The sequence below is a fragment of the Salinarimonas sp. NSM genome (genome assembly GCF_052380005.1).
Classification (GTDB): domain Bacteria; phylum Pseudomonadota; class Alphaproteobacteria; order Rhizobiales; family Beijerinckiaceae; genus Salinarimonas.
Genome location: NZ_JBQTCJ010000005.1, coordinates 56,830 through 110,606, shown reverse-complemented (window position 1 = coordinate 110,606; position 53,777 = coordinate 56,830). Strand labels below are relative to the sequence as shown.

The 53,777-nt window shown below is 71.4% G+C and carries 57 protein-coding genes and 1 pseudogene (2 of these 58 only partly in view); 29 read left to right on the top strand and 29 right to left on the bottom strand.

Annotated elements, in window-relative coordinates; translation table 11 throughout:
• From ACTZWW_RS03910 to ACTZWW_RS03875, 8 genes are all read left to right on the top strand, one after another.
• Positions 1–71, top strand: the 3' portion of a protein-coding gene (locus ACTZWW_RS03910; protein WP_444779626.1) for a c-type cytochrome. 346 nt of this gene lie to the left of the window's left edge; the window shows 71 of its 417 coding nt (coding positions 347–417); its start codon lies beyond the left edge, outside the window; the stop codon is at positions 69–71.
• A 114-nt stretch (positions 72–185) separates the two neighbouring features.
• Positions 186–1,094: a hypothetical protein gene (locus tag ACTZWW_RS03905; RefSeq protein WP_444779625.1), complete on the top strand. Its 909-nt coding sequence runs from the start codon at positions 186–188 to the stop codon at positions 1,092–1,094.
• A gap of 91 nt (positions 1,095–1,185) precedes the next feature.
• Positions 1,186–1,758: an urease accessory protein UreE gene (locus ACTZWW_RS03900; RefSeq protein WP_444779624.1), complete on the top strand. Its 573-nt coding sequence runs from the start codon at positions 1,186–1,188 to the stop codon at positions 1,756–1,758.
• A gap of 286 nt (positions 1,759–2,044) precedes the next feature.
• Positions 2,045–2,716, top strand: coding sequence for an urease accessory protein UreF (locus ACTZWW_RS03895; protein ID WP_444779623.1), 672 nt, complete (start codon positions 2,045–2,047; stop codon positions 2,714–2,716).
• Between the two features lie 22 nt (positions 2,717–2,738).
• Positions 2,739–3,368, top strand: coding sequence for an urease accessory protein UreG (ureG, locus tag ACTZWW_RS03890; RefSeq protein WP_444779633.1), 630 nt, complete (start codon positions 2,739–2,741; stop codon positions 3,366–3,368).
• 49 nt (positions 3,369–3,417) lie between these two features.
• Entirely contained in the window at positions 3,418–4,002 is a 585-nt protein-coding gene (locus ACTZWW_RS03885; protein WP_444779622.1) for a HupE/UreJ family protein, read from the top strand.
• 83 nt (positions 4,003–4,085) lie between these two features.
• On the top strand, positions 4,086–4,331 hold the full coding sequence (locus ACTZWW_RS03880; protein WP_444779621.1) for an AbrB/MazE/SpoVT family DNA-binding domain-containing protein: 246 nt from the start codon (positions 4,086–4,088) through the stop codon (positions 4,329–4,331).
• Positions 4,312–4,665 (top strand): type II toxin-antitoxin system PemK/MazF family toxin, encoded by a 354-nt coding sequence (locus ACTZWW_RS03875; protein ID WP_444779620.1) that lies wholly within the window; start codon positions 4,312–4,314, stop codon positions 4,663–4,665. The genes ACTZWW_RS03880 and ACTZWW_RS03875 overlap by 20 nt, the downstream gene beginning before the upstream one ends.
• A 10-nt stretch (positions 4,666–4,675) precedes the next feature.
• On the opposite strand, the gene ACTZWW_RS03870 is transcribed toward ACTZWW_RS03875, so the two are convergent.
• Positions 4,676–6,775: an ABC transporter ATP-binding protein/permease gene (locus ACTZWW_RS03870; protein WP_444779619.1), complete on the bottom strand. Its 2,100-nt coding sequence runs from the start codon at positions 6,773–6,775 to the stop codon at positions 4,676–4,678.
• 162 nt (positions 6,776–6,937) lie between these two features.
• Positions 6,938–7,213, bottom strand: a complete 276-nt coding sequence (locus ACTZWW_RS03865; RefSeq protein WP_444779618.1) for a DUF6455 family protein — start codon at positions 7,211–7,213, stop codon at positions 6,938–6,940.
• A gap of 235 nt (positions 7,214–7,448) precedes the next feature.
• Between ACTZWW_RS03865 and ACTZWW_RS03860 the strand changes: the two genes are divergently transcribed.
• The 8 genes from ACTZWW_RS03860 to ACTZWW_RS03825 all read left to right on the top strand — a co-directional run bounded on the left by ACTZWW_RS03860 (position 7,449) and on the right by ACTZWW_RS03825 (position 17,897).
• On the top strand, positions 7,449–8,954 hold the full coding sequence (locus tag ACTZWW_RS03860) for a replicative DNA helicase (protein ID WP_444779617.1): 1,506 nt from the start codon (positions 7,449–7,451) through the stop codon (positions 8,952–8,954).
• Positions 8,955–8,961: 7 nt separating this feature from the next.
• Complete coding sequence (gene alr / locus ACTZWW_RS03855) at positions 8,962–10,140, top strand: alanine racemase (RefSeq protein ID WP_444779616.1); 1,179 nt, start codon at positions 8,962–8,964, stop codon at positions 10,138–10,140.
• A 1-nt stretch (position 10,141) separates the two neighbouring features.
• Positions 10,142–11,554 carry a DNA repair protein RadA gene (gene radA, locus ACTZWW_RS03850; RefSeq protein WP_444779615.1) on the top strand — a complete coding sequence of 471 codons (1,413 nt, stop codon included), beginning with the start codon at positions 10,142–10,144 and terminating at the stop codon, positions 11,552–11,554.
• Between the two features lie 91 nt (positions 11,555–11,645).
• A complete protein-coding gene (locus tag ACTZWW_RS03845) occupies positions 11,646–12,209 on the top strand; it encodes a CvpA family protein (RefSeq protein WP_444779614.1) in 564 nt (187 codons plus the stop codon).
• 131 nt (positions 12,210–12,340) lie between these two features.
• On the top strand, positions 12,341–13,825 hold the full coding sequence (purF, locus tag ACTZWW_RS03840; RefSeq protein WP_444779613.1) for an amidophosphoribosyltransferase: 1,485 nt from the start codon (positions 12,341–12,343) through the stop codon (positions 13,823–13,825).
• A 16-nt stretch (positions 13,826–13,841) separates the two neighbouring features.
• Positions 13,842–14,585 (top strand): SDR family NAD(P)-dependent oxidoreductase, encoded by a 744-nt coding sequence (locus ACTZWW_RS03835; protein ID WP_444779612.1) that lies wholly within the window; start codon positions 13,842–13,844, stop codon positions 14,583–14,585.
• A gap of 130 nt (positions 14,586–14,715) precedes the next feature.
• Complete coding sequence (topA, locus tag ACTZWW_RS03830; RefSeq protein ID WP_444779611.1) at positions 14,716–17,520, top strand: type I DNA topoisomerase; 2,805 nt, start codon at positions 14,716–14,718, stop codon at positions 17,518–17,520.
• Positions 17,517–17,897, top strand: coding sequence for a YkvA family protein (locus ACTZWW_RS03825; RefSeq protein ID WP_444779610.1), 381 nt, complete (start codon positions 17,517–17,519; stop codon positions 17,895–17,897). Before topA ends, ACTZWW_RS03825 begins: the two co-directional genes overlap by 4 nt.
• Before the next feature lie 230 nt (positions 17,898–18,127).
• Here the strand turns inward: ACTZWW_RS03825 and ACTZWW_RS03820 are convergent, their stop codons facing one another.
• The 3 genes from ACTZWW_RS03820 to ACTZWW_RS03810 all read right to left on the bottom strand — a co-directional run bounded on the left by ACTZWW_RS03820 (position 18,128) and on the right by ACTZWW_RS03810 (position 20,663).
• Complete coding sequence (locus ACTZWW_RS03820; protein WP_444779609.1) at positions 18,128–18,661, bottom strand: GNAT family N-acetyltransferase; 534 nt, start codon at positions 18,659–18,661, stop codon at positions 18,128–18,130.
• Positions 18,658–19,251: a helix-turn-helix domain-containing protein gene (locus tag ACTZWW_RS03815; protein WP_444779608.1), complete on the bottom strand. Its 594-nt coding sequence runs from the start codon at positions 19,249–19,251 to the stop codon at positions 18,658–18,660. Before ACTZWW_RS03815 ends, ACTZWW_RS03820 begins: the two co-directional genes overlap by 4 nt.
• A gap of 239 nt (positions 19,252–19,490) precedes the next feature.
• Positions 19,491–20,663, bottom strand: coding sequence for an isovaleryl-CoA dehydrogenase (locus ACTZWW_RS03810; RefSeq protein WP_444779607.1), 1,173 nt, complete (start codon positions 20,661–20,663; stop codon positions 19,491–19,493).
• A gap of 98 nt (positions 20,664–20,761) precedes the next feature.
• Between ACTZWW_RS03810 and ACTZWW_RS03805 the strand changes: the two genes are divergently transcribed.
• Positions 20,762–21,235: a methyltransferase family protein gene (locus ACTZWW_RS03805; RefSeq protein WP_444779606.1), complete on the top strand. Its 474-nt coding sequence runs from the start codon at positions 20,762–20,764 to the stop codon at positions 21,233–21,235.
• A 32-nt stretch (positions 21,236–21,267) separates the two neighbouring features.
• Here ACTZWW_RS03805 and ACTZWW_RS03800 read toward each other — a convergent pair whose 3' ends face one another.
• Entirely contained in the window at positions 21,268–22,095 is an 828-nt protein-coding gene (locus tag ACTZWW_RS03800; RefSeq protein ID WP_444779605.1) for a glycoside hydrolase family 25 protein, read from the bottom strand.
• A 125-nt stretch (positions 22,096–22,220) separates the two neighbouring features.
• The gene (gene mgtE, locus ACTZWW_RS03795) at positions 22,221–23,657 is read right to left on the bottom strand and encodes a magnesium transporter (protein WP_444779604.1); all 1,437 of its coding nucleotides are present in this window, start codon (positions 23,655–23,657) and stop codon (positions 22,221–22,223) included.
• Positions 23,658–23,883: 226 nt separating this feature from the next.
• On the opposite strand from mgtE, the gene ACTZWW_RS03790 reads away from it, so the two are divergent.
• Together ACTZWW_RS03790 and ACTZWW_RS03785 are read left to right on the top strand one after the other, a co-directional pair.
• On the top strand, positions 23,884–24,138 hold the full coding sequence (locus ACTZWW_RS03790; protein ID WP_444779603.1) for a hypothetical protein: 255 nt from the start codon (positions 23,884–23,886) through the stop codon (positions 24,136–24,138).
• A gap of 121 nt (positions 24,139–24,259) precedes the next feature.
• Positions 24,260–24,856, top strand: coding sequence for a glutathione peroxidase (locus ACTZWW_RS03785; RefSeq protein ID WP_444779632.1), 597 nt, complete (start codon positions 24,260–24,262; stop codon positions 24,854–24,856).
• Between the two features lie 3 nt (positions 24,857–24,859).
• Here the strand turns inward: ACTZWW_RS03785 and ACTZWW_RS03780 are convergent, their stop codons facing one another.
• Together ACTZWW_RS03780 and ACTZWW_RS03775 are read right to left on the bottom strand one after the other, a co-directional pair.
• Entirely contained in the window at positions 24,860–26,548 is a 1,689-nt protein-coding gene (locus tag ACTZWW_RS03780) for a TRAP transporter large permease (protein WP_444779602.1), read from the bottom strand.
• Entirely contained in the window at positions 26,545–27,096 is a 552-nt protein-coding gene (locus tag ACTZWW_RS03775) for a TRAP transporter small permease subunit (protein WP_444779601.1), read from the bottom strand. The genes ACTZWW_RS03780 and ACTZWW_RS03775 overlap by 4 nt, the downstream gene beginning before the upstream one ends.
• A 140-nt stretch (positions 27,097–27,236) precedes the next feature.
• On the opposite strand from ACTZWW_RS03775, the gene ACTZWW_RS03770 reads away from it, so the two are divergent.
• Entirely contained in the window at positions 27,237–28,001 is a 765-nt protein-coding gene (locus ACTZWW_RS03770; RefSeq protein ID WP_444779631.1) for an SDR family oxidoreductase, read from the top strand.
• 16 nt (positions 28,002–28,017) lie between these two features.
• Here the strand turns inward: ACTZWW_RS03770 and pgeF are convergent, their stop codons facing one another.
• From pgeF to lgt, 3 genes are read right to left on the bottom strand one after another with little or no spacing between them, the layout of a single operon-like run.
• A complete protein-coding gene (gene pgeF / locus ACTZWW_RS03765; protein ID WP_444779600.1) occupies positions 28,018–28,788 on the bottom strand; it encodes a peptidoglycan editing factor PgeF in 771 nt (256 codons plus the stop codon).
• On the bottom strand, positions 28,782–29,900 hold the full coding sequence (locus ACTZWW_RS03760) for a class I SAM-dependent methyltransferase (protein ID WP_444779599.1): 1,119 nt from the start codon (positions 29,898–29,900) through the stop codon (positions 28,782–28,784). Before ACTZWW_RS03760 ends, pgeF begins: the two co-directional genes overlap by 7 nt.
• Positions 29,897–30,760, bottom strand: a complete 864-nt coding sequence (gene lgt, locus ACTZWW_RS03755) for a prolipoprotein diacylglyceryl transferase (protein WP_444779598.1) — start codon at positions 30,758–30,760, stop codon at positions 29,897–29,899. The genes ACTZWW_RS03760 and lgt overlap by 4 nt, the downstream gene beginning before the upstream one ends.
• Positions 30,761–30,939: 179 nt before the next feature.
• Between lgt and ACTZWW_RS03750 the strand changes: the two genes are divergently transcribed.
• Positions 30,940–31,203, top strand: coding sequence for an accessory factor UbiK family protein (locus ACTZWW_RS03750; protein ID WP_444779597.1), 264 nt, complete (start codon positions 30,940–30,942; stop codon positions 31,201–31,203).
• Between the two features lie 104 nt (positions 31,204–31,307).
• Here the strand turns inward: ACTZWW_RS03750 and ACTZWW_RS03745 are convergent, their stop codons facing one another.
• Positions 31,308–31,778, bottom strand: coding sequence for a hypothetical protein (locus tag ACTZWW_RS03745; RefSeq protein WP_444779596.1), 471 nt, complete (start codon positions 31,776–31,778; stop codon positions 31,308–31,310).
• Between the two features lie 285 nt (positions 31,779–32,063).
• Here ACTZWW_RS03745 and ACTZWW_RS03740 point away from each other — a divergent pair.
• Positions 32,064–32,345 (top strand): annotated as a pseudogene (locus ACTZWW_RS03740) (DUF6894 family protein); the annotation flags it as partial.
• Positions 32,346–32,379: 34 nt separating this feature from the next.
• Here ACTZWW_RS03740 and ACTZWW_RS03735 read toward each other — a convergent pair.
• Together ACTZWW_RS03735 and ACTZWW_RS03730 are read right to left on the bottom strand one after the other, a co-directional pair.
• Positions 32,380–33,768, bottom strand: a complete 1,389-nt coding sequence (locus tag ACTZWW_RS03735; protein ID WP_444779595.1) for a glutamate--cysteine ligase — start codon at positions 33,766–33,768, stop codon at positions 32,380–32,382.
• 147 nt (positions 33,769–33,915) lie between these two features.
• The gene (locus tag ACTZWW_RS03730; protein ID WP_444779594.1) at positions 33,916–34,497 is read right to left on the bottom strand and encodes a YqgE/AlgH family protein; all 582 of its coding nucleotides are present in this window, start codon (positions 34,495–34,497) and stop codon (positions 33,916–33,918) included.
• Positions 34,498–34,744: 247 nt separating this feature from the next.
• Between ACTZWW_RS03730 and ACTZWW_RS03725 the strand changes: the two genes are divergently transcribed.
• Entirely contained in the window at positions 34,745–35,599 is an 855-nt protein-coding gene (locus ACTZWW_RS03725) for a protein-disulfide reductase DsbD domain-containing protein (protein WP_444779593.1), read from the top strand.
• Between the two features lie 22 nt (positions 35,600–35,621).
• Here ACTZWW_RS03725 and ACTZWW_RS03720 read toward each other — a convergent pair whose 3' ends face one another.
• Complete coding sequence (locus tag ACTZWW_RS03720; RefSeq protein ID WP_444779592.1) at positions 35,622–35,921, bottom strand: hypothetical protein; 300 nt, start codon at positions 35,919–35,921, stop codon at positions 35,622–35,624.
• Between the two features lie 111 nt (positions 35,922–36,032).
• Here ACTZWW_RS03720 and ACTZWW_RS03715 point away from each other — a divergent pair, with 111 nt between their 5' ends.
• The 3 genes from ACTZWW_RS03715 (at position 36,033) to ACTZWW_RS03705 (ending at position 40,163) form a co-directional block, all read left to right on the top strand.
• Positions 36,033–36,833: an RNA methyltransferase gene (locus tag ACTZWW_RS03715; RefSeq protein ID WP_444779591.1), complete on the top strand. Its 801-nt coding sequence runs from the start codon at positions 36,033–36,035 to the stop codon at positions 36,831–36,833.
• Positions 36,830–37,615, top strand: a complete 786-nt coding sequence (gene murI / locus ACTZWW_RS03710; protein WP_444779590.1) for a glutamate racemase — start codon at positions 36,830–36,832, stop codon at positions 37,613–37,615. Before ACTZWW_RS03715 ends, murI begins: the two co-directional genes overlap by 4 nt.
• A gap of 223 nt (positions 37,616–37,838) precedes the next feature.
• Positions 37,839–40,163, top strand: a complete 2,325-nt coding sequence (locus tag ACTZWW_RS03705) for a PAS domain-containing sensor histidine kinase (RefSeq protein ID WP_444779589.1) — start codon at positions 37,839–37,841, stop codon at positions 40,161–40,163.
• Between the two features lie 18 nt (positions 40,164–40,181).
• Here ACTZWW_RS03705 and ACTZWW_RS03700 read toward each other — a convergent pair whose 3' ends face one another.
• A complete protein-coding gene (locus ACTZWW_RS03700; protein WP_444779588.1) occupies positions 40,182–41,204 on the bottom strand; it encodes an HD-GYP domain-containing protein in 1,023 nt (340 codons plus the stop codon).
• Positions 41,205–41,516: 312 nt separating this feature from the next.
• On the opposite strand from ACTZWW_RS03700, the gene ACTZWW_RS03695 reads away from it, so the two are divergent.
• A complete protein-coding gene (locus ACTZWW_RS03695; protein WP_444779587.1) occupies positions 41,517–41,825 on the top strand; it encodes a hypothetical protein in 309 nt (102 codons plus the stop codon).
• A gap of 6 nt (positions 41,826–41,831) precedes the next feature.
• On the opposite strand, the gene aspS is transcribed toward ACTZWW_RS03695, so the two are convergent.
• Both aspS and ACTZWW_RS03685 read right to left on the bottom strand, forming a co-directional pair.
• A complete protein-coding gene (gene aspS, locus ACTZWW_RS03690) occupies positions 41,832–43,637 on the bottom strand; it encodes an aspartate--tRNA ligase (protein WP_444779630.1) in 1,806 nt (601 codons plus the stop codon).
• A gap of 112 nt (positions 43,638–43,749) precedes the next feature.
• Positions 43,750–44,253 (bottom strand): outer membrane protein assembly factor BamE, encoded by a 504-nt coding sequence (locus ACTZWW_RS03685; protein ID WP_444779586.1) that lies wholly within the window; start codon positions 44,251–44,253, stop codon positions 43,750–43,752.
• 111 nt (positions 44,254–44,364) lie between these two features.
• Between ACTZWW_RS03685 and ACTZWW_RS03680 the strand changes: the two genes are divergently transcribed.
• Positions 44,365–44,943: a ubiquinol-cytochrome C chaperone family protein gene (locus tag ACTZWW_RS03680; protein WP_444779585.1), complete on the top strand. Its 579-nt coding sequence runs from the start codon at positions 44,365–44,367 to the stop codon at positions 44,941–44,943.
• Positions 44,940–45,458, top strand: coding sequence for a YceD family protein (locus tag ACTZWW_RS03675; RefSeq protein ID WP_444779584.1), 519 nt, complete (start codon positions 44,940–44,942; stop codon positions 45,456–45,458). Before ACTZWW_RS03680 ends, ACTZWW_RS03675 begins: the two co-directional genes overlap by 4 nt.
• 307 nt (positions 45,459–45,765) lie before the next feature.
• Here ACTZWW_RS03675 and ACTZWW_RS03670 read toward each other — a convergent pair whose 3' ends face one another.
• From ACTZWW_RS03670 to ACTZWW_RS03625, 10 genes are all read right to left on the bottom strand, one after another.
• Positions 45,766–46,866 carry a branched-chain amino acid ABC transporter substrate-binding protein gene (locus tag ACTZWW_RS03670; protein ID WP_444779583.1) on the bottom strand — a complete coding sequence of 367 codons (1,101 nt, stop codon included), beginning with the start codon at positions 46,864–46,866 and terminating at the stop codon, positions 45,766–45,768.
• Positions 46,867–47,004: 138 nt separating this feature from the next.
• Entirely contained in the window at positions 47,005–47,373 is a 369-nt protein-coding gene (locus ACTZWW_RS03665; protein ID WP_444779582.1) for a DUF6867 family protein, read from the bottom strand.
• Between the two features lie 12 nt (positions 47,374–47,385).
• On the bottom strand, positions 47,386–48,111 hold the full coding sequence (locus ACTZWW_RS03660) for an ABC transporter ATP-binding protein (protein WP_444779581.1): 726 nt from the start codon (positions 48,109–48,111) through the stop codon (positions 47,386–47,388).
• Positions 48,108–49,016, bottom strand: a complete 909-nt coding sequence (locus tag ACTZWW_RS03655) for an ABC transporter ATP-binding protein (protein ID WP_444779580.1) — start codon at positions 49,014–49,016, stop codon at positions 48,108–48,110. The genes ACTZWW_RS03660 and ACTZWW_RS03655 overlap by 4 nt, the downstream gene beginning before the upstream one ends.
• Positions 49,016–50,353: a high-affinity branched-chain amino acid ABC transporter permease LivM gene (gene livM, locus ACTZWW_RS03650; protein ID WP_444779579.1), complete on the bottom strand. Its 1,338-nt coding sequence runs from the start codon at positions 50,351–50,353 to the stop codon at positions 49,016–49,018. Before livM ends, ACTZWW_RS03655 begins: the two co-directional genes overlap by 1 nt.
• Entirely contained in the window at positions 50,353–51,267 is a 915-nt protein-coding gene (locus ACTZWW_RS03645) for an ABC transporter permease subunit (RefSeq protein ID WP_444779578.1), read from the bottom strand. The genes livM and ACTZWW_RS03645 overlap by 1 nt, the downstream gene beginning before the upstream one ends.
• A gap of 331 nt (positions 51,268–51,598) precedes the next feature.
• Positions 51,599–52,084, bottom strand: a complete 486-nt coding sequence (bfr, locus tag ACTZWW_RS03640) for a bacterioferritin (RefSeq protein WP_444779577.1) — start codon at positions 52,082–52,084, stop codon at positions 51,599–51,601.
• Positions 52,085–52,212: 128 nt separating this feature from the next.
• On the bottom strand, positions 52,213–52,461 hold the full coding sequence (locus tag ACTZWW_RS03635; RefSeq protein WP_444779576.1) for a (2Fe-2S)-binding protein: 249 nt from the start codon (positions 52,459–52,461) through the stop codon (positions 52,213–52,215).
• 249 nt (positions 52,462–52,710) lie between these two features.
• Complete coding sequence (ccoS, locus tag ACTZWW_RS03630) at positions 52,711–52,896, bottom strand: cbb3-type cytochrome oxidase assembly protein CcoS (RefSeq protein ID WP_444779575.1); 186 nt, start codon at positions 52,894–52,896, stop codon at positions 52,711–52,713.
• Positions 52,893–53,777, bottom strand: the 3' portion of a protein-coding gene (locus ACTZWW_RS03625) for a heavy metal translocating P-type ATPase (protein WP_444779574.1). 1,416 nt of this gene lie beyond the right edge of the window; 885 of the gene's 2,301 nt are visible here — the last part of the coding sequence; its start codon lies off the right edge, out of view; its stop codon occupies positions 52,893–52,895. Before ACTZWW_RS03625 ends, ccoS begins: the two co-directional genes overlap by 4 nt.

The window sequence follows — 53,777 nt, the reverse complement described above, 5'->3', positions numbered from 1 at the left end:
CGGACCTGATCGCCTACCTCGAGCAGTACGACGACGACGCGGACGACGAAGCGGACGCCGCCGCGCAGTAGGCTGGCGTCCTACCCCCCGCGGCGCGCGGAACGGTCGCGCGCCGCGGAGCGTTGCCGTCGCGCGTGCAGCACGAGGCTCCGCGAGGGCCGCACGACCGATCGAGGAGAGGCGCGATGGCAGACGAGACGAAGACCGAGTTCACCCGCCCGATACCCCTGACCCTCGCCATCGTCGCGGCGATCGGCTGGGTCGTGGCGATCTGGGCCCTCGTCTCCGCCGGCTCGACGGAGCAGGACTACGCCACGCGGCTCGCGACGCTCCAGGAGGAGCGCACTACCGCCGTGAGCGCGCTCGAGGAGCAGCAGGCCGCCTCGGGCGACCTCGACGCCATCCTCGTGCGGATCGAGGAGGGGGAGGCGCGCCTCGAGGAGGCGCAGGCCGCCGAGACCGAGGCGACCGCACGCGCCGAGACCCTCGCCGCGACCATCGCCGAGCGCGAGGAGCGCCTCGCCACGCTGGAGCAGGAGGTCGCCGCGCAGGAGGAGACCTACGCCGCCCGCGAGGAGGAGGTCGCCGGCTGGCGTGAGGAGATCGAGGCGGCCCGCGCCGAGCTCGCCCAGCTCGAGAACGATCTCGCCGCCCGCTCGCAGGAGGTCGCCGACGTCGGCGCCCGCCTGGAGTCGCTGCGTGGCGAGGAGGCGCAGGCCCGCGAGAGCCTCTCCGCCCTCACCGACGAGGCCGCGACCCGCAGCGAAGCGGCTGCGCAGGCGGAGTCGCGCATCCAGGCCGCCCGCGAGGCGGAGGCCGCGGCCCGCGAGCAGATCGCCGCCCTCGAGGAGCAGCTCCAGGCGCTGGAGGCGCAGGTCGACGCCGCCCGCCAGGGCATCACGCCGAGCCTCGGTGGTCCGCCCACCGGCGACGACGCGACGGCCGACGAAACGACCACCGCGCCGGAAGGCACCGACACCGACAGCACGCAGTCGATCCCGGCCGTCGATGACGGCGACCGTCCGGCGGCAGCGAGCGGCGGTCCCGAGTGCCGCTTCACCGACGGCGGCTGGGTCTGCGCCCCCACCGAGTGACACATCGCGCCGGGCGCCTCGCTGCTTTGCAGGCGCGCCCGGCTCGTCTATCGTCTCGCGAGAGAGAACACGCACCTCCCCGCGAGAGATCATGCACCGCGCCACCTCCGTCGTCCGCCGCGCCGCCGTCAAGCCCGAGAAGGTCGTCGACACGGTCACCCTCGACCACGAGGGCCGCAACCGCCGGCGCATCGCGCTCACCGGCGACGGCGGCCTCGCCTTCCTGCTCGATCTCGACAAGACCACGGCCCTGAACGACGGGGACGCCGTGAAGCTCGAGGACGGCGGCCTCGTCCAGGTCAAGGCCGCCGCTCAGCCGCTCCTCGAGATCACCGCGGAGAACCCGCTTCGCCTCCTGCGGCTCGCCTGGCACATCGGCAACCGCCACACGCCCGCCGAGATCGCCGCCGACGCGATCTACATCGAGCGCGACCACGTCCTCGCCGAGATGGTGCGCGGCCAGGGCGGCCTCGCCCGGGAGGTCGAGCGCCCGTTCCAGCCCGAGCGCGGGGCATACGATCACGATTGCGGGCACGATCATGGGCATTCTCATGGGCATTCTCATGAGCACGCGCATGGTCATCACCACCACGGCCACGATCATGATCATGCGCACGACCATGGCCACGGACATGGCGATGGCCATCGTCACCACGACCATTGAGAGGCCGGGGGCAGACGGTGGCAGCCGGTCTCGACGCCCATCGTAGAGCGAGCGGGAACTCCCCTCTCCCGAGAAGAGCCTCTCGCGGAAAGGGGTGGGGGGTGTGGGGCGTCGGGCAGTACGCGCCGCGTGACGGGCACGCACCCCGCCGGCGCAGGCCTGCATCGGCCAAGTGCTCGATCCCGAACGCCCCGCACCCCCGACCCCTCTCCGAGAAATCCTCCTCTCGGGAGAGGGGAGAGCCGGCATCGGCCACCCGGCGCTGCGTCGACGCGAGGGCGGGCTCGTGACCCTCTCCCTCCCCCTGCTGATCTGGACGTCCCCCGCCTTCCCCATCGGCGCGTTCGCCTATTCGCACGGGCTCGAATGGGCGCAGGAGGCCGGCGACGTGACGGATGCCGCCGGCCTCGAGGCGTGGCTGCGCGACCTCTACGCCCACGGCGCCCCACGCAACGACGCGATCCTGTGCGCCGAGGCCTGGCGCGCCGCGGGCGACCCGCCGCGGCTCGCCGAGCTGGCGGAGCTCGCGGTGGCGCTCTCGCCGTCCGCCGAGCGGCGGCTCGAGACGATCACGCAGGGCAACGCCTTCCTCGCGGTCTGCGCCGCGTCCTGGCCCTGCCCCGCGCTCGACGCCTACCGCGCGGGCACCGGCGAGGCCGACACGCCGCTGCCGGTCGCCTTCGGCCTCGTCGCCGGCGGCCACGCCATACCCCTGCGCGAAACCCTGGAAGCGCTCGGGCTGGGCTTCGCGCAGAACCTCGTCTCGGCGGCGGTGCGGCTCGGCATCGTCGGGCAGACGCGCGCGCAGGCCGTGGTGGCCTCGCTCTTGCCTGCGATCCGCGCGCGCGCCGAGGCCGCCGAGGGCCAGAGCCTCGAGGATCTCGGCGCCGCCGTCTTCCGCGCCGATCTCGGCGCCCTGCTCCACGAGACGCAGTACACCCGCCTGTTCCGCTCCTGAGGAGACCCTCGCGATGGCCCCGATGTCCCCCTCCCCCCACGGCCCGCTGCGCGTCGGGATCGGCGGCCCGGTCGGCACGGGCAAGACGGCGTTGATGGAGGCGCTTTGCAAGCGCTTCGCCGGACGATACGATCTCTGCGCCATCACCAACGACATCTACACCAAGGAGGACGCGCGCCTCCTCACGGTGGCCGGCGCGCTGCCGGAGGAGCGGATCATGGGCGTCGAGACCGGCGGCTGCCCGCACACCGCGATCCGCGAGGACTGCTCGATCAACCTCGCCGCCATCGACACGATGACGAAGCGCTTCCCCACGCTCGACCTTATCCTGCTCGAGTCGGGCGGCGACAACCTCGCGGCCACGTTCTCGCCGGAGCTCGCGGACATCACCGTGTACGTCATCGACGTCTCCGGCGGCGAGAAGATCCCGCGCAAGGGCGGGCCGGGCATCACGCGCTCGGACCTGCTCGTCATCAACAAGATCGACCTCGCCCCGCACGTCGGCGCGAGCCTCGCGGTGATGGAGACCGATTCCGCCCGCATGCGCGGCAAGCGGCCATTCGTCTTCGCGAACATGCGCACCGGCGAGGGGGTCGACGCGATCGCGCGGTTCATCGAGGAGGCGGGCGGGCTGTCCGCGAAGGCCGCCTGACGGGTCCGGTTCTTGCGCGTGACGGCTCGGAGTCGAGGATAGAGGGGCGATGATGATGAAGTTTTCCGCATGGAGCGCTGCGGCGCTGCTCGTTCTGGCGGCGACGCCGGCGCTCGCGCATGTCGGCCACCATCCGACGAACGGCTTCCTCGCCGGCCTGACACATCCGCCGACTGGGCTCGACCACCTGCTCGCGATGGTGGCGGTGGGGCTCTGGGCGGGTGTGGTCGGCGGGCGCGCCGCCTGGGCCTGGCCCGCCGCCTTCGTCGCCGCGATGACGGCAGCGGCGCTCTACGGCATGGTCGGGCCGTGGCTGCCCGGCGTCGAGCTCGCCATCGCCGGCTCGGTGCTCGCGCTCGGCCTCGCCGTGGCGCTGCGTCTCCCCGCCCCCGTCGCCCTCGGAGCCGCCGCCTGCGGCGCCTTCGCGCTGGCGCACGGATACGCGCACGGGGCGGAGCTGCCGCTCGGCGCGGGCGCGGCGGGGTACGTCGCGGGCTTCGTGCTGGCGACGGCGGCGCTGCACGGGGTCGGCGTGCTCGCGGGGCGGCTGATGGCGCGCGACCTGCCGCTGTGGGCGACGCGGGGCGCCGGTGGGGCGGTGGCGGCGATGGGGGTGGTGCTGCTGGTGGGGTGACCGGTGGCGGTCCGCCGACGCCCATGCCGTTGCGCCGCGGGGGCTCCGGCTGTATATACAATGGATATACGAGGGAGCCGTCCGTGATCGTGCACTTCAGCAAGTGGGGCAACAGCGTCGCCGTGCGCATCCCTGCAGCAATGGCGAACGAGCTTTCGGCAGGCCCTGGGACGACGGCCGAGATGCGGCTGGAGCACGGGCGTCTGGTGATCGAGCCCGTCCGCCCGCAGCCGCAGTACACGCTCGACGAGCTGCTCGACGGCATGACGCCTGAGGATGCCTACCCTGAGGTCGCGACGGGGCCCGCAGTTGGCCGCGAGATCGACTGACGCCCGCTGCCCCGACTCCGGGGATATCGTCTGGCTCGACTTCGATCCGCAGGCGGGCCACGAGCAGGCGAGTAGCAGGCCGGCTCTCGTGTTGAGCCCCTTGAAGTATAATCAGCTCGCGGGGCTGTGCGTCGTATGCCCGATCACGTCTCGGGAGCGTGCCTGGCGCTTCAGGACGGCGCTCCCGCCGGGCCTGAAGACGAGCGGATTCGTCATCGCTGATCAGATGAAGAGCCTTGCATGGGCGGAACGGCGCGCGACCTTCATCGAGCGGGCTCCGGAGACGCTGATGGCGGACGTCAAGGCGAAGCTGAAGGCGCTGCTCGCCCTCTGACCCACACCCCCTACTCCGCCGCCGCCTTCTCCCGCACGTCCGCCGGCTCGTAGAGCCCCCCCTCGCCCATCACCATGTCCACACGCCGCTGGTGGAAGGCGTTGAGCGTCGAGCGGTGGCCGATGGAGACGACGGTGGTGGCGGGCAGGCGCTCCATCAGGACGGCGTAGATCGCCTCCTCGGTCGGCTCGTCCATGGCCGCGGTGGCTTCGTCGAGCAGGAGCCAGTCGGGCTTGGCCAGCAGCGCGCGGGCCACCGCGAGGCGCTGCTGCTCGCCGAGCGAGAGGGTCTGCGCCCAGATCCGGTCCTCGGAGAGGAGCGGCGCGAGGTGGCCGAGGCGCACCGCCTCGAGCGCCGCGATCATCGCCGCGTCGTCGTAGACGTCCTCCGGCGCGGGGTAGGCGACGGCGCCGCGCAGCGTCCCGCCGGGCAGGTAGGGGCGCTGCGGCAGGAGCATGATCGCGGCCCCGCGCGGACGTTTCACCGCGCCTTCGCCGAAGGGCCAGATGCCCGAGATCGCCCGGAACAGCGTCGACTTGCCGGTGCCAGACGGGCCCGCGAGCAGCACCGACGTGCCCGGCGCGAAGGAGAGCCCGTCGGCGCGCACGATCGCCGACCCGTCCGGCAGGCGCACCACGACGCCGTCGAGCGCCAGGTCCCGCCCGTCGTGGTCGAGGAGCGCGATCTCGCCGGTCTTCTTGGCTGCCGTGCGGGCGCGGTCGATCGAGCCCTCGAAGGAGGTGAGGCGGTCGACCACCGCCTTGTACTCGGCGAGCGTCTGGTAGGCGTTGATGAAGAAGGACAGCGCGCCCTCGACGCGGGCGAAGGCGCCCGCGGTCTGCGTCATCACGCCGAGCTGGATCGTGCCCGCGAAATAGAAGGGCGCGGCGATCACGTAGGGCACAACGGAGTTCGAGTAGTCGTAGAAAGACGTGAAGGCGATGAGCCGCTTGGAGACCGAGACCTGCCGGAAGAAGTTCTGCATGATCAGCCCGAACTGCCGCCCCAGCGAGGCCCGCTCGGCGGGCTCGCCACGGAGCAGCGAGACCTGCTCGGCGTACTCGCGCATGCGCGCGAGCGAGAAGCGGAAGTCGGCCTCGTACTTCTCCTGGAGGAAGTTGAGCGAGATCAGCGGCCGGCCGATGAGGTGCGTCACCCAGGTGGCGACGATGGCGTAGACGAGCGCGATCCAGAACAGGAGCCCCGGCACCTCGACCGACGTGCCCGGGAAGGTGAAGTCCGCCGAGATCGTCCACAGGATCACCGAGAAGGAGACCAGCGTCGAGACCTGGGCGAGGATGCCGAGCGTCAGCGAGAGGGTGAGCGAGGTGAACTTGCGCACGTCCTCCTGGATGCGCTGGTCGGGGTTGTCCGTCTGGTTCCCGAAGACCTGCATCCGGTATTGCGTCGCCTCGGAGAGCCAGCGCGCGGTGTAGTGCTCGGTGAGCCAGGCGCGCCAGCGCATGTCGAGCGTCATGCGGATGGCGTACTGGTAGATCGCCATCGTCACCGCGATGACGACCCACATCACCCAGACGGTCAGCAGCAGGCGCCAGAACGTCTCGGCGTCGCGCTCCTGAATGGCGTTGAACCAGTCCCGGTTCCAGTAGGACAGCCGCACGGAGATCGCGACGAGGGCGAATTGCATGATCACCACGATCGCGAGGATCGTGGTGCCGATGACGCGTTCCTGTGCCCGCACCATGGGGAACGGCCAGATCCGCACCTCCCCGACCTCGCGGGAGGTGAAGTAGGGATCGGTGAGGATCGTGATCTGCCGGATGACCGGCAGGCGACCGACGCCCGCCACGACCGCCGCGAAGATCCCGGCCGCCGCGGGCATGGAGACCGGAGGCGTGAAGTCCGCCATGAAGGCGGGCATCGCGCCGAGCGCGTCGACGAGATAGAGCGTCGCGAGCAGCGCGTGCGCCCCGGCGATGAGCGCGATCAGGATGCGGATGAACGCCGAGACCTCGCGGGCGAGGTAGAGCACCGCCGCGAGCGTGAGCGTCGCGATCGGCACCAACGGCGAGATCGGCAGGTCGGTCGCGAGCGAGAGGCCCATGAGGGCGAGGCCCGCGAGGGCGAAGAGTGCGCTTGTCTTGACCATGCGTTCCTGATCCGCGGCCGCGGTGAGCGTTCGACGTCGCGATGGCGTCGTCGGGGACGCGAACGCGCGGCAAATACGTGCGGAACAAAGGTTAATCCATGACCGCCCGTCGCGGAAGCGCGGATCGCCCGCTGCGCGAATCGCCGCAGGGCGTGCGCCGGGTCAGTGCCCCCGCGCGCCGCGGACGTAGTCGGCGTTGGCGCAGAACAGGGGCGGCTCGACGAGGGGCTCGCTCCCGTCGAGGAAGGAGGCGCAGGCGGCCTTCTCCGCGCAGGCGTCGCAGGCCGCCTGCGCCTCCCCGTGCGCGGCGCGCGCCGCCTCGTCCCGCGCGTCCGCCGGAGGCACGCCGAGGCGGCGCATCACCTCCATGAGCAGGATGGTCTGCGTCTCCACCCGTAACCGGAGGGCACCCGCCCCCGCTCGCTCGCTCTTCGTCATGTCTCATCCCTCGCCCAGGCCCCGCGAGGGTCCTGATACGCGCCGGCGGCGGGACCCCGCCTTGATCCAGGGCAAGCCCCCCGACGCGTTTCTCCGTTCGGCGCGGACGCCGTGCTGTGGAGAACGGGGATTGCGCGGGGCCGCGCCCGGCATGCGCGCGGCGCCGTTTCGCAGCCGCATTCGCTGCTCTAGGGTGACCCCGGACAGGAAAACGATTCGGGAACACGAGAGCATCATGGCCCAAGGCGCCCTCCTCGGCTCCGCCCTCGTCGCGCGGCTCGACGAGCCCGACCGCGAGTACCGGCTCGCGCCGTCGAACGTCGAGGCGGAGCAGGCGCTCATCGGCGCGATCCTCGTCAACAACGAGGCCTATTACCGCGTCTCGGACTTCCTCGCGCCGGAGCATTTCCACGAGGAGCTGCACCGGCGGATCTACGAGGTGACCGCGAGCCTGATCAAGGCGGGCAAGGTCGCGACGCCGATCACGCTCAAGACCTACCTCGGCGACGCCGATCTCGGTGGGCTCACCGTCTCGCAATACCTCGCGCGCCTGGCCGCGGAGGCGACGACGATCATCAACGCGCTCGACTACGGGCGCACGATCTACGACCTCGCCACCCGCCGGCAGCTGATCGGCATCGGCGAGGACATGGTCAACACCGCCTTCGACGCGCCGGTGGAGAGCTCCCCGCGCGAGCAGATCGAGGAGGCCGAGCGCAAGCTCTTCGCGCTCGCGGAGACGGGGCGCTACGACGGCGGCTTCCAGCGCTTCACGGACGCGCTCACCGCGGCCATCGACATGGCGGCGAAGGCCTACCAGCGCGAGGGCAAGCTGTCGGGCATCTCGACGGGCCTCGTCGACCTCGACCGGATGATGGGCGGGCTCCAGCCGTCCGACCTCGTCATCCTCGCGGGGCGCCCGGCCATGGGCAAGACCTCGCTCGTGACGAACATCGGCTTCAACATCGCCAAGGTCTACCGCAACGAGAAGCGCCAGGACGGCACGCTCGAGACGGTGAACGGCGGCATCGTCGGCTTCTTCTCGCTCGAGATGTCGGCCGAGCAGCTCGCCACCCGCATCATCGCCGAGCAGTCGGGCGTGCCCTCCTACAAGATCCGACGCGGCGACATCAGCGAGGACGAGTTCTACCGGATCACAGACGCCGCGCGCGAGATGCAGCAGATGCCCTTCTACATCGACCAGACCGGCGGCATCTCGATCGCGCAGCTCACGGCCCGCGCGCGCCGCCTCAAGCGCCAGCGCGGGCTCGACATCCTCATCGTCGACTACCTCCAGCTGCTCTCGGGCTCCGGCAAGAAGGGCGAGAATCGCGTCCAGGAGCTCACCGAGATCACGACGGGGCTCAAGGCGCTCGCCAAGGAGCTCGCCGTGCCGATCGTCGCGCTCTCCCAGCTCTCGCGCCAGGTCGAGTCGCGCGACGACAAGCGCCCGCAGCTCTCGGACCTGCGCGAATCCGGCTCGATCGAGCAGGATGCGGACGTGGTCATGTTCGTCTACCGCGACGAGTACTATCTCAAGAACAAGGAGCCGAAGCCCGGCACCGAGGAGCACTTCAAGTGGCAGGCGGAGATGGACGCCGCGCACGGCAAAGCCGAGGTGATCATCGGCAAGCAGCGCCACGGCCCCACCGGCACCGTCCAGCTCTCCTTCCAGGCCGACATCACCCGCTTCGGCAACCTCGCCGACGAGGACAAGCTGCCCGAGCGGATGGGCGATTGAGGCGCGCATGAGCATCTCCCACGAGCCTGCGGACGATCCGCACGACGACGGCCTTCCGGGCGCGGACGCCGCCACGCTGACGATCGACCTCGACGCGCTCGGCGCGAACTGGCGGTTCTTGCGCGACCGCTCGCGGGACGGCGCCTGCGCCGCGGTGGTCAAGGCGAACGCCTACGGCACCGGGATCGAGCGCGCGGTGCCGGCGCTGGCGAGGGCGGGCTGCCGGACGTTCTTCGTCGCTCAGGTGTCCGAGGGCCGGCGCGTCCGCCGGGTCGATCCCACGGCCGAGATCTACCTCCTCGACGGCCTGCCGCCCGGCGGCGCCGGCGAGCTGATCGCAGCGAACCTGCGCCCCGTCCTCGGATCGGCGGATGAGGTGCGCGAGTGGATCGAGGCTTGCGGCGGCACGGCGCTGCCGGCGGCGTTGCACGTCGACACCGGCATGAACCGGCTCGGGCTCCCCGTCGAGGAGGCGCTCGCGCTCCAGGCGCAGGGCGCCTTCGCAGGGCTCGGCGAGACGCTCCTGATGACGCACCTCGTCGTGGCGGAGGACCCCGATCACGCGATCAACGCCCGCCAGACGCAGGCCTTCCGGGCGCTGATCCGGGCCTTCCCCGGGGTACGGACCTCGTTCGCGAACTCCTCGGGCGGGTTCCTGCCCGACGCGCCGGCCTGCGACCTCGCGCGGCCGGGCTACAGCCTCTACGGCGGCAATCCCACGCCGCATCACGAGAACCCGATGCGGCCGGTGGTCCGGCTCGAGGCGACGATCCTGCAGGTCCGCGACGTCCCCGCCGGCGCCGGCGCCGGCTACGGCACGCACTGGACGGCGCCCTCTCCCCGTCGCCTCGCCACGCTCGCGCTGGGCTATGCGGACGGCTACCCCCGCGCGGCGGGCGGCACCGATGCGAAGACCCGAGCCGGAACGCCCTACGGGCAGGCGCTGGTCGGCGGGGTGCGCTGCCCCTTCGCCGGCGTCCTCTCGATGGACCTCACGATCCTCGACGTCACCGACGCGCCGGACGCCGCCGCCCGGCGGGGCGGGACGGCGGTGCTGATCGGCGACGGACTCGACATCGACGAGGTCGGGATGCGTGCGGGCACGATCGGCTACGAGATCCTCACCGGGCTCGGCGATCGCTACCGCCGCGTCTACGTGGGCGACGGCGGCGGGGCGGCGCGCTGACATGGCCAAGCGCAGCGCCGTCTTCATCTGCCAGAACTGCGGAGCGGTCTACAATCGCTGGAAGGGCAAATGCGAGGCGTGCGGCGAGTGGAACGCCGTCGTCGAGGAGACGACCGAGGCCGCGCCGATGGCGGGCCCCGCCGCCACGCGCCTGTCCCGCAAGGGCCGCGTCTTCCCGCTCGAGGGCCTCGCGGGCTCCTCGAAGGAGCCGCCGCGCACGCCCTCGGGCATGTCCGAACTCGACCGGGTCACGGGCGGCGGCTTCGTGCGCGGGTCCGTTATCCTCATCGGCGGCGACCCGGGCATCGGCAAGTCGACGGTGCTGATGCAGGCCTCGGCGGCGCTGGCGCGGGCCGGCGAGCGCGTCGCCTACATCTCCGGCGAGGAGGCGGTCGGCCAGGTGCGGCTTCGCGCCGAGCGCCTCGGCCTCGCCGACGCGCCCGTCGAGCTCGCGGCTCAGACCAACGTCGAGGACATCGTCGCCACGCTCAGCCAGGGCCGCACGCCGGCGCTGGCGGTGATCGACTCGATCCAGACGATGTGGACCGAGACGGTCGAGTCGGCGCCCGGGACGGTGACGCAGGTGCGCGCCTCGGCGCAGGCGCTGATCCGCTTCGCCAAGACCACCGGCGCGGCGGTGATCCTGGTGGGCCACGTCACCAAGGACGGGCAGATCGCCGGCCCGCGGGTGGTCGAGCACATGGTCGACGCGGTCGTCTCCTTCGAGGGCGATTCGGCGCACCACTTCCGCATCCTGCGCGCCGTGAAGAACCGCTTCGGCCCCACCGACGAGATCGGCGTCTTCGAGATGACCGGCAAGGGCCTCGCCGAGGTCGGCAATCCCTCCGCCCTGTTCCTGGAAGGGCGCGACGTCGCGGCGCCCGGCACCGCCGTCTTCGCCGGCATGGAGGGCACGCGCCCGCTCCTCGTCGAGGTCCAGGCGCTGGTCGCCCCCTCCTCGCTGGGCACCCCGCGACGCGCCGTCGTCGGCTGGGACCCCGCGCGGCTGTCGATGGTGGTGGCCGTGCTCGAGGCGCATGCCGGCCTCAAGCTCGGCATGCACGACATCTACCTCAACATCGCCGGCGGGCTGAAGATCACCGAGCCGGCGGCGGACCTCGCGGCGGCGGCGGCGCTCGTCTCCTCGCTGTCGGGCGCGGCCCTGCCGGCGGACGCGGTCTATTTCGGCGAGATCGGCCTCTCCGGCGCCGTGCGCCCGGTTTCGCAGGCGGCGACTCGGATGAAGGAGGCGGCGAAGCTCGGCTTCTCGTCGGCGGTGACCCCTGCCGCCCGCGGCGAGCGCGGCGAGACCGGCGGCCTCGAGGCGCGCGAGATGGCGCATATCGGCGACCTCGTCGGCACCGTCGCGGCACGCGGCGCGCGCGGTCGCGCGCGGTCGGTCGAGCGAGGATGACGGGCGTGAAATCGTCGGCTATACGCTTTGCCCAGACGCGAGACGGCGGCGCCGTCGAAACGACTCATTTCGCCCTCAGGCCCGCGAGATCATGTCCGTACCCATCCTCGACCTGGTCGTCATCGGCGTCGTCCTGATATCGGCCCTCCTCGCCATGGTGCGCGGCTTCACCCGCGAGGTGCTGGCCATCGTCGCCTGGGTGACCGCGGCCGCCGCCGCGTGGTTCCTGCACCCGATCGCGCTGCCGCTCGCGCAGGACTACATCGCCAACGCCACGATCGCGCTCGTCGCGGCCATCGCGGGCATCTTCATCCTCACCCTGATCATCGTCTCGCTGATCACGGTGAAGCTGTCCGACTTCATCCTCGATTCCCGCATCGGCCCCCTCGACCGGACGCTCGGCTTCGTGTTCGGCGCCGCGCGCGGCTTCCTGATCTGCGTCATTGGCTGGGTGTTCTTCGCCTGGCTGGTGCAGGGCCAGATGCCCGAGTGGGCGGAGACCGCCCGCACCCGCGCGCTGCTCCAGTCCACCGGCGATTCGCTCATCGCGATGATGCCCGAGGACCCCGAGGGCGTGCTCCAGCAGTTCCGCACGCCGCGGGTGGAGGGCGACCCGAGCGAGCCGGCCGATCCGGCCCTGCCCGACCGCAGCTGAGGCCGGGCCTACCCGAAACGCTCCCGCGCTCCCATCTCGGGTCGGCGCGGGCGCTCCCGTTTCCGCTCCGGTGTTCCCGTCCCCCCGCGCCGCGCACCCGACGCCCCCGCACGATCGCCCGAGGATCCGCCATGCTCAGCGAATCTCATCCCGTTTCCCGCGCCGTTTCCCGCGACGACGATCTCGACGGCGACACGCTGCGCGAGGAATGCGGCGTCTTCGGCATCTTCGGCCATCCGGACGCCGCCGCGATCACGGCACTCGGCCTGCACGCGCTCCAGCATCGCGGCCAGGAAGCGGCGGGCATCGTCACCTTCGACGGCGCGCGCTTCCACGCCGAGCGCAAGCTCGGGCTCGTGGGCGACTCGTTCTCGCAGCGCGACGTCATCGAGCGGCTGACCGGGCGCAACGCCATCGGCCACGTACGGTACTCCACCACCGGCGAGACGGTGATGCGCAACGTCCAGCCGCTCTTCGCCGAGCTCGACGCCGGCGGCTTCGCGGTCGCCCACAACGGCAACCTAACGAACGGCCTGACCCTGCGCCGCGCGCTGATCCGCGAGGGCGCCATCTGCCAGTCGACCACCGACACCGAGGTGATCCTCCAGCTGCTCGCCCGCTCGCGCAAGCCGCGCATCGTCGAGCGCTTCCTCGATGCGCTCCGCGCGCTCGAGGGCGCCTACGCGCTGGTCTGCCTGTCGAACAAGAAGCTGATCGGCGCGCGCGATCCGTTCGGCATCCGCCCGCTCGTCATCGGCGAGCTCGACGGGCGGTTCATCCTCGCCTCCGAGACCTGCGCGCTGGACATCATCGGCGCGCGCTTCGTGCGCGACGTCGAGGCCGGCGAGGTCGTGGTGGTGACAGAGGACGGCATCGAGAGCCTGCGGCCCTTCCCCACGGTGCCCGAGCGCCCCTGCGTGTTCGAGTACATCTACTTCGCCCGCCCCGATTCGATCGTGAACGGCAAGAGCGTCTACGAGGCGCGCAAGAACCTCGGCGCCCAGCTCGCCGCCGAGGCGCCCGCCGACGTCGACGTCGTGGTGCCCGTGCCCGATTCCGGCGTGCCGGCGGCGATCGGCTACGCCCAGGCCTCCGGCGTGCCCTTCGAGATGGGCATCATCCGCAACCACTACGTCGGGCGCACTTTCATCCAGCCGACGCAATCGGTGCGCGAGCTCGGCGTGCGCATGAAACACTCGGCCAATCGCGGCGTCATCGCCGGCAAGCGCATCATCCTCGTCGACGACTCGCTCGTGCGCGGCACGACCTCGGTGAAGATCGTGCGCATGATGCGCGAGGCGGGCGCCAAGGAGGTGCACTTCCGCATCGCGAGCCCGCCGATCAAGCACCCCGACTTCTACGGCATCGACACGCCCGAGCGCGACAAGCTGCTCGCGGCGACGCACGACCTCGAGGCGATGCGCGAGTACATCGGCGCCGACAGCCTCGCCTTCCTGTCGATCGACGGGCTCTACCGTGCGCTCGGCTTCGCCGGCCGCAATCCCGACCGGCCGCAATTCACCGACCATTGCTTCACCGGCGAGTACCCGACGGGCCTGACCGATCTCGGCATCGAGTCGCCCAAGCGCCTAGCGCTGCTCGCCGAAGCCGACTGAACAGGGGGGTATCGGCATGGACAAGCCGCTCGAGGGCCGCATCGCCGTCGTCACGGGCGCATCGCGCGGCATCGGCCGCGCGGCGGCGCTGGAATTCGCCCGCGCCGGCGCGCACATCGTGGCGATCGCCCGCACGCAGGGCGCGCTCGAGGAGCTCGACGACGAGATCCGCGCGGCGGGCGCGAGCGCCACGCTGGTTCCCCTCGACCTGAAGGACCTCGACGCGCTCGACCGGCTCGGCGGCGCACTCCACGAGCGTCACGGCAAGGTCGACGTGCTCTTCGGCAATGCCGGCCTGCTCGGCCAGCTCGCGCCGATCAACCAGGTCGACCAGGGCACCTGGGACGCGGTGATGACGGTGAACCTCACCGCCAACTGGCGGCTGATCCGCTCGCTGGACCCGCTGCTGCGCGCCTCCGACGCCGGCCGGGCGATCTTCGTCACGTCGGGCGCCGCCCACAAGGCGAAGGCCTACTGGGGCCCCTACGGCGTCTCGAAGGCCGGGCTCGAGGTGCTGGCGCGGACCTGGGCGGACGAGATCCGCAACATCTCGGCGGTCAAGGTGATGCTGGTGAACCCCGGCCCGCTGCGCACCCGCATGCGCGCCTCGGCCATGCCCGGCGAGGACCCGCTGACGCTCCCGACCCCCGAGGACCTCGCGCCCAAGATCCTCGCGCTCGCCCTGCCCTCCTGGTCCGAGACCGGCCGGATCTACGACTTCCCGACCGACCGCGTCATCGATGCGCAGCCGCCGGGGTGAGGGCAAGTCCGAGCCTCGCCCGATTTGACAGCGCCGCCGCGCTCGCCCACTTAGACCCTTCGCGTCGTCGCCCAGGGGCTGCGGCGGCGCGCGCACCGTCTCCGCCGCGCCCGTCCGGGAATCCCATTCGATGAAAGTCGTCGTCGTCGAGTCGCCCGCCAAGGCCAAGACGATAAACAAGTATCTCGGCCGGGACTACGAGGTCCTGGCGAGCTTCGGCCACATCCGCGACCTGCCGGCCAAGGACGGCTCCGTGGACCCGGAGAACGACTTCCACATGCTCTGGGAGCTCGAGGACCGCGGCGCGAAGCGGCTCTCCGAGATCGCACGGGCCGTGAAGGGCGCCGACAAGCTCATCCTCGCCACCGACCCGGATCGCGAGGGCGAGGCGATCTCCTGGCACGTGCTGGAGGCGCTCAACGCCAAGCGCGTCCTCAAGGGCGTGCCGATCGAGCGCGTCACCTTCAACGCCATCACCAAGGATTCGGTGGCCGCCGCCATGCGGGCGCCGCGCGAGATCGACCAGGCGCTGGTCGACGCCTATCTCGCGCGCCGCGCGCTCGACTACCTCGTCGGCTTCACGCTCTCGCCGGTGCTCTGGCGCAAGCTGCCGGGCTCGCGCTCGGCGGGGCGCGTGCAGTCGGTGGCGCTGCGCCTCGTCTGCGACCGCGAGCGCGAGATCGAGAGCTTCGTCGCGCGCGAGTACTGGTCCCTCGTCGCCACCCTCGCGACCAAGGACGGCGGCGTCTTCGACGCCCGCCTCGTCGGCGCCGACGGCAAGAAGATCACGCGTCTCGACATCGGCAACGGCGAGGACGCCGAGCGCTTCAAGAAGGATCTCGACCTCGCCACCTTCGCGGTCTCCACGATCGAGGCCAAGCCCGCCAAGCGCCACCCGCAGCCGCCCTTCACGACCTCGACGCTCCAGCAGGAGGCCTCGCGCAAGCTCGGAATGGCGCCGGCGCAGACGATGCGCGTCGCCCAGCGGCTCTACGAGGGCGTCGAGATCGGCGGCGAGACGGTGGGCCTCATCACCTACATGCGAACCGACGGCGTCGACATGGCGCCGGAGGCGGTACGCGCCGCCCGTGCGGTGATCGGCCGCGAGTTCGGCGATCGCTACGTGCCGGACGTGCCGCGCAAGTACACGACCAAGGCCAAGAACGCCCAGGAAGCGCACGAGGCCGTGCGCCCCACCGACATGGGCCGCCTGCCCAAGCAGGTAACGCGCTACCTCGACGCCGAGCAGGCGCGGCTCTACGAGCTGATCTGGGTGCGCACCATCGCCTCGCAGATGGAATCCGCCCAGCTCGAGCGCACCACCGCGGACATCGCAGCCTCGGTCGGCCCGCGCGTCCTCGATCTGCGCGCCACCGGCCAGGTGGTGAAGTTCGACGGCTTCCTCACCCTCTACCAGGAGGGCCGCGACGACGAGGAGGACGAGGAGTCCGGCCGCCTGCCGCCGATGGCCGCCGGCGATCCCCTCAAGCGCGAGCGCATCGCCGCGACGCAGCACTTCACCGAGCCGCCGCCGCGCTACTCCGAGGCGAGCCTCGTCAAGCGCATGGAGGAGCTGGGCATCGGCCGGCCCTCGACCTACGCGTCGATCCTGCAGGTGCTCAAGGACCGCGAGTACGTCACGCTCGACAAGAAGCGGCTGCACGCCCACGACAAGGGCCGGATCGTCATCGCCTTCCTCGAGGCCTTCTTCAAGCGCTACGTGGAGTACGACTTCACCGCCGCGCTGGAGGAGCAGCTCGATCGCATCTCGAACCACGAGATCGACTGGAAGCAGGTGCTGCGCGACTTCTGGCGGGACTTCTCGGCGGCGGTGGGCGACACCAAGGAACTGCGCACGACGCAGGTGCTCGACGCGCTCAACGACTACCTCGCCCCGCACATCTTCCCGCCCAAGGCGGACGGATCGAGCCCGCGCGCCTGCCCCTCCTGCGGCGACGGCCAGCTGTCGCTCAAGCTCGGCAAGTTCGGCTCCTTCATCGGCTGCTCGAACTATCCCGAGTGCCGCTACACCCGCCAGCTCTCCGCCGCCGCGGCGGAGGGGGACGCCGAGGGCGGGCAGCCGGGCACGCGGGTGCTCGGCAAGGACCCGGGAACCGGCCTCGACGTTACGCTGCGCGACGGGCGCTTCGGGCCGTTCATCCAGCTCGGCGAGGCGGAGGGCGACGTGAAGCCCAAGCGCTCCTCGCTGCCGAAAGGGATGACGCCCGCCGCCGTCGACCTCGAGAAGGCGCTCGCGCTGCTCTCGCTGCCCCGCGAGGTGGCGAAGCATCCCGAGAGCGGCGAGCCTATCAAGGCCGGCATCGGCCGCTTCGGCCCCTACGTCCAGCACGGCAAGACCTACGCCTCGCTCGGGCGCGACGACGACGTGCTCGAGATCGGCGCCAACCGGGCGATCGACCTGATCGTCGCCAAGGAGAGCGGCGCCGGCGGGCGGCGCGGCGGCGGCGATCCCGGGCGCACGCTCGGCGACGATCCCGCGAGCGGCAAGCCCATCGTGGTCAAGGCCGGCCGCTACGGCGCCTACGTCACCGACGGCAAGACCAACGCCACGCTGCCCAAGGACATGGAGGCCGACGCCGTCACCCTCGCCGAGGCGCTGCCGCTGCTGGAGGCGCGCCGCGCCGCCGGCGGGACGAAGAAGGCGTCCGCGCGCAAGGGGGCCGGCGGCAAGTCCGCGGGGAGCAAGGCGGGCGCGGCGAAGACCTCGCGCAAGAAGGCGGACGCCGACGGAGAGGCGCCCGCGAAGAAGCCGGCGGCCAAGAAGGCTGCAGCCAAGGCGGCTCCCGCCGAGAAGGCTCCCGCCAAGAAGGCTCCCGCCAAGAAGGCCGCCGCCCCGAAGAAGCCGGCCGCGAAGAAGGCCGGCTCGGCGGACGTCGCCGAGGCTCCGCCGCGGGCGCGCAAGGCGGCCTCGTGAGCCTGCGCGACGGCGCCCGTCGGATCCGCGCCGACGTCGTCACGCTCGTGCGGGCCGTGCGCGATCCCCACACGCCGCGCACGGCGAAGGCGCTCGCCGTGCTGATCGTGCTCTACGTCGCGAGCCCGTTCGACCTCGTGCCGGATTGGCACGCCGTCATCGGGCTCGCGGACGACCTCGTCGTGGTCGTCGCGGGCCTCGCCGGACTGCACCGGCTGATCCCGCCCGAGCAACTCGCCGACCACCGCGCCCGCGTCGAGGCCGGCCGCCCGCCCCTGCCGCGCGGCCGCGCACGCCCGCTGGCCGGCGCCGTGATGTGGCTCGTGGCGCTCACCGCGCTCGCCTGGTGGGGCTTCGGCTGGATCGCGGGGGCGTGAGATGCGGCTGTCGCTGGTGACGCCTGCCACGAACGGCGAATGAAGGTCGCCCACCGCTTCCTCCCCGCAGGGGAGGACGGAGGCCGAAGGCCGGAGGGTGGGGAGGGCGGCGAGCCGGCTCGCCTCTCGATCCGAACGGCCCCACCGCCCGCGCTCCGCGCGGACTGCTCCCCTCCGGGGAGGACGAGCGCGCGCGGGCGGCATCTGCGCGACGCCGTTCCCCGATCCCCTCACGCGCTCCGCAGGTCCTTGTAGAACAGCTTCGTCGGGCAAAGCCCCCCCTCCGGCCACAGCGCGAAGCCGGGGATCTCCCCCACCGGCTGCCACCCGCCCCGGGTGTAGAGCCGGTCGGCGGCGGTGCCGGGGACCGTGTCGAGCACGAGGAGCCAGCGGCCCGCCGCCAGCGCCTCGCGCTCGGCGGCGGCCAGCAGGGCGGCGCCGAGGCCCATACCCTGCGCATCGGGATGAACGAGCATCTTGGCGAGGTCACCGCGATGCGGCTGGTTCGGCTTGTCGGCGAAGCAGACCTGCACGGTACCGAGCGCCCGGCCGTCCCCGTCCTCCGCGACGAGCAGGATGGTCCCGCCCGCCGCCACGCTCTGCGCCACGCCCTCCCAGAAGGCGAGCGCCTCCTCCCGGGGCGTGTCCGTCATCAGGGAGACGGAGGCGCCGTCGGCGACGCAGGCGCGGTGGATGTCGGCGAGCGCGTCGCAGGCGGCGCGGGCCGCCTGCGCGTCGAGGCGGCGGATGGTGAACGCGGTCATGGCGCAGGCGTCCCTCGTGCGGGGAGGCGCGAGAGCACGACCGCGTAGCGGGCGGGCGTCTCGCCGGGATTGTGGAAGGCGATGGGCGCGTCGAGGCGCATGAACAGGCAGTCGCCGGCCTCGAGCCGCGTGGTCTCCTCGCCGATCGTCAGATCGATCACGCCCTCGATCACCCAGACCTGCTGGGCGAGGCCGTGGAAGCCGAGCGCGTTGTCGAGGACGACGCGCCCGCCGGGCGGGAAGGTCACGTCGACGATCTCGGCGGCGCCCCGAGCCGCGGAGGGGGAGACGTTGCGGCGGACGTAGCCGCTCTGCGGATCGGTCCAGGCGGGCTGATCCGCCGCGCGGCCGAGAGGCGCGCCGCCGGCCTCCCCTGCATCCCCGGGCTCCGCGAACAGCGACGCCACGCTCGTCCCGAGCCCGGCGGCGAGGCGCGCCAGCAGCGCCGCGGTCGGGCTCGCCTCCCCCCGCTCGATCTTGGACAAGGCCGCCCGCGACACGCCCGACGCCTCGGCGAGCGCCTCCAGCGTCATCCGGCGGGCGCGCCGGGCGGCGCGGATACGGTCGGGGAGTGTGGCGGCTATCTCCATGATGAGAGAATATTTCTCTCATGACAGATGTCAACGGCTGTCATCCCGGATTGCGAAGCAAGTCCGGGGCCCAGAACCACAGGTGCTCGATGAGCGGCGTGCATACGCCGCGGCGCGACACGCCGCCATCCGCGTCTCGTGGACGCGCGCGCTTTCGCGCACGCTGAGCACACCCCCGCGGTTCTAGGCCCCGGACCCGCTCGCGATCCGGGGTGACAGCGCCACGCCCCCGCCTCCCCTCACGCCGTCTTCTCGAACAGCTCCCGCCCGATCAGCATCCGCCGGATCTCGCTCGTGCCGGCGCCGATCTCGTAGAGCTTGGCGTCGCGCAGGAGGCGGCCGGTGGGGTACTCGTTGATGTAGCCGTTGCCGCCGAGCAGCTGGATCGCGTCGAGCGCGATCTGGGTGGCGAGCTCGGCCGCATAGAGGATGGCGCCGGCGGCGTCCTCGCGGGTGGTGCGGCCGCGGTCGCAGGCCTTGGCGACGGAATAGACGTAGGCCTTGGCGGCGTTCATGCGCACGTACATGTCGGCGACCTTGCCCTGGACGAGCTGGAACGTGCCGATCGGCTGGCCGAACTGCTTGCGCTCGTGCACGTAGGGCATGACGATGTCCATCGCCGCCTGCATGATGCCGAGCGGGCCCGCGGCGAGCACTGCGCGCTCGTAGTCGAGGCCCGACATCAGCACCCGCACGCCCCGGCCCACCTCGCCGAGCACGTTCTCCTCGGGCACCTCGCAATCCTCGAACACGAGCTCGCAGGTGTCCGAGCCGCGCATGCCCAGCTTGTCGAGCTTCTGGTGGGTGGAGAAGCCCTTCATGCCCTTCTCGATCAGGAAGGCGGTGATGCCGCGCGGGCCGGCGTCCGGGTCGGTCTTGGCGTAGACGACGAGCGTCTCCGCGATCGGCCCGTTGGTGATCCACATCTTGTTGCCGTTGAGCACGAAGCGGTCGCCCTTGCGGTCCGCGCGGGTGCGCATCGAGACGACGTCCGAGCCCGCGCCGGGCTCCGACATCGCCAGCGCGCCCACGTGCTCGCCGGACATCAGCTTGGGGAGGTACTTCTCCTTCTGCGCCTTGGTGCCGTTGCGCCCGATCTGGTTGATGCACAGGTTCGAATGGGCGCCGTAGGACAGGCCGACGGAGGCGGAGGCGCGGGAGATCTCCTCCATCGCCACGACGTGCTCGAGATAGCCGAGCCCGGTGCCGCCGTCCTCCTCCGCGATGGTGATGCCGTGCAGGCCCATCTCGCCCATCGGTATCCAGAGATCGCGGGGGAACTGGTTCGTCCGGTCGATCTCGGCGGCGCGCGGGGCGATCGTCTCCTGCGCGAAGGCGGCGACGCTCTCGCGGATGGCGTCGGCGGTCTCGCCGAGGTCGAAGTCGAAGGCGGGTGCGGCGTTGGGGATCATGGCGGGCGCTCCTCGCGCGATTGCTCTTGCGCGGGTTATATCAGGCGGGCGTGGCGTGTCACCGGTCCGGTGGTCGCGCCGCCTCGAGGAGACGCGCGATGAGCACGGCCGACGACGACGCCCCGAACCGCTGGCCCTGGCCGCCGATCGTCTATCTCGTGGCGATCGTCGCAGGCTTCCTGATCGAGCGCCACCTCGCCCCCACGAGCCACGGCGGCGGGATGGCGCTGGGCGCGCTCGGCGTCGGGATGATCCTCGGCGGGCTCGGGCTCGACCTGTGGACCGCGTGGACATTCTCGCGGGCGCGGACCACGATCCTGCCGCACCGGGGCGCGAACGCGCTCGTCACGTCGGGGCCGTTCCGGTTCTCGCGCAACCCGATCTACGTCGGCAACACGCTGCTCACGCTCGGGCTCGGGCTCGTGTTCGACAACCTCTGGCTCGCCGGCTTCGCCTTCGTGGCGGCCTTCGCCGTCCAGAAGCTCGCCATCGAGCGCGAGGAGGCGCACCTCGGGCGGCGCTTCGGCGCGCAGTGGCGGGCCTACGCGGCGCGGGTGCGGCGCTGGATCTGAAGCCCGCCCGTCAGACCCCCGTCAAACCCGCGTCAAACCCCCTTGTCGCGGCAATAGCCCAGCGCCTCGAAGCGCGGTCGGTCGCGCGGGTCGCAGTCGCTCGCGAGGAACTGCTCCCACTCGCGCTGGCTGCCGTAGAAGGCGTTGCGGTCCACCTCGCCGCGCACACCCGGCACCGTGCCGGTCTGCGTCCACTGCCAGAAGGTCCAGCGGCGGTCGCGGTAGCGCTCGTGCGGCTCCGCGGCCACCGAGCGCAGCCAGAAGGTGGCGTCGAAATGCTCCCCCTGGAGCACGTCGCGGTGGAAGTTGATGTCGGTGTAGATGATCGGCAGCCGGCCGTAGTGCCGGTGGAGCATGGCGAGGATGATGCGCGTCTTCTCGAGCGCCTCCTCGCGCGGCACGCGCCGGGTGCACAGGCGGGAGTGGTTGTTCCACTCCATGTCGAGCACGGGCGGCAGCATGTCCGGCTCGTTGGGCACGTTGTCGATGAACCATTGCGCCTGCTCGTGCGCCGGGCGGCACCAGAAGATGAAGTGGTAGGCCCCGCGGGGGACGCCGGCGCGGCGTGCGCCCTCCCAGTTCTCACGGAATTTCGGGTCGAGATGATCGCCGCCCTCCGTCGCCTTGATGAAGGCGAAGCGCGTGCCGGCCTGGCGCACGCGATGCCAGTCCACGTCGCCCTGCCAGCGCGACACGTCGATGCCGTGCACCGGCAGCGAATGCACGCGCCGCACACCCGGATGGGGATCGTTGTCGCCCTTGGCGGGGTAGAAGTCCGGCGCGATCGAGCAGCTCGCGACGGCGAGGCCGAGGGCGAGCGCGGCGAGGCGGGCGAAGGCGCGGGCTGACGCGAAGGGCATGGGGACTTCCGGACGGGGACGCACGGCGCCGAGGATTCGTTCGGCGATCCCTACGATCCGGTTAAGACGATAGCGTCACGGCGCACGAAAGCGAGCCTGCGACGATACTTCCGCAGCGCGGCACCTCAGATGCCGAACCAGGCGCTCGCGATCCCCAGGAAGGCGAAGAAGCCGACCACGTCGGTGACCGTCGTCACGAACGGGCCCGACGAGACCGCCGGATCGATCTTGAAACGGTCGAGCAGGAGGGGGATGACGATCCCGCCGAGCGCCGCCGAGACGAGCGTGATCACGAGGGCGAGGCCGATCACCGGCCCCAGGCTCGGCAGGTCGAACCAGACCGCAGCGACGATGCCCATCACCACCGCGAAGGCCACGCCGTTGAGGAGGCCCACCACCATCTCGCGGCGCACGATGCGCATGGCGTTGGCGCGGCTGAGCTGACGGGTACCGAGCGCGCGCACCGCGACCGTCATCGTCTGCGTGCCGGCGTTGCCGCCCATGGAAGCGACGATCGGCATCAGCACCGCGAGCGCCACCATCTGCTCGAGCGCGTCCGCGAACACGCCGATGACCACCGAGGCGAGGATCGCGGTCAGCAGGTTGACGAACAGCCAGGTGAAGCGCGAGCGCGTGATGTACCAGACCGAGTCCGAGAGCTCCTCGTCCGCCTTGACGCCGCCGAGCGCCTTGATGTCGGCGTCGGCCTCCTCCTCGAGTACGTCGACGATGTCGTCGACGGTGATGACGCCGACCATGCGGCCGGCGGCGTCCACCACGGCGGCGGAGACGAGGTTGTAGCGCTGGAAGATGCGCGCCGCCTCCTCCTGCGCGTCGGTGGCGAGGATGGCGTGCTCGGCCGGCTTCATGATCTCGGCGATTCGCTTGGGGCGCTGCGTCCGCAGGATGCGGTCCAGCGAGACCGAGCCCTTCAGCCGCACCGTGGGGTCGACGACGTAGATCTCGTAGAACGTTTCCGGCAGGTCCTGGCTCTCGCGCATGAAGTCGATCGTCTGCCCCACCGTCCAGAACGGGGGCACGGCGATGAACTGCGTCTGCATGCGCCGGCCGGCGGCGTCCTCCGGCAGGTCGAGCGAGCGCTGCAGCGCCGCCCGCTCCATCACGGGGAGCTGCTGGAGGATCTCGAACTTCTCCTCGTCGTCGAGGTCCTCGAGGATGTAGACCGCGTCGTCGATGTCGAGCTCGCGCATGCCCTCGACGACGAGCGTGGTCGGCAGCTCGCGCAGGAGCGCGACGCGGATCGTCTCGTCGACCTCGGTGAGCGCCGTGAAGTCGAGGTCCGGCCCGAAGAGGACCATGAGAGCTCGGCGCTCCTCCTGGTCGAGCGCCTCGATCAGGTCGCCGAGATCGGATTCGTGCAGGTCGCCGACGAGCGCGCGCAGGCGCTCCCCGTCCTGCGCCTCCAGTGCCTCGCGCACCGCCTCGAGAAAGGCGCGGGAGACGCCGCCGTGCTCCTCGTCGCGGAAGACGGGCGGCGGCGCGGGCTCGGAGGCGCCGAGCGGCGCCGTCTCGGGCGCGAGCGTGTCGTCGGCCTCTGCCATGCGCCACTCCTTACGCGATTCGGGGAATGCGTCCGAGTTCTAGGGTCGTGTGTCGCCGCTGGCAACGCCGCGGACCCCTCCCGACCACCGCGATCCGCGCTGCGACGGATCTCGTCTCGTTTACGATGTCGTGCTAGCGTCACGGGCAAGCAACAAGATCGGTTCCGGGTGGGTGACGCGCGAGGCCACGGGGCGGGAGACCGCCGCCGTCAGGGTGGAGGAGGTCATGACGACGATCCCGTCGAGCCGCCGCACGAGCGCTGCCGCGCGTTCCCAGCGGGCGCCCGATCACCGCATCGAGACCAAGGCCGTCGTTCTCGACGCGCACGCCTCCCATCTCAAGCGCGTCGCGCAGTCGGCCGGTGAGGCCTTCGCCTGGAGCGCCGAGGAAGCGGCGCCCGCGCCGCGGGGCTGGGGCACGACCGTGATCTGGCTCGCGCTCGGGGCCGTGGCCGGGGTGGGGCTCTGGGTCGCGCTCTGAGGGGCGTGCGCGCGCCTTGGCGGCGGCGCCCTGCGCGCCATCTCCGTCGAGCCGTCCCGCGCGGGCGGCGCCGTCCTGGAGATGTCTCGGGAGGTACCCCGTGCCCAAACCCGTTCGCCGGCTGCTCACCCTCGCCTGCGTCCTCGCTCTCGCCGCCCTCGCTCCGGCGCTCCTCCTCGCGCTCGCCGCGACGACGCCCGCCGCCCACGCCGCGGACGAGCGCGCGCCCGTCTCGCGCCCCACGGCCCACGCCTTCTCCTTCGACGCCATCGACGGCGGGCGCATCGATCTCGCCGCCTTCGCCGGCCGGCCCATCCTCGTCGTCAACACCGCTTCGCGCTGCGGTTTCGTGGACCAGCTCGCCGGCCTGCAGGCGCTGCACGAGCGCTACGGCCCCCGCGGGCTCGTCGTCATCGGCGTGCCGTCGAACGATTTCCGCCAGGAGCTCGCCGACGACGACGCCATCGCCGCCTTCTGCCAAGGCACCTACGGCGTCGCCTTCCCGCTCGCGGCGCGCACGCGGGTCGTCGGCGAAGCGGCGCATCCGTTCTACGCCTGGGCCGCGCGCGAGCGCCCCGGCGAGGCCCCGCGCTGGAACTTCCACAAGTACCTCGTCGGCCCGGACGGCACCCTGACGGCCGCGTTCTTCACGCCCACCGCGCCGACGGATCCGCGCATCCTCGCGGCGATCGAGCGGGCACTGCGCGAGGGCGCGTGAGCCTCACTGCGGCGGCGGCGCGAAGCTCGGCATCTGCGGCGGGCCGAAGCCCGGCCCGAAGCCGCCGCCCGCTCCCCCGTCGCCGAGGCCGGGCATGATCAGCCGGTCGAGGCGCTCGCGCACCTGCTCCTCGTCGAGGACGGGCGCGTCCGAGCGGTAGTGCGTCACGAGGCCCGGCGCGAGGTAGACGACGACGATCATCATGACCTGGATCGCGACGAAGGGGATCACGCCGCGGTAGATCTCCAGCGTGTCGACCCCGCGCACCCGCGCGCCCGTCACCTCGTCCTCGTATTCCCCGCTCGGGGTGACCGAGCGCAGGTAGAACAGCGAGAAGCCGAAGGGCGGGGTGAGGAAGGAGGTCTGGAAGTTCACCGCCAGCAGCACGCCGAACCAGACGAGATCGATGCCGAGCGCCTGTGCCGGCGCCACCAGCAGCGGCACGAGGATGAAGACGATCTCGAAGAAGTCGAGGAAGAAGCCGAGGAAGAACACGGTCAGCCCGACGAAGAGCAGGAACCCCGCCTCCCCGCCCGGCAGCGCCAGCAGCAGGTCCTTCACCCAGATGTGCCCGCTCACCCCGTAGAAGGTGAGCGAGAACACCCGCGCGCCGATCAGCACGAACATGACGAAGGCGGACAGCCGCAGCGTCGATTCCGCCGCCTCGCGGCTGAGCCGCAGCGACAGGCGCCCCTTGAGCGCGGCGAGCGCGAGGGCGCCGACGGCGCCCATGGCGCCGCCCTCGGTGGGCGTGGCGAGGCCCACGAAGATCGTGCCCAGCACGAGGAAGATCAGCGCGAGCGGCGGCACCAGCACGAGCGTCACCTGCTCGGCGAGGTGGGAGAGCACGCCGAGGGTCAGCCGCCGGTTCGCCCAGGCGACGGCGAAGGCGAGGAGCACGCCCGTCGCGGCGCCGTAGACGTAGGGCGCCTGCTCCACACGCCCCGAAAACCACGCCGTGGCAGCCCAGCCGACGCCGATCGCCACGGCGGTGAGCACGAGGAGCGAGGTCATGCCGCGGCCCAGCCGCCGGGCCTCCTGCGGCAGCGGCGGCGCCATGGCGGGGCGCAGCAGCGTGTTGATGAACACGTAGAGCGCGAAGGCCGCCGTCAGCATCAGCGCCGGCAGCATGGCGCCGGCATACATGTCCCCCACCGAGCGGCCGAGCTGGTCGGCGAGCACGATCAGCACCAGCGAGGGCGGGAGGATCTGCGCCAGCGTGCCCGAAGCGACGATGACGCCCGTGGCGAGGCGCCGGTCGTACCCGTAGCGCAGCATGATCGGCAGCGAGATCAGCCCCATCGAGATCACGGCGGCGGCGACGACGCCCGTCGTCGCGGCGAGGAGTGCGCCCACGAAGACCACGGCGTAGGCGAGCCCGCCCCGCACCGAGCCGAAGAGCTGGCCCATCGTGTCGAGCAGGTCCTCGGCCATGCGCGAACGCTCGAGCACGAGGCCCATGAAGGTGAAGAACGGGATCGCGAGCAGCGTCTCGTTCGCCATGGCGCCGTAGACGCGGTCCGGCAGCGCCTGGAAGAAGCCCGGCGCGAACAGGCCGAGCTCGATACCCAGGAACCCGAAGCCGAGGCCCAGCGCGGCGAGCGAGAAGGCGATCGGGTAGCCGAGCAGCATCAGCACGACGAGCGAGCCGAACATGATCGGCGCGAGGTTCGCGACGAGAAAGGCGCTCATGACGTGAACCCGGACACGGGCGGTCCGCCCTCGCCCGCGTCGGGCAGCGCCCCGCGCAGGACCGCGACCTTCTTGACGAGCTCCGAGACGCCCTGCGCGAGAAGCATGGCGAAGCCCAGGAGCACGAGGATCTTCGCCGGCCACAGCGGCAGCCCGCCCGCATTCGGCGAGACCTCCCCGGTGCGCCACGACAGCAGGAAGAAGGGAATCGCGGTGAGCACGTGGACCAGCGCGAAGGGGATCAGGAACAGCGCGTGGCCGACGACGTCGATCCAGCCACGGGTGCGGGGCGACAGCCGCGAGGAGACGACGTCGATGCGTACGTGCTCGTTCCGCTTGAGGGTCCAGGAGGCGCCGAGCAGGAACACCGCCCCGAACAGGTACCACTGCGCCTCGAGCCAGGCGTTCGAGGACAGCGAGAAGGCCTTGCGCGAGATCGCGTTGCCCGCCGAGATCACCACCGCCGCGACGACGAGCCACGCGGCGAGCCGCGCGATGCGCTCGTTCAGGGCGTCGACGAGGCGCGCGAGGCGCAGGGCGAAGGCCATCGAGGCGGGCTCCCGGGCGCGCGGGGGCGGCCCACCCCCGGCTTCTAGAGGATCTGCGACCGGAGGCAAGCCGGTGCGCGCGCCGGATCGAGTGCGCATCCGTTCGCGCGTCTCGCGCGTAGATCTCCGCGATCATGGAGGTGCGAATGACCCCGAAGGCGGCCCTGGTGACCGGCGGTGCGAAGCGGATCGGGCGGGCGATGGTGGAGCGGCTCGCGCGCGACGGCTATCGCGTCGCGATCCATTGCAACGCCTCCGTCGTCGAGGCGGAGCGGCTGGCCCACGCCATCGGCGCGGCGGGCGGGCGGGCGAGCGTCGTGCAGGCGGACCTCGCGGACGCGGCTGCGGTGGCCGGCATGATCGCGGCGGCGACGACCGCGCTCGGGCCGCTCGACCTCCTCGTCAACAGCGCGAGCGAGTTCGAGGACGACCGAATCGAGAGCCTCGACCTCGCCCGCTACGGGCGGACGCTCGCGGTGGACCTCACCGCCCCGCTGATCCTCGCGCGCGACTTCGCCGCGCAGCTGCCCGAGGGTGCCGAGGGGCTCTTGGTCAACGTGCTCGATCAGCGCGTCTGGAAGGAGACGCCAATGTTCTTCTCGTACCAGATCGCCAAATCCGCCCTGTGGACCGCGACGCGCACGATGGCGCGGGCGCTCGCGCCGCGCATCCGCGTCAACGCCATCGGGCCGGGCCCGACGCTGGCGAGCCCCCGCCAGGGCGAGGAGGACTTCGCGCGCCAGTCGGCCGCGGTGCCGCTGCGGCGGTCGTCGTCACCGGACGAGGTCTGCGAGGCGCTGATGTACCTCGTCGGCGCGCGCAGCGTCACGGGCCAGATGCTGGCGCTCGACGGCGGCCAGCATCTCGCCTGGGAGACGCCCGACGTCGTCGGTATCCGGGAATGACCCCGCGCGGGCCTGCTCAGCCGGCGAGCGCGATCGCCGAGACGAGGCGGCCGTAATCCGGCTCGCCGCGATGCGTCGCGCGGCGGTAGGAGTAGAACAGGTCCGCGTTGGAATAGGTGCAGCGGGCGAGGTCGTGCGCCGCGCCGACCTCCGCGCGGGTGAGGCGCGCGAGGATGTAGCCGGGCAGGTCGAACTGGAACTTGCCCTCCCGCTTGCCGGGCGCGAAGAAGCGCTGCGCTCCCGCGTCCTCCGCCAGCGCCGCGTCGCGCAGCTCCGCCCCCACCTCGTAGGCCTCCTGCCCGATCGTCGGCCCGAGCACCGCGACGATGCGCCCGCGCCGCGCGCCGAGCCGCTCCATGCGGTCGACGGTCGCCTCGGCGACACCGGCGAGCGCGCCGCGCCAGCCGGCGTGGGCGGCGCCGATCACGCCGGCCTCCGCGTCGGCGAAGAGGATCGGGCCGCAATCGGCCGTGAGGATCGCGAGCGCGAGGCCCGGCCGGTCGGTCACCATCGCGTCCGCCTTCGGGCGGGCGTCCGGCGCGATCGGCTCCTCGACCACGACGACGTCGGGCGAATGGACCTGGTGGACGCTCACCAGCGCGTGCGGCGCGACGCCGAGCCGCTCGGCCATGCGCGCGCGGTTGGCGAGCACGGCCTCCCGCGCGTCCGCCGAGCCGAGGCCGCCGTTGAGGCTCGTGTAGAGCCCCTGCGAGACCCCGCCGTCGCGGGTGAAGAAGGCGTGGCGGACGCCGTGTCCGGCGTCGAGCGCGTCCGACGTGATCAGCATGGCCCCTCGTCCCGGGTGAAGCCGGCGCAGGCGGAGAGCCGCGGATGCGCGACCGCCAGCGCCTTGAACAGAACGCCCATGTCCGCGTCGCGGTCCCCGGTGAGCCGCACGAGCGCGGCGCCGATCTCCTCGGACTGCCTGGCGCTCGCCCGGGCCGCGAGTGCCCGCGCCCGCGGCTCGATGCCGAGCGCGCGCAGGAAGGCGCCCTGGGTCACGGGCCCGAACACCCGCGCGCCGGCGCCCTGCGCCGCGACGGCGAGCTGGGCGAAGTCGACGTGCGCGGTCACGTCCGCCTCGCCGGGATCGACGAGCGGGTCGGCGAAGGCGTGGCGGCGGATCGCCTGGAGCGTGTCGGCGAAGCCGGTGCGGGCGTGGCCGTAGTCGATCGCGAGCGCCGCCCCACCGGCGGAGACGATGCGCCCGGCGAGCGCGCGCATCACCGCCGCGCCGGCCGCCGCGATCTCGAGCACGGCGCCCTCGGGCGCGTCCCAGGCGAAGGACGGGTCGGAGATCGACGGGTCGGCCTCGGGCGAGAGCCCGAAGGCGAGCGCGCCGGCGTCGTCGAGGCCGACGAGCCGCTCGCGCCAGGCGCCGCGGTCGCGCACCATCTGGCGCACGGGCAACGCGTCGAAGAACTCGTTGGCGAGCGCGATGAGCGGCAGGTCCGGCACTGCGTCGAGCTGCGCGTGCCAATGCACCCCGCCCCCGAGCGCCGCCGGGGGCGCGGCGAGCGTCGCGTGCTGGCGCTCTCGCAGGACGGGGCTCGTCTCGACGAGGTGCACCGCAGCCGCCTCGAGGAAGCCCGGGGCGACCTTCGCGGCGCGCAGCGCATCCGCCATCAGCGTGCCGCGGCCGGGGCCGAGCTCGACGAGGGCGAAGGGCGCCGGCCGTCCGAGGTCGATCCAGGCCTGCGCCGCCCACAATCCGACGAGCTCGCCGAACATCTGGCTGATCTCGGGAGCAGTGACGAAGTCGCCCGCCAACCCGATCGGGTCGCGGGTCATGTAGTAGCCGTAGCGCGGGTGGCCGAGGCACAGCGCCATGTAGCGCGAGACGGGGATGGGGCCCTCCGCGGCGATCAGGTCCCGGATCTCGGCGCCGAGCGGCGTCATGCGGAGGGCGCCTCCCGGTCCACGAGCGCGCCGCGGCGGGTCGTGCCCGCGCGCGCCAGCGCGACGAGAACGATGCCGCCCACGAGCAACGGCAGCGACAGGAGCATCCCCATCGTCACCCCGCCCGAGAGCGCCTCGACCTCCCGCCCGAACAGGAAGCCGAGCTGAGGATCGGGCTCGCGGAAGAACTCGGAGACGATGCGCGCCAGTGCGTAGCCGATGGCGAACACGCCGGCGATGAGCCCCGGACGCCGGAAGCCGGCGAAGGCGACCGCGATCAGCATCACGACGAGCAGCAGGAGGCCCTGCGTTCCCGCCTCGATCAGCTGGGACGGGTATCGCGGCACGTCCCCGGCGAAGGGGAAGACCACGGCCCAGGACACGTCCGGCGCGGGCCTGCCCCAGAGCTCGCCGTTGATGAAGTTGGCGATGCGCCCGAAGAAGAGGCCGATCGGCGTGACGACGGCGACGACGTCGAAGATCGGCAGAGCCGGCAGGCGGCGCGCGCGGGCGAAGAGCAGCATCGCGACGAGCGCGCCGAGGAGCCCGCCGTGGAAGGCCATGCCGCCCCGCCAGACCGCGAGGATCTCGAGCGGGTTCGCGAGGTAGGCGTCGAGATTGTAGAACAGCACGTAGCCGAGCCGCCCGCCCAGGATGAGCCCGATCGCCACCCATACGACGAGGTCGTCGATCGCGATCGCGTCCGGGCGGCGCACGTCGCCCCAGAGCCGGTCGGCCCGCACGAGCCGGCGCGCCCCCCACCAGCCGAGCAGCAGCCCCGCGATATAGGCGAGCGCGTACCAGCGGATGGCGATGGGGCCGATCGCGATGGCGACCGGGTCGATCTCGGGAAAGGGCATGCGGCCTCGCGCGCGTTCGCCCGTCTCGCGGGCGCGAATCGGATGGTCGCGGAGGTGCCGGGTTTGCGCAAGGGCGTCAAGAGCCGGCGACCCGTTGCGTCCCGATGCCGGCGGCGCCATGTAACGGGCGCGGCGCGGAGATCGCGCCGACCCGAACGGCGCAAGAAGGACGGCGACCCATGAACCAGAACCGCATTCTCGACGACCTCTCCCGCCTGTTCTCGGACGCGGCCGGGGCCGCGGGGGGCGTGCGGCGCGAGATCGACGCCGTGATGCGCGCCCAGCTGGAGCGGATCGTCAAGGACATGGACGTGGTCTCGCGCGAGGAATACGAGGCGACCCGCGAGATCGCCATCGCCGCGCGCGAAGAGGCGCAGAGGCTGGCGCTGCGCATCGACGAGCTCGAGGCGCGCCTCGTCAAGCTGACGAGCCGCCCCGACTGAGCTCGAGCCTCATCCCGGCGCGTGGAGGCCGGTCGCGGGAGAATCGATGCGATCGCACAGCAACCTGGAGCGCCCGACCCGACCCTGTCGGGGCGGATCGCGCTTCAGGGCACGATCCGGTCCGGCGCGGCGGCGAGCGCGCGGCGGAAGCGCGTCGCGGCGTCGGCGAGGCGGGCAGCCGCGTCGGCGAGGTCCCGGGCGATCGCGCCCATCGTCTCCAGCACGTCGGTCTCGAGGCTCGCCGAGCGGCTCGCGTCGAAGCGCTCGAGCGCGCGACCGTAGGCGATCAGCGCCCGGTCGAGATCATGCGCGACGTCCTCGGCGCGCGTGCCGATGACGGCGCTCTCGAGGGCGAAGTCGAGCGCGTCGTCCGCGACGCCGAGCGCGCGCAGGCGCATGCACAGCACATCCACCGCGTGGCGACACCAGGATTCGCGCGAGAACATGGCGCACGAGCAGGCGAGCTGGACGCCGCCGCCCGCCTCCCGCGCCACCGTGAGCGTGTGCTGGTGACCCTCGGCGCCCGTGACGGTGAGCGTGACGGGATCGTCGGGCAGGTCGGTACGCGTGAGCATCCTGTCGTTCCCCCACCGGGCGCGGCCCCGTCCCGAGGCCCGGCCGCCCGTCGATCGACCGCGATCCGGCGGCCGGCATGTCACGGGAGAGCGCTCTTTCCGGCGCCGGTCACCTCCCGCCACGCTAGAATAGGGACGCGCTCGGCGGCGGGCAACGGTCCCTGCGCACGACCCACATGCTTCCCACCGTGGCTGCATGGCCGGCAAAATGCCGCGCGCGCCTCGAAACACCCCTGTGGATAACGGGGAAGGCGGGGAGAGTGCACGAAAGCGACTCCCGAACGCGTGCATTCCGCGTGCCGCGCCCGAATCGTAGGGGAAACAAGCCGTGAGCGGGGCTGTGTCGAGGACGTAGAGCCAACGGAGGCATCCGTGAACGTCCATTACCTACACGCGAGCGACGGTGTCCACCTCGTCGTCGATCGGGAAGGCCGGCGGGTCGGGCGGGCGGGCGAGATGCGCGCCGGCGCCATTGCCTTCGCCCGGGAGATGATGGCGCAGCTACCGCACTATCCGCGCTGGGACGAGTGGGCGGTGTACGTCTACGACCGCGCCGGCGAGTGCGACCGGGTCTCCTTCACCGAGGCGCTGGACGCGAGCGTCACGCGGGCTCCGGAGCGGGCAGCGCGCACGCCTCGAACGCGGGCGCGACGGAACCGCCCCACGAGCCGTGATACAGGTCGAGCAGAGCGCGCGCCCTCGGCCGCCCGCTCGCCGCGATCTCCTCGAGCGGATCGAGGTAAGAGGTCTCGTCACGACGAAGCCCGTCCGTGATCCCCCGCCTGGAGAGGCCGGAGCGGGCGATGGCGAGCGTCTCGCGCGCGATCGCCGCGGCTGAGCGCCCGGCGATCGTGGCGTCGAGGCCGAGCCGCGGCGCATCGTTGCGCAGCCGCTCGCGCTCCTCGGCGCTCCAGCCTTTCACGAGATCCCACGCCGCGTCGAGCGCCACGGGATCGTAGAGCAGGCCCACCCAGAAGGCGGGCGCGGCGAGCAGGTGGCTGCGCGGGCCGGCATCCATGCCGCGCATCTCCAGAAAGCGCTTGAGCCGGACCTCGGGAAAGACGGTCGAGACGTGGTTCGCCCAGTCCGAGCGCGTCGCCCGCTCGCCGGGGAGCTGCGCGAGCCGCCCGGCGAGAAGGTCGCGGAAGCTCGCCCCGGCGACGTCGTGGTACACGCCCTCGCGCTTGACGAAGTACATCGGCACGTCGAGCAGCCAGTCGACGTAGCGCTCGTAGCCGAAGCCGTCCTCGAAGGCGATCGGCATCATGCCGGTGCGGTGCGGGTCGGTGTCGGTCCAGATGTGCGAGCGCATCGACAGGAAGCCGTTGGGCCGACCGTCGGTGAAGGGCGAGTTGGCAAAGAGCGCGGTGGCGATCGGCTGCAGCGCGAGGGAGACGCGCAGCTTCTTGACCATGTCGGCCTCGCTCGAGAAGTCGAGGTTCACCTGCACGGTCGCGGTGCGCAGCATCATGTCGAGGCCGAGCCGCCCGACCTTGGGCATGTAGCCCAGCATGATCCGGTAGCGGCTCTTGGGCATGACGGGCGTCTCCTCGCGACGCCACAGCGGGCTCATGCCGAGATCGAGGAAGCCGATGCCGAGCGGCTCGGCCACGCGCCCGGTCTGGCCGAGATGCTCGTCGAGCTCGGCGCGGGTCTCGTGCACGTCCGACAGGAGCGCGCCGGAGAGCTCGAACTGGCCGCCCGGCTCGAGCGAGACGGCGCCGCCGCCCTCCCCCTCGAACAGCCCGATGAGGTTGCCGCCGTCCTCGATCGGCTCCCAGCCCGTCGCCGTGCGCAGACCGGCGAGGATGGCCTCGATGCCGGCGGGGCCGGCGAAGGGCACGGGGGCGTTCCCGGCCCTGTAGAACGGGATCTTCTCGTGCTCGGTGCCGATCCGCCAGGCCGCGCGCGGCTTCTCGCCCTGGGCGATCCACTCGACCAGCGCGTCGCGTGCGGTGATCGGCGTCGCATCGGAAACGTCGCGGGCCATGCGGGAACCTCGTGAGAACGAAACGTGGCCCGCGCACGAGCCCGGCGGTGTAGATAGGCCGTCCGGGCACGGGCCGCAATCGTGGCCGCCGGCTCGCGCGCGCCCATGGGGATCGGCACCCGCGCAAGGTCCCCGGGCGGGGCGCTCTCAGGCGTTGCCGGCGATCGGCGAGAGCATCACGGGATCGATGCCGATCGCGCGCAGCGCACCGTCGTAGCGCGTCTCCGCCGGCACGCCGAAGACGATCTCCGGATCGGCCGGGCAGGACAGCCAGCCGTTCCTCTGGATCTCGGTCTCGAGCTGGCCGGCGCCCCAGCCGGCGTAGCCCAGCGCGAACATCGCCCGGTCCGGCCCGTCGCCGCGGGCCATGGCGCGCAGGATGTCCACCGTCGCCGTGAGGCAGATGCGCCCGTCGATCGGCAGGGTCGACTGGTCGATGAAGAAGTCGGGCGTGTGCAGCACGAAGCCCCGGCTCGTCTCGACGGGCCCGCCCTTCATCACCTTCATGGCGCCGACGCTGCGCGGCAGCCGGATCGCCTCGTCGGCGGGGATGACGTCGAGCTGCACGAGAAGGTCCGGCAGGCTGACGTCGGTGGTGGGCTTGTTGATGACGATGCCCATCGCCCCGTCCGCCGAGTGCGCGCAGAGGTAGATCACCGTGCGCTCGAAGCGTTCGTCCGGCATGCCCGGCATGGCGACCAGGAGGTGTCCGTCGAGATAGCCGGCCATGGGCGAGATCCCTCCTCGAGCCGTGCGTTCGTATCACCATGCTACGCCGCGACGCGCGCCGCGGGAAGGGCTCGCGCCCCAGCTTCGCCCGGCCCCGCGCGCCCGTGATCGGGCCTCACACGAACGTGGGTGGCGAAAGCCCGCCACGATGCCGACATTGAAGCGAGCCGGACGCCGCGAGTTCCGCGGCAACGCGCAGAGCACCCGCGCCCGAGGGCGTTTCGAGACACCGAGAGCCGCCCGCACCATGCCGAGCCTCGCAATGCCTATCCTCACCATGCCCATCCTCGCCAACGTCCTCGTCGCGGCCGGCGCGCTCCTCGCCGCCGCCGCGATCGTCCCCGCCGCGGAGGCGGCGCCGACGGGCGCGTCGCCCTGGTCCGACGACCACGCGTCGCGCGCGCGCCTCATCGCCGGCGACGCCACGCCGCAGGAGCGCTGGGCGGGGCTCGAGATCGAGATGGAGCAGGGCTATCGGACCTACTGGCGCACGCCCGGCGATTCCGGCATCCCCGCGGAGCTCGACTGGTCGGGCTCGCGCAACGTCGCGTCCGTCGAGGTCGAGTGGCCGGCGCCGGCGCGCTTCGCCGACCCGTACGGCGCCTATTACGGCTACGAGGACCACGTCGTCCTGCCGCTGCGCGTGACGCCGGAGGATCCGTCGGCGCCGGTGAGCCTGTCGCTGTCGCTGTTCTATGGCGTCTGCAAGGAGATCTGCATCCCGGCGACCGGCGAGGCCGCGCTGACGCTGCCGCCGGAGCCGGTGGGGAGCACACCGGCCATCGCCCGAGCCCGGGAGACGGTGCCCGCGCGCGTCGCGCTCGGGGACGCCGCCCACGGTCTCGCGGTGCGCGCTGTCGCGCTCGCGGGCGAGGACAGGCTCGCCGTGACGGTCGACGCGCCGCCCGGTGCGATGCTGCTGGCGGAGGGCCCCGACAGCGGCTGGTTCCTCGCCGCGGACGAGGCCGCGGACGCGAACGGCATCGTTTCCGTCGAGATCGTCCATCGCCCGCGCGACGCCGTCGGCCCGCTGCCGCTGCGCCTGACGCTGGTCGGGGCGGACGGGGCGATCGAGGTCGAGACGCGGGTTCCGCCGGAGTGAGGGTCCGACGGGCGGGCCGCGCTCAGCGCGCGATGCCCGGCCCGCCCGCGCCGGGCGGCGATACCGTCGGCGGCGCGAGCCGCGGGAACATCTCGAGCCGGTCGAGGCGCTGGCGCAGCTGGCCCTCGTCGAACGCGCGCTGGCGCTCGATCTCGCCGATCCGTCGCTGAAGCAGCAGATCACGGTTCGTGCCCCGGACGATGCGCTCCGAGGGGCTCTCGAGCGGCAGCGTTGCCGGCCCCTGTGCGACGACGGGAGCGACGGTCAGCACGAGCGCCGCGAGGGCTGCGGCCGAGGCGGCGGTGAGGATTCGGTTCGACATCCCCGCAAGATGGGGATCGCCCATCCGCCAAGCCAAGAGGTACCCGGTGGCGTGCTCGCGACGAGGCCCCGCCCCTTCCGCCCGCGCCGGCATCCGGCTAAAGCACGATGCATGAGCACGCAGCCGTCCGCCCCCGTCGTCATCCTCGTCGAGCCCCAGATGGGCGAGAACATCGGCATGGCCGCGCGCGCCATGGCGAACTTCGCGCTGCCGGAGATGCGCCTCGTCGCCCCCCGCGACGGCTGGCCGAACCCGGCCGCCACCGCGACCGCCGCGGGCGCGACGCACCTGCTCGAGGGTGCGCAGGTGTTCCCCGACGTGCGCGCCGCGATCGCGGACCTCACTCTGGTCTACGCCACGACGGCGCGCGAGCGCGGGCAGATGAAGCGCGTCGTGGGTCCCCGTGAGGCGGTGGCGGAAACCCGCTCCGCCATCGGCGGCGACGGGCGCGTCGGCATCCTGTTCGGGCGCGAGCGCGAGGGGCTGTGGAACGACGAGATCGCGCTCGCCGACGCGATCCTCACCTTTCCGGTCAATCCCGCCTTCCCCTCCCTGAACCTGGCGCAGGCGGTGCTCCTCGTCGGCTACGAGTGGTTCGCGCAGGGCGCAGGCGAAGCCCTGCCCTTCGCCGAGGTCGAGCGCGTGCCGGCGCCGCGGGAGATGGTCGTCTCCTTCTTCGATTTCCTGGAGGCCGAGCTCGAGGCGCGCGGCTTCTACCCGCCCGAGAAGAAGACTACGATGACGCGCAACATGCGCGACATGTTCCTCCGCCGCGGCCTCTCCGAGCAGGAGGTGCGCACCTTCCGCGGCGTCGCTGCGACGCTGATGCGCGGGCCCCGGGGCGGCGCACCCGCGGCCGCCGAGGCGAGCGACGATGCCGGCACCGGCCCGGACGCCGGGGCGCGGACGTGATCCGTCTCCTCGTCCTCGACTCGGGGGTCGGCGGCCTCACAGTCCTCGACGAGATCCGCCGCGCCCGGCCCGATGCCGAGGTGCTCTACGTCGCCGACGACGCCTGGTTCCCCTACGGCGCGCTCGCCGATGACGCGCTCGTCGCCCGGGTCGTCGACCTCGTGACCGCGCTGTGCGCCGAGCGGCGGCCGGACGCGGTGGTGATCGCCTGCAACACCGCCTCGACCCTCGTGCTCGATCCGCTCCGCTCACGCCTTCCGGTGCCGATCGTCGGGACGGTGCCAGCGATCAAGCCCGCCGCCGCGGCCTCGCAGACCAAGCGCTTCAGCGTTCTGGCGACGCCGGGGACGGTGGCGCGGGACTACACGCGTGCGCTCATCGCCTCCCACGCCGCGGGCTGCGACGTCGCCCTCGTCGCCGCGCCGATGCTCGCGGCGCACGCCGAGGCCGAGCTCGCCGGCGCGCCTGTGCCCGACGAGGCGCTCGCGGCGGCGATCGCGCCGTGCTTCGTCGAGCGGGACGGCACCCGCACGGACGCGGTCGTGCTCGCCTGCACGCACTACCCGCTCCTCGCCGAGCGCTTCGCCCGGCTCGCGCCCTGGCCGGTCGCCTGGCTCGATCCCGCCCCGGCGATCGCCCGGCGCGTGGTGAGCCTGCTCGGCACCGGAGACGCCGATACGCCGGCCGGGACCGGCGCGATCCGCTTCACCAGCGGGCGGGCACCGGCCCCCTCCCTCGCCCGGGCGCTCGCGGCCCGCGGTCTCGCCCGCGCGGACGGCTGATCCTCGTCCACAGGGGGAGCGAAGCCGCTCTCTCGAAGGTCTAGCCGCGGGCAAGAGAACAAAGCACGACCGCACTGCGGTGGGCCGACCTGAAAAAGTTAAGTCTTCCTGAATCGCGACTCTGGACAAATCCGGAGAACAAGATTCTATTGTTACCGATTCGGGTAGATGCGGCACGTCTCCCCGATCGGGACGTCAACGGAATCCGAGGGGGAGTCTGCATATGACAGGTGCAGACACCACGTGCGCATCTGCGCGCGCGGGCACGATATTGGGCGTCGCACGGTCGCTGGGTCACCCGGCGCTCGGGAGACTGGACAGGGCCGATCCCTGGCTGCGGCTCGCCGTCCCGATCCTGCTCACACTCTTCCTCGCGGCGCTGGTCACCAGCGCCTGGCTGCAATCGCGCGACGGGCGCGCCGAGGCGCTCGCCAAGGCTGCGATCGAGATCGACGTGATCGCGAGCTTCGCCGCGATCGATCTCGCACGCCACGGCGCCGCCACCGGCGACGCGCAGATCGCCGCTCACCTCGCCACCGTCGTCCACGACCTGCCCGAGGCGGCCCTCATCCGCGGGCGCGTTCTCGTCGTCGCCGATGCGGCCGGCATCATCAAGGCCGCGCATCCGCCGCAGGCGACGCTCCCGGGCACGCTGATCGGGCTCCTGGGTGAGGGGCAGCCGCTGTCCGCCTTCGGCGACCGCGCCGGCGTGATGACGATCGTGGCAGCCGACGGAACGGAGGTGGTCGCGACCGTCCGCTCGGTTACCGGACCCGCGGGCACCGCCGGCCCGCTGCGCATCGCCCTCCTCCAGCCCGTCGAATCCGTGCTGGCCCCCTGGCGGGCGCGCACGTCGGGCCAGATGACGCTGTTGGCCGCGACGATCGTGGTGCTCGTCGGGCTCGGCGCCGCCTACTTCCTGCAGGCCAACCGCGCCCGCGCGGCCGACCACGTCTGCGAGAAGGTCTCACGACGTATCGACAGCGCCCTCTCGCGCGGCCGCTGCGGCCTCTGGGACTGGGACATCGCCCGCGGCCGAATCTACTGGTCGGACTCGATGTACGAGCTGCTCGGATACAAGCGTGCCGACGAGTTCATGTCCTTCGGCGACGTCAACGCGATGATCCATCCGGAGGACTCCGACTTCTACGCGCTCGCCGACGAGCTCGCCGCGTCGCGCGCCTCGATCGTCGACCACGAGTTCCGCATTCGCGACGCCCAGCACAACTGGGTCTGGCTGCGCGCCCGCGCCGAGCTCGTGCAGGACAAGGACGACGACGGCTGCCACCTCGTCGGCATCGCGGTGGACATCACCGAGCAGCGCCGCCTCGCCGAGGCGAGCGCCGCCGCCGACATCCGCCTGCGCGACGCGGTCGACGCGATCTCCGAGGCCTTCGTGCTCTGGGACGCCGAGAACCGGCTCGTCCTGTGCAATTCGAAGTTCCGCCGCCTGCACGACCTCACGCCGGAGATCGCCGCGCCCGGCCGGGCCTATGCGGAGGTCATGCGCTCCGGCCGCCAGCCGATCGTCGCCCACGAGATCCTGCGCGAGGAGCGCCCCGAGCGCGGCGCGCGCACCTTCGAGGCGGAGCTCGCCGACGGGCGCTGGCTCCAGATCTCCGAGCGGCGCACCAACGACGGCGGCTACGTCTCGGTGGGTACCGACATCACCACGCTCAAGCGCCACGAGGAGCGCCTGCTCGACGGCGAGAAGCGCCTCAAGCAGACCATCGCGGACCTGCGCGTCTCGCGCCAGACGCTGGAGGCCCAGGCCCAGCAGCTCGCCGACCTCGCCGAGCGCTACCTCGAGCAGAAGGCGGAAGCCGAGGGCGCGAGCCGCGCCAAGTCCGAGTTCCTCGCCAACATGAGCCACGAGCTGCGCACGCCGCTCAACGCCATCATCGGCTTCGCCGAGGTGATGGAGCAGGGCGTGTTCGGCTCGCTCGGCTCGCCGCGCTATGCGGACTATTGCAAGGACATCCGCTCCTCGGGCGAGTACCTGCTCTCGGTCATCAACGACATCCTCGACATGTCGCGCATCGAGGCCGGACGCATCAAGCTCGAGAAGCGCGATATCCTGCTGCCGGAGGTCGTGGATCGCGCGACGCGCATGGTGGCGGAGCTCGCCCGCTCGAAGAGCCTCGCCCTCGTGGTCGACGCGGATGCGCCGGCGCAGCTCTTCGCCGACGAGCGGGCGATCCAGCAGATCCTCGTCAACCTCCTGCAGAACGCCGTCAAGTTCACGCCCGAGCAGGGTCGGATCGTGGTGCGCACCCGCGTCGTCGGCGAGGCGGTGAACATCTACGTCGAGGACACCGGCATCGGCATCCCCAACGACGCCATGAAGCGGATCGGGCGGCCCTTCGAGCAGGTCGAGACGGAGTATTCCAAGACCTACCAGGGCTCGGGGCTGGGCCTCGCCATCGCCAAGTCGCTGGCCGAGCTGCACGGCGGCTCGCTGCGCATCCGCTCGCAGGTCTCCGTGGGCACGGTGGTGATGGTCCACGTCCCGCTCAACGGCGGGCACGTCCTCTCCCGCGCCGCGTGACGGGCACCCGCACGGATCTCACCCGCGCTCCTCGATCATCTCCACGAAGCGCGAGACGATGGCCGGGTCGAGCTTGCCGTCGTGCGTCATGCTCCGCAGGATGGCGACCGCCTGCGCCTGCGGCATCGGCGTCTTGTAGGGACGGTCCTCGACGAGGGCGGTGAAGATGTCGACGACCGTCATCAGCCGCACCATGTCGGGAATGCCGTCCGCCTTCAGGCCGTCGGGATAGCCGCTGCCGTCGAGATATTCGTGGTGGTGGCGGACGACGCGCAGGATCTCCGGCGCGACCGGGTGGGACGCGTTCCTGAGGAGCCGCTCGCCCTCGCTCGGGTGGGCGCGCACCGCGACGAGCTCCTCGGCGTCGAGCCGACCGGGCTTGTCGAGCACCTCCAGCGGCACGATGGCCTTGCCGATGTCGTGCAGGAGCGCGGCCTCGACCACGAGCGCCAGCTCGCCGCGACCGAGCCCGAGGTGGAGGCCGAACAGCGCCGCGTTCATCGCGACGCTGAGCGAATGGCGCAGTGTCGGGCTGTGATGGCGCTCGATGTCGGCCACGAAGGACGCCAGCGTTTCGTCGGCATCCGCCGCGACCTTCAGCGCGGAGACGAACACGCGGCTCGCCGGGGCGAAGGGCGCGACCGCGATCGGACGCCCCGCGGAAACGTCCGCGAACGCATCGGTCAGCGCCAGGATCGCCGCCGAGACGCCTCCGGCGAGCGGCCGCTCGACCGCGTCCGGCAAGGTTCCGAGTGCGGCCTCGATCGCTCCGGGTGCGAGGGGACGCACCAGCACCGGACAGCCGGCGAGCCGCGCATCATCGCCGAGCACCCGCGCGGTCGAGGGGTCGGCCACGAAGATCGTCGGCACGCCGCCGAGCCGTGCATAGGTGGAGAGCGCCGACGCGATGTCGGCAACGTGGCGCAGGTCCGCCTCGACGAGGGCGCCGACGACCGAGCCGGCGAGCGCCGGGCCGACGTGCCGCGGCCGGATGCACAGGACGGAACGGCCGCGCAGCGCCATCGCGACGTCCGACGACATTCGGCCCGTGTCGCTCACGACGACGAGCGGATGCACCGGTGCACACCTCGGGGAAGGCTCGGGTACGGCCGCCGCGACGACCTCGGAGATTGCCCGCTCACGTGCCGCCACGAACCCCTCCCCGGCCGGTCGCTTCGCTCGCACGATTAGTCGGGAACCATGAAGAAACGCCTTCGCGAATGGTCGACACGCGATCGGCGGTCGCGCGTCCGTCGCGCCGGAGCGACCCCTCCCGCCCGCGGCCGACGGATCGCAGGGCTCCGCTCGGGCGTTGCACAGATGAACCCGTCAGCCACGCCGGAGACGCCGACCATGCGCCCGCTCACGCTCTTCGCAATTCCCTTCGCCCTCCTCCTCGCCGCCGCGCCTGCGACGGCGCAGGATTCGCCCGACGCGGCGCGCGATCCCTTCGTCTGGAGCGACCCGGACACCGGCTGCGCCTACCTGGTGGCGCCCGGCACCGGGATCACGCCGCGCCTGCGCGCGGAAGGCATCCCCGACTGCCCGGATGCGGACGTGCGCCTCGGCGAGAGCTTCGAACGCACGCTCCGCGAGGGTGGCGAGGCGCTGGGCGGCGCCCTGCGCAGCCTGGGCGATCGGCTGGAGACCGAAGCGCAGTGAGGCGCCTCACTCCGGCAGGTTGAGCCGGATGTGCAGCTCGCGCAGCTGCTTCGCCGTCACGTCCGAGGGCGCGCCCATCAGGAGGTCCTCGGCCCGCTGGTTCATCGGGAAGAGCACGACCTCGCGCAGATTCTGCTCGCCGCACAGGAGCATGACGATGCGATCGATGCCCGGCGCGATGCCGCCGTGCGGCGGGGCGCCGAGGGAGAGCGCGCGCAGCATGCCGCCGAACTTCGCCTCCAGAACGTCCTCGCCGTAGCCCGCGAGCCCGAAGGCCTTCCTCATGATTTCCGGGCGGTGGTTACGGATGGCGCCCGACGACAGCTCGATGCCGTTGCAGACGATGTCGTACTGGAAAGCCGTGATGCCGAGTATCTCGTCCGCGTCCGCCGGGTTCAGCGCCAGGAACTTCTCCCGGTCGTAGTTCGGCATCGAGAACGGGTTGTGGGAGAACTCGATCTTCTTGTTCTCCTCGTCCCACTCGTACATCGGGAAGTCGGTGATCCAGCAGAAGGCGTACTGGTCGGCGTCGATCAGGCCGAGCTCGGTGCCGATGCGCGTGCGCGCCTTGCCGGCGAGCGCGACGGCCTTCGCCTTGTCGCCGGCGGAGAAGAACACGGCGTCGCCCGCCCCCACCTTCGCGGCCGCGGCGATTGCGACGAGCGCCTGCGCGGGGATGAACTTCGCGATCGGCCCCTTGCCGACGAGCCCGCCGTTCTCCTCCTCGAGGATCACGTAGCCCAGCCCGGCCGCGCCCTCGCCGCGCGCCCACTCGTTGAGCTTGTCGAAGAACGAGCGCGGCTGCGTCGCCGCTCCCGGCGCCGGGATCGCGCGCACGATGCCGCCGTGCTTCACCAGCGTCTTGAATGCGTTGAAGGTCACGTCCTCGCGGGCGAAGACGTCCGTCACGTCGGCGAGGACGAGCGGGTTGCGCAGGTCCGGCTTGTCGACGCCGTACTTCAGCATCGCGTCCGCGTAGGGGATGCGCGGGAAGACCGGCGTGACACGCCTGCCCTCGGCGAACTCCTCGAACAGGCCGCGCAGCACCGGCTCCACCGCCTGGAAGACGTCCTCCTGCGTGACGAAGCTCATCTCGATGTCGAGCTGGTAGAACTCGCCCGGCGAGCGGTCGGCGCGCGCGTCCTCGTCGCGGAAGCAGGGCGCGATCTGGAAGTAGCGATCGAAGCCCGACATCATCACGAGCTGCTTGAACTGCTGGGGCGCCTGCGGCAGCGCGTAGAACTTGCCCGGATGCAGCCGCGACGGCACCAGGAAGTCGCGCGCGCCCTCGGGCGAGGACGCCGTGAGGATCGGCGTCTGGAACTCGAAGAAGCCCTGGTCCTTCATGCGCCGGCGCACCGAATCAATGATCGCCCCGCGCTTCATGATGTTGGCGTGCAGCTTCTCGCGGCGCAGGTCGAGGAAGCGGTACTTCAGCCGCGTCTCCTCGGGGTAGTCCTGGTCGCCGAAGACGGGCATCGGCAGCTCGGCGGCGGGGCCGAGCACCTCGAGCTCGGTGATGTAGACCTCCACCGCGCCGGTCGGCAGATCAGGGTTCTCCGTGCCGGCGGGGCGCTTCTTCACCTTGCCGTCGACGCGGATCACCCATTCCGAGCGGCAGGTCTCCGCGGCGCGGAAGGCCGCGCTGTCGGGGTCGACCACGACCTGGGTGAGGCCGTAGTGGTCGCGCAGGTCGATGAACAGCACGCCGCCGTGATCACGGATGCGGTGGCACCAGCCGGAGAGCCGCACGCTCCCGCCGACGTCGCTCTCGCGCAGGCCGGCGCAGGTGTGGGTGCGGTAGCGATGCATCGCGGCGGAGCTGGGGGCGGACATGGATCGACCCTCGTTCACGGGGACTGGACCGCGCGCACCATTCATGCGGGCGGGGGGATGTCAAGCGAGGCGGGGAGCGCGCGCGGCGTCAGTTGCCGGGCGCGATCGGGTTCCAGCTCGTCACGCCGCGGAAGAGCTGGCGCACGAAGCTCTGCTCGGCCCCGCCCGTCGGCGTCCGCCGGGAGACGAAGTCGAAGATGACGCCGTCCTCGAGGCCGTAGAGCGCCTTGCGCTCGACGCGCAGCTGCGGCGTGAAGTAGATCGCCGCGACGCGCTGGTCGACGACCTCCTGGCGCATGAAGGCCGCGCGGCGGCGCGCCGTCTGGCTGATGTAGTACCAGGACTGGTTACCCACCGTGGAGACGGTGGAGGGCGTGCCCATGAGCTCGAGCACCTGCTGAGCGTTCATGCCCGGCGTCACCTGCTCGAGCGCCGCCTCGTCGAGGATGTAGCCGCGCTGGAACTCCTCGGAGATCGGCGCGATCGTCTGGTTGCAGCCCGCGAGCACGGCCGCGGCGGTGCCGGCGGCGGCGAGGCCGAGGAGGCCGCGGCGGGTGATCTGCGGGGCGTCGTGACGCTTGAAGGAACGCATGGGGGCGGATCCGGGTCGGGCTGCGGCACGAGGATGCTTGCGCCGCGCCGGCATGATGGCTTAACCCCGACCTAGACCCTTTGGCAAGGCGCGACAACCCGAGCGAGGCCGATGATCCTGCGTTTCTTCCGGCGCGACCCGCGCCGCGATCTCATCGAGGGGCTCTACACCCGCATCGCCCAGGCGTCGCGCCAGCCGGGACTCTATCTCGAGGCGGGCGTGCCGGACACGGTGGAGGGGCGCTTCGAATCGCTCACGCTCCACATGGTCCTCACCTTCCGGCACTTGCGCACGCTCCCCGAGCCCGCGGCGGACGTGAACCAGGATCTCGCCGACGCCCTGTTCCGCGCGCTGGACCAGTCGCTGCGCGAGATGGGCGTGGGCGACCTCTCGGTCCCGAAGAAGATGAAGACGCTGGCGGAGGCCTTCTACGGCCGCGCCCGCGCCTACGATCCGCTGCTCGACGCCCGCGATGCCGAGGGGCTCGCGCTGGCGCTCCAGCGCAACGTCACCGGCGGGGAGGAACCCGCGCGGCGCCTCGCCGCTTACGCGCTCGCGGCGCAGGAGCGCCTGGCGGGCCAGGATCTCGACGCGATCCTCGCCGCGGGCCCGATCTTCCCCACGATCGACGGCCCCACCGGCGACGGACCGAGGACCGCCGGCGTGCCCGAGGCAGGAGACCCGACATGACGCAAGACGCCCTTCCCCTCTCGCGCCTCGTCTCGGTGGACCGGCTTCCGGCCCGCGGCGAGGTGGTCCGCATCGAGGCGACCGAGTCGGAGCGCGAGGCCCTCGCGCGCGATTTCGGGCTCGTCGGCATCGCTGCGCTGGAAGGAGAGTACCGCGTCAGCGGCGACACGCGGCGGGCGAGCGTGACGGGCACCGTGCGCGGGCTGGTGACGCAGAGCTGCGTCGTCACGCTCGAGCCCGTCGAGGTGCGGGTGTCCGAGGAGGTCGACGTCGACTTCGCGCCGGCGAGCGAGCCGGCGACCGAGGAGGAGGCGGCGCTGCGGGAGATCGACCCGCCCGACGAGATCGTCGACGGTAAGATCGACCTCGGCGCCCTCACCGCCGAGTTCCTGGCACTCGGGCTCGATCCCTACCCGCGCAAGCCCGGCGTCGCGTTCGAGCCGGTGGTCGAGGACGCGGACGTCTCGCCCTTCGACAAGCTCAAGGACATGAAGGGGCCGAAGGGCGGCGGCTGAGCGCCGGCCCACCGACCCCTTGCAGTGTTCGGGACGCCCCGGCTCACGGCGCGCCCGAGGTCGTGCGACGGCGGCTCAGACGATGCCGACGATGGACAGGATCACGATCACGATGACGACGAGACCGACCGCGTAGATGATGCCGTTCATGGGAATACCCTCCGTGTCTGTGCTGCTGCGCTTCAACACCGACGGGGGGCGTGGCGTTCCGCCTCATGCGACACCCGAATGAAGAAGCCCCCGCGCGGCTGCCGCACGGGGGCTCCTGTCGTTGCATGAGCGGTGCGGGCGCGCGGCCCGCGCTCGATCACATCTCGCGATACGTGCCGTCTTCCCAGACGTACCAGACGTAGTTCGCCTCGGTCGGGTCACCGACGTCGTTGAAGTCGATCTGGCCGAGGACGGTGTCGAACGTGCCCTCGTCGAGCGCGGAGACCACCGCGTCGAAGTCCGTCGAGCCGGCGGCCTCGACGGCGTCCTGCCACGCCTGGATCGCGGCGTAGGTGTAGAGGACGTAGCCCTCCGGGTTGACGCCCTTCTCCTCGAAGGCCGCGACGACCTCGGCGGCGGACTCGTACTTCCGCGGGTCGGGCGAGAACGTCATCATCACGCCGTTGCCGAGGTCACCGGTGATCGACCAGAACTCGTCGGTGACGAGCGCGTCGCCGGAGACCATCTGCGCCTCGAGGCCCTGCTCGCGCATCTGGCGCAGGATCAGGCCCGCCTCGGTGTGGTAGCCGCCGATGTAGACCGCGCCGATGCCCTCGGCGTTCAGGCGCGAGACGATCGCCGAGTAGTCGCGCTCGCCGGGCGTGAAGGCCTCGAACATCTTCGGGGTGACGCCCGCCGCCTCCATGGCCTTGCGGGTCTCCTCGGCCAGGCCCTGGCCGTAGGCGGTGCGGTCGTGCAAGATGGCGACGTTGCCCTCGGGGAAGTTCTCGGCGAGGTAGCCGCCGGCGACCACGCCCTGCTTGTCGTCGCGGCCGCAGACGCGGTAGATGCCCGGGCCGGGACGGTCGTCGGTGTAGGCCGGGTTGGTCGACGCCGGCGAGATCTGGATGATGCCCTCCTCGGAATAGACCGCCGAGGCCGGGATCGAGGAGCCGGAGCAGAAGTGGCCGGCCACGAAGACGACGCCCTCGCCGGCGAACTGGTTGGCCACGTTCACCGCCTGGCGGGGATCGCAGGCGTCGTCGCCGACGACGAGACGCAGCATCTCGCCGTTGACGCCGCCGGCGGCGTTGATCTGCTCGACCGCCATCTCGGCGCCCAGGCGGAACTGCTCGCCGAAGGAGGCGTACTGGCCGGTCATGGGGCCGGCGACGGCGATCACGATTTCGGCGGAGGCCGGGGCGGAGGTCGCCATGAGCGCGCCGAGCGCCACACCCGTCAACATCTTCTTGGTCATCTGTTCGTTCCCTTCTTTCGGACTTCGTCTGAACCCCGGCGGAGCGCCTCGCGTCACGAGCCCCGATGGGGGCGACGTCCGCGCGCCGCAGCCGCTATTTCTGCGCGTTTCGCGCAGCTTGTCGACAGCCTTTCGCCGTCATTCCGTCGGACCGCCGCCGGCCGCGCCGCCGCGGGCCCGCCACGTGAGCGGCGAGACCTGCTCGAAGCCGAAGCGGTACTGCCTCGTCATCAGCCCCGCGAGCGTCACGCGGTGGCCGAGCCAGGCGATGATCATCAGGATCGCCGTGTCGACGACGTAGTACTGGACGCTCAGCAGGCTGCCGCCGAACAGCGAGAAGTGGATGAAGCGCGCCGCCGCTCCCAGCGGCAGCATCCACGCCGCCGCCTGCCAGTAGGGCTCCCAGCTGCGCGCGATGGCGCGGCCCGACATCCAGGCGGCTCCGCCCGCGAGCACGATCGTGACGAAGAAGAAGACCCAGAAGGACGTCTCCCAGAGAATGCCCATCGTCCCCTCCCCTCAGTGCCGGCCGCCTTCGAGGTAGGCCGCGCGGACCTCCTCGCGCGCCAGGAGCTCGCGCCCGCCTCCCGTCATGGTGATGAGCCCGTTGACCATCACGTAGCCGCGATGGGCGAGCTTGAGCGCGTGGTAGGCGTTCTGCTCGACGAGGAAGACGGTGAGCCCGTCCTCCTGGTTGAGCGTCCGGAGGCTCTCGAAGATCTGCTTGACGATCAGCGGTGCGAGGCCGAGCGAGGGCTCGTCGAGCAGGAGCAGCTTGGGCCGGCTCATCAGCGCGCGGGCGATGGCGAGCATCTGCTGCTCGCCGCCGGACAGCGTGCCGCCGCGCTGGTGCATGCGCTCCTTGAGCCGCGGGAAGAAGGCGAAGACCTTCTCGAGATCGGACTGGAAATGCGTGCCGTCGGTGATCGCGGCGCCCATCTGCAGGTTCTCGAACACCGTCATGCGCGGGAAGATGCGCCGCCCCTCGGGAGATTGCGCGATGGAGAGCCGCGCGATCTTGTGCGTGGGCATCCGCGTGATGTCCTCGCCCATGAAGACGATGCGGCCGTCGCGCGCCTGCGGCTTGCCGAAGATCGTCATCATGAGGGTCGACTTGCCGGCGCCGTTGGCACCGATCAGCGTGACGATCTCGCCCTGGTTGACCTGCACGTCCACGCCGCGCAGGGCGACGATGTTGCCGTAGTAGGTCGTGACGCCGGAGACGTCGAGCATCGGCTCGCTCATTGCCCCACCTCCGCCTCGACGGCGTCCACCTCCTCGTCGTCGACGCCCAGGTAGGCCGCGATGACCTTGGGGTCGTTCTTGACGAAGTCCGGTACGCCGTCGGAGATCTTCTTGCCGTAGTCGAGCACCACCACGTGATCCGAGATCTCCATGACGACGCTCATGTCGTGCTCGATCAGGAGCAGCGAGGTCTCGCCGTCGCGCTTGATGCCGAGCAGGAGCTCGTTGAGCTCCGCGGATTCACGCGGGTTGAGACCCGCCGCGGGCTCGTCGAGGCAGAGCAGCACGGGGTCGGAACACATCGCGCGCGCGATCTCGAGCCGGCGCTGGTCGCCGTAGGGCAGGCTCGCCGCCGGCTCGTCCGCCCGGTGGAGGAGGTTGATGCGCTCGAGCCAGGCGACCGACCGCTCGATCGCCCGCGCCTCGGCCCGGCGGTAGCGCGGCGCGCCGACGAGGCCGAGGAAGGTGAAGCCCGACGCGCGCATCAGGTAGTGGTGCTGCGCCACCATGAGGTTCTCGAGCACCGTCATCCCGCCGAACAGGCGAATGTTCTGGAAGGTGCGCGCCACCTTCGCCTTGGCGTTGACGTCGTGGTCGGCCATGCGCTCCAGCAGGAAGAGTGCCTCGCCGTCCCCCTCCCAGGACTGCAGCGGGGACGCGGTGAGCCGGTCGATGTGGGAATAGGCCGAAGCCGAGCCGTGCGCGAGCGCCATGCGGCCTTCCGTCGGCTTGTAGAAGCCGGTGATGCAGTTGAACACCGTCGTCTTGCCGGCGCCGTTGGGGCCGATGAGGGCGGTGATGTCGCCACGGCGCGCCTCGAAGGAGAGGTCGTCGACGGCGACGAGGCCGCCGAAGCGCATCGTCAGGTGATCGATGCGCAGGATCGTGTCGGATACGCCCGCCATCAGCCGTGCCCCTGCGAAACCATGTCGGCACCCACCGCCTTACGCTCCTTCAGGAAGACCGAGGGCGCGCGCGCGGAGACGAGGCCGCGGGGACGCCAGACCATGATGAGGACCATCATCGCCCCGAAAACGAGCATGCGGTACTGCTCGAACTCGCGGAAGTACTCGAACCCGCCGATCATCACCACGGCGGCGATGGCGACGCCGAGCTGCGAGCCCATGCCGCCGAGCACGACGATGGCGAGGATCAGCGCCGACTCGATGAAGGTGAAGCTCTCGGGCGAGATGAAGCCCTGGCGCGTGGCGAAGAACGCGCCGGCGAGGCCGCCGAAGCCCGCGCCGATGGCGAAGGCGGTGAGCTTGGTGCGCACGATCGACAGGCCGAGGGAGCGGCAGGCGATCTCGTCCTCGCGCATCGCCTCCCAGGCGCGCCCGATGGGCAGCTTGCGCAGCCGCACGCTGACGAAGTGCGTGACGAAGGCGAGCACCAGGATGACGTAGTAGAGGAAGATGATCCGGTGCATCGAGGAGAAGTCGAGCCCGAAATAGTCCGCGAAGCCCCCCTCCCCGCGGGAGAACTCCAGCCCGAAGAAGGTCGGGCGCGGGATCTGCCCGATGCCGTTGGGGCCGCCGGTGAATTCCGACCAGTTCAGCAGGACGACGCGGATGATCTCGCCGAATGCGAGCGTCACGATGGCGAGGTAGTCGCCCCTCAGCCGCAGCACCGGGAAGCCCAGGATGATGCCCCAGAAGCAGGCGAGGATGAAGGCGAGCGGCAGGCAGACCCAGAAGCCGAGGTCGAAGTAGGTCGCGAGCAGCGCGTAGGAATAGGCGCCGACGGCGTAGAAGGCGACGTAGCCGAGGTCGAGCAGGCCCGCGAGCCCCACGACGATGTTCAGCCCCCAGCCCAGCATGACGTAGGTGAGGACGAGCGTGCCGAGGTCGACGTGGTAGCGCCCCGTGCCCGGCAGGAAGGGCAGCGTCAGCGCCACCAGGATCAGCGCCGCACCGATGGCGGTGCCGACGAAGCGCGAGTACTTCTTCAGCCCCACCGGCATGAGGTCGTCGATCTTGCCGCCGGGCCGGCGCCAGATCGTCAGGTTGAGGAGGAGCCGCCCGACGAAGACGATGCCGACCGCCCAGAGAACACGCTCCCAGTGCGGCTCGAGCACCAGCCCGCCAGGCGCCTGCTCGGTCTTGAGGCCCATGATCACGCCGAACAGGCCGAGCGCGATCATCGCGGAGAACACGGCGTCCTTGAGCACGTGGGCGACGTCGATGCCGCCGGGCCTGGGCGGCTCGGCCGTCGCCGGCGCCTGTTTCGTCGTCGCCGCCATCAGACCTTCTCCACCTCGGGCTTGCCGAGGAGACCCGTCGGCAGGAAGATGAGCACGATCGCGAGGATGGCGAAGACCGCCACGTCCTTGTACTCGCTCGAGAAGTAGCCCGCCCAGAACGCCTCGATGAGCCCGATCAGCAGGCCGCCGAGCATGGCGCCCGGCAGCGAGCCGATGCCGCCCAGGACCGCAGCGGTGAAGGCCTTCACGCCAGCGATGAAGCCGATGAAGAAGTCGACGACGCCATAATACATCAGGAACATCGTCCCGGCGACGGCGGCGAGCGCCGCGCCCATGACGAAGGTGAGCGAGATCGTCCGATCGACGTCGATGCCGAGAAGCGCGGCCATCTTCTGGTCCTGCTCGCAGGAACGCTGCGCACGCCCGAGCGACGTCTTCGCGACGATGAGCGAGAACACGGTCATGAGCACGATCGTCGTCACGATGATCAGGATCTGGATCGTCGAGATCCGCACGTCGAACAGCTCGCCCTCGTGCAGCGTGATGCCGCCGGTGAACACCGGCTGGATCGCCTTCACGCGAGCGCCCTGGACGATCTGGATGTAGTTCTGCAGCACGATCGACATGCCGATCGCCGAGATCAGCGGCGCGAGGCGGAACGAGCCGCGCAAGGGCCGGTATGCGATCCGCTCCACGGTCCAGCCGTAGAGCGACGAGATCAGCATGGCGAAGACGAGCACCATCACGAGTGCCAGCGGCACCGCCGTGATCCCGACCGCCAGTATCACGAGGAACGCGATCAGCGCGGAGAACGCGCTGACCATGAACACGTCGCCATGGGCGAAGTTGATCATGCCGATGATGCCGTACACCATCGTATAGCCGATGGCGATCAGGCCGTAGATCGAGCCGAGCGTCAGCCCGTTGATGAGCTGCTGGAGAAAATAGTCCATCTAGTCGACAGCCTCGTCCCATGGGACATCGCGGCGCCGCGAGGCACCTGCGCATCCCGTTCCCCTGGCCGCTTTTCGCGACCTTCTTCTCACACGCGCCACTTAAGCCGCTCGTCGCGGCGCCGTCCATAGCCGCGTGCAAAAAAAGTGATCAGGCCCGATTATGAGGCGACATGGCCGAATCGAAGGTGTTTCGGCGGTGGAGAAGACCCTCCACCGCGAATGCCACGGCCGGAAATGCGAAGGGCGAGCGCCATGCGACGCTCGCCCCTCGACCAAATCTCGATTCGACGTGGCAGGCCACGTCCCTGGAATGGCGGCCGCGGCCCGATCAGTCCTCGCCCTCGAGGCCGCCGATGTGCTTCTGCGCGTAGAGCTGCAAACCCACCTGCTTGATCAGCTCGAGCTGCGTCTCGAGGAAGTCGATGTGACCCTCCTCGTCGGTGGCGAGCTCCTCGAAGAGGTTCTTGGACACACGGTCATTGACGCCGTCGCAGTACTTCGCGGCTTCCAGGTAGAGCGCGCGGGCCTCGACCTCGGCGGCGAGATCGGCCTCGAGCACCTCGAGCACGTTCTGCCCGATGCGCAGCGGGTCGAGCTCCTGCAGGTTGGGGAAGCCCTCCAGGAAGATGATGCGCGTGACGAACTTGTCCGCGTGCTCCATCTCCTCGATGGACTCCTTACGCCAGTACTTGGCCAGGTCCTTGTAGCCCCAATCGTCGAGCAGGCGGTAGTGGAGCCAGTACTGACTGACCGCCGTCAGCTCGCTGCGCAGGCCGCGGTTGAGATACTCGATGACCTTCGTGTCGCCCTTCATGGCTCGTCGCGCCCTTCTCAGATTAGAACGATTCCAGAGAGCGGACTATCCGACAGAATTGCGCCGTTGGCAATGGCGCGAACGTCGCGTGAGGGGAAATGCGGACCTCCGCCGGCCGTACGCGGCGCTCAGGCGACCTTCGCGTGGTGCAGGCAGGCGGCGCCGCAGGTCTCGGTGCAGCCTTCGACCGCGTCCGCGGAGGCTTCGGCGAAGCTCGCGTTCATGATCTTTCGGATCGTCGTCGCGCAGCGTCCGCAGCGCGGGGCGCAGCCCAGGCAGCGATAGACCTGCGCGGGCGTGCGCGGCCCGCCGGCACCGCCGTTCATGCAGGCCTTGACCTGCTGGTCCGAGAGCACGTTGCAGGAGCAGACGATCATCGTGGCTTCCAGTTTAGAGCCGTTCGAAACTGCATTTCATATCAATGACTTAGCACGGAACGGCCGAGCCCGGCAATCGGGTATCCCCCATACGGGTCGCCACGGAGGCGCGACCGGCGGTCGCGCGGCCTAGCGCGATCGGAGGCGCGCTCGAAGATGCGCCCGCAGACGCGCCGGAGGCGATCGAGGTGCCCGCGCGCGGTGTGCGACGAGCGCTGACGGCCTGCGACGGACACGTTCCGCCGATCGTCACGCGCGCCTGTCGTCCACCCGCCGCGGCCGTTCCGCCTCCGGCAGGTCGTCGTCGTCGAGCACCCGAAGCGCCGCGCCCTCCAGGTCGTCGTACTGCCCCTTCTTGAGCGACCACAGGAAGCCGGCGAGGCCGAGCAGGCCCAAGCCGAGCGCGATGGGGAGGAGGTAGAGGATGATGTTCACGGCGCGGCCTCCTCGAGGCGGGTGCGCACCGCGGCGGCTCGCGGGCGCGCCGTCCCGGAGACGGCCTTTCCCCGCACGCCGCCCTGCGCACGCAGGGCATTCAGCGTCACCACGATCGACGAGCCGGACATCGCGAGCGCGGCGACGAGCGGCGTCACGAACCCCGCGACGGCGATGGGCACGGCGACGAGGTTGTAGAGCGTCGCCAGCCAGAGGTTCTGGCGCATCACCGCGAGCGCGCGGCGGGTGAGCACCACCGCATCGGCCACCGGGCCGAGGCGATCGCCGATGACGAGCGCGTCGGCGCAGGTCTGCGCGAGGTGCGAGGCCGAGATCGGCGAGAGCGAGGCGTGCGCGGCGGCGAGCGCGGGCGCGTCGTTGAGGCCGTCGCCGACCATCAGGACGCGCCGGCCCTCCGCGGTGAGCTGCTCGATCAGCGCCGTCTTGTCGCCGGGCTTGGCGCCGGCGTGCCACTCGCGGACGCCCACCGCGGCGGCGGCGCGGGAGACCGGCCCCTCGCGATCGCCGGAGACGATGAGGACGCGCAGGCCGAGCCGCTCGAGCCGCGCCACGGTGGCGGCGGCGTCCTCCTTGAGCGTCTGGCGCAGCGTGAGCACGGCGCGGCGATCGCCGAGCGAGACCGCGATCGCGGTGGCGTCCGGGTCGGCGGCGAGCACGCGGGCGGCCTCGCCGGCGGCGCCGCAGAAATCCGCCGAGCCGAGCCGCGCCTCGAGACCGTCCAATGTCGCGAGAACGCCACGGCCGGGCTCCTCGCGGGCGCCGGCGAGCGGGCTCGTGTCGAGGCCCTCACGGGAGAGCGCGAGCATGAGCGCCTTGGCGAGCGGGTGCGAGGAGGACTGCGCCAGCCGCGCGGCGAGCGC

What these genes read in the sequence shown, in the direction of transcription:
- ACTZWW_RS03905 (WP_444779625.1), top strand. Translation starts at nt 186, where the DNA reads ATGGCAGACGAGACGAAGACCGAGTTCACCCGCCCGATACCCCTGACC.
- ACTZWW_RS03900 (WP_444779624.1), top strand. Translation starts at nt 1,186, where the DNA reads ATGCACCGCGCCACCTCCGTCGTCCGCCGCGCCGCCGTCAAGCCCGAG.
- ureG (WP_444779633.1), top strand. Translation starts at nt 2,739, where the DNA reads ATGTCCCCCTCCCCCCACGGCCCGCTGCGCGTCGGGATCGGCGGCCCG.
- ACTZWW_RS03885 (WP_444779622.1), top strand. Translation starts at nt 3,418, where the DNA reads ATGATGATGAAGTTTTCCGCATGGAGCGCTGCGGCGCTGCTCGTTCTG.
- ACTZWW_RS03870 (WP_444779619.1), bottom strand. Translation starts at nt 6,775, where the DNA reads ATGGTCAAGACAAGCGCACTCTTCGCCCTCGCGGGCCTCGCCCTCATG.
- ACTZWW_RS03865 (WP_444779618.1), bottom strand. Translation starts at nt 7,213, where the DNA reads ATGACGAAGAGCGAGCGAGCGGGGGCGGGTGCCCTCCGGTTACGGGTG.
- ACTZWW_RS03860 (WP_444779617.1), top strand. Translation starts at nt 7,449, where the DNA reads ATGGCCCAAGGCGCCCTCCTCGGCTCCGCCCTCGTCGCGCGGCTCGAC.
- alr (WP_444779616.1), top strand. Translation starts at nt 8,962, where the DNA reads ATGAGCATCTCCCACGAGCCTGCGGACGATCCGCACGACGACGGCCTT.
- radA (WP_444779615.1), top strand. Translation starts at nt 10,142, where the DNA reads ATGGCCAAGCGCAGCGCCGTCTTCATCTGCCAGAACTGCGGAGCGGTC.
- ACTZWW_RS03845 (WP_444779614.1), top strand. Translation starts at nt 11,646, where the DNA reads ATGTCCGTACCCATCCTCGACCTGGTCGTCATCGGCGTCGTCCTGATA.
- purF (WP_444779613.1), top strand. Translation starts at nt 12,341, where the DNA reads ATGCTCAGCGAATCTCATCCCGTTTCCCGCGCCGTTTCCCGCGACGAC.
- ACTZWW_RS03835 (WP_444779612.1), top strand. Translation starts at nt 13,842, where the DNA reads ATGGACAAGCCGCTCGAGGGCCGCATCGCCGTCGTCACGGGCGCATCG.
- topA (WP_444779611.1), top strand. Translation starts at nt 14,716, where the DNA reads ATGAAAGTCGTCGTCGTCGAGTCGCCCGCCAAGGCCAAGACGATAAAC.
- ACTZWW_RS03820 (WP_444779609.1), bottom strand. Translation starts at nt 18,661, where the DNA reads ATGACCGCGTTCACCATCCGCCGCCTCGACGCGCAGGCGGCCCGCGCC.
- ACTZWW_RS03815 (WP_444779608.1), bottom strand. Translation starts at nt 19,251, where the DNA reads ATGGAGATAGCCGCCACACTCCCCGACCGTATCCGCGCCGCCCGGCGC.
- ACTZWW_RS03810 (WP_444779607.1), bottom strand. Translation starts at nt 20,663, where the DNA reads ATGATCCCCAACGCCGCACCCGCCTTCGACTTCGACCTCGGCGAGACC.
- ACTZWW_RS03805 (WP_444779606.1), top strand. Translation starts at nt 20,762, where the DNA reads ATGAGCACGGCCGACGACGACGCCCCGAACCGCTGGCCCTGGCCGCCG.
- ACTZWW_RS03800 (WP_444779605.1), bottom strand. Translation starts at nt 22,095, where the DNA reads ATGCCCTTCGCGTCAGCCCGCGCCTTCGCCCGCCTCGCCGCGCTCGCC.
- mgtE (WP_444779604.1), bottom strand. Translation starts at nt 23,657, where the DNA reads ATGGCAGAGGCCGACGACACGCTCGCGCCCGAGACGGCGCCGCTCGGC.
- ACTZWW_RS03790 (WP_444779603.1), top strand. Translation starts at nt 23,884, where the DNA reads ATGACGACGATCCCGTCGAGCCGCCGCACGAGCGCTGCCGCGCGTTCC.
- ACTZWW_RS03780 (WP_444779602.1), bottom strand. Translation starts at nt 26,548, where the DNA reads ATGAGCGCCTTTCTCGTCGCGAACCTCGCGCCGATCATGTTCGGCTCG.
- ACTZWW_RS03775 (WP_444779601.1), bottom strand. Translation starts at nt 27,096, where the DNA reads ATGGCCTTCGCCCTGCGCCTCGCGCGCCTCGTCGACGCCCTGAACGAG.
- pgeF (WP_444779600.1), bottom strand. Translation starts at nt 28,788, where the DNA reads ATGCTGATCACGTCGGACGCGCTCGACGCCGGACACGGCGTCCGCCAC.
- ACTZWW_RS03760 (WP_444779599.1), bottom strand. Translation starts at nt 29,900, where the DNA reads ATGACGCCGCTCGGCGCCGAGATCCGGGACCTGATCGCCGCGGAGGGC.
- lgt (WP_444779598.1), bottom strand. Translation starts at nt 30,760, where the DNA reads ATGCCCTTTCCCGAGATCGACCCGGTCGCCATCGCGATCGGCCCCATC.
- ACTZWW_RS03750 (WP_444779597.1), top strand. Translation starts at nt 30,940, where the DNA reads ATGAACCAGAACCGCATTCTCGACGACCTCTCCCGCCTGTTCTCGGAC.
- ACTZWW_RS03745 (WP_444779596.1), bottom strand. Translation starts at nt 31,778, where the DNA reads ATGCTCACGCGTACCGACCTGCCCGACGATCCCGTCACGCTCACCGTC.
- ACTZWW_RS03735 (WP_444779595.1), bottom strand. Translation starts at nt 33,768, where the DNA reads ATGGCCCGCGACGTTTCCGATGCGACGCCGATCACCGCACGCGACGCG.
- ACTZWW_RS03730 (WP_444779594.1), bottom strand. Translation starts at nt 34,497, where the DNA reads ATGGCCGGCTATCTCGACGGACACCTCCTGGTCGCCATGCCGGGCATG.
- ACTZWW_RS03725 (WP_444779593.1), top strand. Translation starts at nt 34,745, where the DNA reads ATGCCGAGCCTCGCAATGCCTATCCTCACCATGCCCATCCTCGCCAAC.
- ACTZWW_RS03720 (WP_444779592.1), bottom strand. Translation starts at nt 35,921, where the DNA reads ATGTCGAACCGAATCCTCACCGCCGCCTCGGCCGCAGCCCTCGCGGCG.
- ACTZWW_RS03715 (WP_444779591.1), top strand. Translation starts at nt 36,033, where the DNA reads ATGAGCACGCAGCCGTCCGCCCCCGTCGTCATCCTCGTCGAGCCCCAG.
- ACTZWW_RS03705 (WP_444779589.1), top strand. Translation starts at nt 37,839, where the DNA reads ATGACAGGTGCAGACACCACGTGCGCATCTGCGCGCGCGGGCACGATA.
- ACTZWW_RS03700 (WP_444779588.1), bottom strand. Translation starts at nt 41,204, where the DNA reads ATGTCGTCGGACGTCGCGATGGCGCTGCGCGGCCGTTCCGTCCTGTGC.
- ACTZWW_RS03695 (WP_444779587.1), top strand. Translation starts at nt 41,517, where the DNA reads ATGCGCCCGCTCACGCTCTTCGCAATTCCCTTCGCCCTCCTCCTCGCC.
- aspS (WP_444779630.1), bottom strand. Translation starts at nt 43,637, where the DNA reads ATGCATCGCTACCGCACCCACACCTGCGCCGGCCTGCGCGAGAGCGAC.
- ACTZWW_RS03685 (WP_444779586.1), bottom strand. Translation starts at nt 44,253, where the DNA reads ATGCGTTCCTTCAAGCGTCACGACGCCCCGCAGATCACCCGCCGCGGC.
- ACTZWW_RS03680 (WP_444779585.1), top strand. Translation starts at nt 44,365, where the DNA reads ATGATCCTGCGTTTCTTCCGGCGCGACCCGCGCCGCGATCTCATCGAG.
- ACTZWW_RS03675 (WP_444779584.1), top strand. Translation starts at nt 44,940, where the DNA reads ATGACGCAAGACGCCCTTCCCCTCTCGCGCCTCGTCTCGGTGGACCGG.
- ACTZWW_RS03670 (WP_444779583.1), bottom strand. Translation starts at nt 46,866, where the DNA reads ATGACCAAGAAGATGTTGACGGGTGTGGCGCTCGGCGCGCTCATGGCG.
- ACTZWW_RS03665 (WP_444779582.1), bottom strand. Translation starts at nt 47,373, where the DNA reads ATGGGCATTCTCTGGGAGACGTCCTTCTGGGTCTTCTTCTTCGTCACG.
- ACTZWW_RS03660 (WP_444779581.1), bottom strand. Translation starts at nt 48,111, where the DNA reads ATGAGCGAGCCGATGCTCGACGTCTCCGGCGTCACGACCTACTACGGC.
- ACTZWW_RS03655 (WP_444779580.1), bottom strand. Translation starts at nt 49,016, where the DNA reads ATGGCGGGCGTATCCGACACGATCCTGCGCATCGATCACCTGACGATG.
- livM (WP_444779579.1), bottom strand. Translation starts at nt 50,353, where the DNA reads ATGGCGGCGACGACGAAACAGGCGCCGGCGACGGCCGAGCCGCCCAGG.
- ACTZWW_RS03645 (WP_444779578.1), bottom strand. Translation starts at nt 51,267, where the DNA reads ATGGACTATTTTCTCCAGCAGCTCATCAACGGGCTGACGCTCGGCTCG.
- bfr (WP_444779577.1), bottom strand. Translation starts at nt 52,084, where the DNA reads ATGAAGGGCGACACGAAGGTCATCGAGTATCTCAACCGCGGCCTGCGC.
- ACTZWW_RS03635 (WP_444779576.1), bottom strand. Translation starts at nt 52,461, where the DNA reads ATGATCGTCTGCTCCTGCAACGTGCTCTCGGACCAGCAGGTCAAGGCC.